Annotated in this window: 55 protein-coding genes (2 of these 55 cut by a window edge); 52 read left to right on the top strand and 3 right to left on the bottom strand. The window is 63.5% G+C overall.

What is annotated here, in order from left to right; all coding sequences use genetic code 11:
- From PC358_RS10900 to PC358_RS10705, 40 genes are all read left to right on the top strand, one after another.
- Window positions 1-595, top strand: partial view of an NAD-dependent epimerase/dehydratase family protein gene (locus PC358_RS10900; protein WP_241380839.1) — the 3' portion only. Its footprint begins 485 nt before the window's first position; only the last 595 of its 1,080 coding nucleotides appear in the window; its start codon lies beyond the left edge, outside the window; the stop codon is at window positions 593-595.
- On the top strand, window positions 592-1,935 hold the full coding sequence (locus PC358_RS10895) for a polysaccharide pyruvyl transferase family protein (protein WP_033699477.1): 1,344 nt from the start codon (window positions 592-594) through the stop codon (window positions 1,933-1,935). The genes PC358_RS10900 and PC358_RS10895 overlap by 4 nt, the downstream gene beginning before the upstream one ends.
- 76 nt (window positions 1,936-2,011) lie before the next feature.
- A complete protein-coding gene (locus tag PC358_RS10890) occupies window positions 2,012-3,178 on the top strand; it encodes a class I SAM-dependent methyltransferase (protein WP_241380840.1) in 1,167 nt (388 codons plus the stop codon).
- Between the two features lie 5 nt (window positions 3,179-3,183).
- Window positions 3,184-4,125 carry an FkbM family methyltransferase gene (locus PC358_RS10885; RefSeq protein ID WP_241380841.1) on the top strand — a complete coding sequence of 314 codons (942 nt, stop codon included), beginning with the start codon at window positions 3,184-3,186 and terminating at the stop codon, window positions 4,123-4,125.
- Window positions 4,122-5,528 carry a glycosyltransferase family A protein gene (locus PC358_RS10880; RefSeq protein WP_033699473.1) on the top strand — a complete coding sequence of 469 codons (1,407 nt, stop codon included), beginning with the start codon at window positions 4,122-4,124 and terminating at the stop codon, window positions 5,526-5,528. The genes PC358_RS10885 and PC358_RS10880 overlap by 4 nt, the downstream gene beginning before the upstream one ends.
- Window positions 5,529-5,607: 79 nt before the next feature.
- Window positions 5,608-10,470, top strand: coding sequence for a glycosyltransferase (locus PC358_RS10875; protein WP_081874733.1), 4,863 nt, complete (start codon window positions 5,608-5,610; stop codon window positions 10,468-10,470).
- A gap of 133 nt (window positions 10,471-10,603) precedes the next feature.
- On the top strand, window positions 10,604-11,824 hold the full coding sequence (locus PC358_RS10870) for a sensor histidine kinase (RefSeq protein WP_033699472.1): 1,221 nt from the start codon (window positions 10,604-10,606) through the stop codon (window positions 11,822-11,824).
- On the top strand, window positions 11,821-13,185 hold the full coding sequence (locus PC358_RS10865) for a sigma-54-dependent transcriptional regulator (RefSeq protein WP_033699471.1): 1,365 nt from the start codon (window positions 11,821-11,823) through the stop codon (window positions 13,183-13,185). The genes PC358_RS10870 and PC358_RS10865 overlap by 4 nt, the downstream gene beginning before the upstream one ends.
- 258 nt (window positions 13,186-13,443) lie before the next feature.
- On the top strand, window positions 13,444-13,776 hold the full coding sequence (fliE, locus tag PC358_RS10860) for a flagellar hook-basal body complex protein FliE (RefSeq protein WP_033699469.1): 333 nt from the start codon (window positions 13,444-13,446) through the stop codon (window positions 13,774-13,776).
- A 15-nt stretch (window positions 13,777-13,791) separates the two neighbouring features.
- On the top strand, window positions 13,792-15,570 hold the full coding sequence (gene fliF, locus PC358_RS10855; protein ID WP_033699468.1) for a flagellar basal-body MS-ring/collar protein FliF: 1,779 nt from the start codon (window positions 13,792-13,794) through the stop codon (window positions 15,568-15,570).
- On the top strand, window positions 15,563-16,582 hold the full coding sequence (fliG, locus tag PC358_RS10850) for a flagellar motor switch protein FliG (protein ID WP_027593031.1): 1,020 nt from the start codon (window positions 15,563-15,565) through the stop codon (window positions 16,580-16,582). The genes fliF and fliG overlap by 8 nt, the downstream gene beginning before the upstream one ends.
- Before the next feature lie 170 nt (window positions 16,583-16,752).
- Window positions 16,753-17,523, top strand: a complete 771-nt coding sequence (fliH, locus tag PC358_RS10845; protein ID WP_033699467.1) for a flagellar assembly protein FliH — start codon at window positions 16,753-16,755, stop codon at window positions 17,521-17,523.
- Window positions 17,513-18,871 (top strand): flagellar protein export ATPase FliI, encoded by a 1,359-nt coding sequence (gene fliI / locus PC358_RS10840; RefSeq protein ID WP_033699466.1) that lies wholly within the window; start codon window positions 17,513-17,515, stop codon window positions 18,869-18,871. The genes fliH and fliI overlap by 11 nt, the downstream gene beginning before the upstream one ends.
- 6 nt (window positions 18,872-18,877) lie before the next feature.
- Entirely contained in the window at window positions 18,878-19,330 is a 453-nt protein-coding gene (gene fliJ, locus PC358_RS10835) for a flagellar export protein FliJ (RefSeq protein WP_033699465.1), read from the top strand.
- 108 nt (window positions 19,331-19,438) lie between these two features.
- Complete coding sequence (locus tag PC358_RS10830) at window positions 19,439-19,744, top strand: STAS domain-containing protein (protein WP_033699464.1); 306 nt, start codon at window positions 19,439-19,441, stop codon at window positions 19,742-19,744.
- 8 nt (window positions 19,745-19,752) lie between these two features.
- Window positions 19,753-21,444, top strand: coding sequence for a fused response regulator/phosphatase (locus PC358_RS10825; RefSeq protein WP_033699463.1), 1,692 nt, complete (start codon window positions 19,753-19,755; stop codon window positions 21,442-21,444).
- 76 nt (window positions 21,445-21,520) lie between these two features.
- Window positions 21,521-21,868: an Hpt domain-containing protein gene (locus PC358_RS10820; protein WP_033699462.1), complete on the top strand. Its 348-nt coding sequence runs from the start codon at window positions 21,521-21,523 to the stop codon at window positions 21,866-21,868.
- Between the two features lie 71 nt (window positions 21,869-21,939).
- Complete coding sequence (locus PC358_RS10815) at window positions 21,940-23,190, top strand: flagellar hook-length control protein FliK (protein ID WP_033699460.1); 1,251 nt, start codon at window positions 21,940-21,942, stop codon at window positions 23,188-23,190.
- Between the two features lie 210 nt (window positions 23,191-23,400).
- Complete coding sequence (fliL, locus tag PC358_RS10810) at window positions 23,401-23,898, top strand: flagellar basal body-associated protein FliL (protein WP_033699458.1); 498 nt, start codon at window positions 23,401-23,403, stop codon at window positions 23,896-23,898.
- Between the two features lie 9 nt (window positions 23,899-23,907).
- Window positions 23,908-24,876 carry a flagellar motor switch protein FliM gene (gene fliM / locus PC358_RS10805; RefSeq protein ID WP_027593022.1) on the top strand — a complete coding sequence of 323 codons (969 nt, stop codon included), beginning with the start codon at window positions 23,908-23,910 and terminating at the stop codon, window positions 24,874-24,876.
- Window positions 24,877-24,923: 47 nt separating this feature from the next.
- Window positions 24,924-25,388 carry a flagellar motor switch protein FliN gene (gene fliN / locus PC358_RS10800; RefSeq protein ID WP_027593021.1) on the top strand — a complete coding sequence of 155 codons (465 nt, stop codon included), beginning with the start codon at window positions 24,924-24,926 and terminating at the stop codon, window positions 25,386-25,388.
- Between the two features lie 12 nt (window positions 25,389-25,400).
- Window positions 25,401-25,835 carry a flagellar biosynthetic protein FliO gene (gene fliO / locus PC358_RS10795; protein ID WP_033700180.1) on the top strand — a complete coding sequence of 145 codons (435 nt, stop codon included), beginning with the start codon at window positions 25,401-25,403 and terminating at the stop codon, window positions 25,833-25,835.
- The gene (fliP, locus tag PC358_RS10790; RefSeq protein WP_077068491.1) at window positions 25,835-26,590 is read left to right on the top strand and encodes a flagellar type III secretion system pore protein FliP; all 756 of its coding nucleotides are present in this window, start codon (window positions 25,835-25,837) and stop codon (window positions 26,588-26,590) included. Before fliO ends, fliP begins: the two co-directional genes overlap by 1 nt.
- 21 nt (window positions 26,591-26,611) lie before the next feature.
- The gene (fliQ, locus tag PC358_RS10785; protein ID WP_033699456.1) at window positions 26,612-26,881 is read left to right on the top strand and encodes a flagellar biosynthesis protein FliQ; all 270 of its coding nucleotides are present in this window, start codon (window positions 26,612-26,614) and stop codon (window positions 26,879-26,881) included.
- Between the two features lie 7 nt (window positions 26,882-26,888).
- A complete protein-coding gene (gene fliR, locus PC358_RS10780) occupies window positions 26,889-27,665 on the top strand; it encodes a flagellar biosynthetic protein FliR (RefSeq protein WP_033699454.1) in 777 nt (258 codons plus the stop codon).
- A gap of 2 nt (window positions 27,666-27,667) precedes the next feature.
- Window positions 27,668-28,810, top strand: a complete 1,143-nt coding sequence (flhB, locus tag PC358_RS10775) for a flagellar biosynthesis protein FlhB (protein WP_033699452.1) — start codon at window positions 27,668-27,670, stop codon at window positions 28,808-28,810.
- A 390-nt stretch (window positions 28,811-29,200) separates the two neighbouring features.
- Window positions 29,201-31,330: a flagellar biosynthesis protein FlhA gene (flhA, locus tag PC358_RS10770; protein ID WP_033699451.1), complete on the top strand. Its 2,130-nt coding sequence runs from the start codon at window positions 29,201-29,203 to the stop codon at window positions 31,328-31,330.
- A gap of 11 nt (window positions 31,331-31,341) precedes the next feature.
- A complete protein-coding gene (gene flhF, locus PC358_RS10765; protein ID WP_033699450.1) occupies window positions 31,342-32,649 on the top strand; it encodes a flagellar biosynthesis GTPase FlhF in 1,308 nt (435 codons plus the stop codon).
- 93 nt (window positions 32,650-32,742) lie between these two features.
- Complete coding sequence (fleN, locus tag PC358_RS10760) at window positions 32,743-33,576, top strand: flagellar synthesis regulator FleN (protein WP_027593013.1); 834 nt, start codon at window positions 32,743-32,745, stop codon at window positions 33,574-33,576.
- Window positions 33,573-34,313, top strand: coding sequence for an RNA polymerase sigma factor FliA (gene fliA, locus PC358_RS10755; RefSeq protein ID WP_033699449.1), 741 nt, complete (start codon window positions 33,573-33,575; stop codon window positions 34,311-34,313). Before fleN ends, fliA begins: the two co-directional genes overlap by 4 nt.
- Window positions 34,314-34,432: 119 nt before the next feature.
- Window positions 34,433-34,807 (top strand): chemotaxis response regulator CheY, encoded by a 375-nt coding sequence (locus tag PC358_RS10750; RefSeq protein WP_077068541.1) that lies wholly within the window; start codon window positions 34,433-34,435, stop codon window positions 34,805-34,807.
- Between the two features lie 20 nt (window positions 34,808-34,827).
- The gene (locus tag PC358_RS10745) at window positions 34,828-35,616 is read left to right on the top strand and encodes a protein phosphatase CheZ (RefSeq protein ID WP_033699448.1); all 789 of its coding nucleotides are present in this window, start codon (window positions 34,828-34,830) and stop codon (window positions 35,614-35,616) included.
- 12 nt (window positions 35,617-35,628) lie between these two features.
- Window positions 35,629-37,824, top strand: a complete 2,196-nt coding sequence (locus PC358_RS10740; RefSeq protein ID WP_033699446.1) for a chemotaxis protein CheA — start codon at window positions 35,629-35,631, stop codon at window positions 37,822-37,824.
- Window positions 37,825-37,870: 46 nt separating this feature from the next.
- On the top strand, window positions 37,871-38,992 hold the full coding sequence (locus PC358_RS10735) for a protein-glutamate methylesterase/protein-glutamine glutaminase (RefSeq protein ID WP_033699445.1): 1,122 nt from the start codon (window positions 37,871-37,873) through the stop codon (window positions 38,990-38,992).
- A complete protein-coding gene (locus PC358_RS10730) occupies window positions 38,992-39,732 on the top strand; it encodes a flagellar motor protein (RefSeq protein ID WP_033699443.1) in 741 nt (246 codons plus the stop codon). The genes PC358_RS10735 and PC358_RS10730 overlap by 1 nt, the downstream gene beginning before the upstream one ends.
- A gap of 3 nt (window positions 39,733-39,735) precedes the next feature.
- Window positions 39,736-40,593: a flagellar motor protein MotD gene (gene motD, locus PC358_RS10725; protein ID WP_033699441.1), complete on the top strand. Its 858-nt coding sequence runs from the start codon at window positions 39,736-39,738 to the stop codon at window positions 40,591-40,593.
- Between the two features lie 77 nt (window positions 40,594-40,670).
- Window positions 40,671-41,459 (top strand): ParA family protein, encoded by a 789-nt coding sequence (locus PC358_RS10720; protein WP_033699440.1) that lies wholly within the window; start codon window positions 40,671-40,673, stop codon window positions 41,457-41,459.
- Window positions 41,459-42,325, top strand: a complete 867-nt coding sequence (locus PC358_RS10715) for a CheW domain-containing protein (RefSeq protein WP_033699439.1) — start codon at window positions 41,459-41,461, stop codon at window positions 42,323-42,325. Before PC358_RS10720 ends, PC358_RS10715 begins: the two co-directional genes overlap by 1 nt.
- A 42-nt stretch (window positions 42,326-42,367) precedes the next feature.
- Window positions 42,368-42,847 carry a chemotaxis protein CheW gene (locus tag PC358_RS10710; protein WP_003254393.1) on the top strand — a complete coding sequence of 160 codons (480 nt, stop codon included), beginning with the start codon at window positions 42,368-42,370 and terminating at the stop codon, window positions 42,845-42,847.
- 1 nt (window position 42,848) lies between these two features.
- The gene (locus PC358_RS10705; RefSeq protein WP_033699438.1) at window positions 42,849-43,244 is read left to right on the top strand and encodes a DUF2802 domain-containing protein; all 396 of its coding nucleotides are present in this window, start codon (window positions 42,849-42,851) and stop codon (window positions 43,242-43,244) included.
- A gap of 33 nt (window positions 43,245-43,277) precedes the next feature.
- Here the strand turns inward: PC358_RS10705 and PC358_RS10700 are convergent, their stop codons facing one another.
- From PC358_RS10700 to fliK, 3 genes are all read right to left on the bottom strand, one after another.
- Window positions 43,278-46,010, bottom strand: a complete 2,733-nt coding sequence (locus PC358_RS10700; RefSeq protein ID WP_033699436.1) for a dermonecrotic toxin domain-containing protein — start codon at window positions 46,008-46,010, stop codon at window positions 43,278-43,280.
- Between the two features lie 127 nt (window positions 46,011-46,137).
- Window positions 46,138-46,482: an EscU/YscU/HrcU family type III secretion system export apparatus switch protein gene (locus PC358_RS10695; protein ID WP_033699435.1), complete on the bottom strand. Its 345-nt coding sequence runs from the start codon at window positions 46,480-46,482 to the stop codon at window positions 46,138-46,140.
- Window positions 46,479-48,035 carry a flagellar hook-length control protein FliK gene (gene fliK / locus PC358_RS10690; RefSeq protein WP_033699434.1) on the bottom strand — a complete coding sequence of 519 codons (1,557 nt, stop codon included), beginning with the start codon at window positions 48,033-48,035 and terminating at the stop codon, window positions 46,479-46,481. Before fliK ends, PC358_RS10695 begins: the two co-directional genes overlap by 4 nt.
- Window positions 48,036-48,167: 132 nt before the next feature.
- On the opposite strand from fliK, the gene ccmA reads away from it, so the two are divergent.
- The 12 genes from ccmA to PC358_RS10630 form a co-directional block, all read left to right on the top strand.
- On the top strand, window positions 48,168-48,800 hold the full coding sequence (gene ccmA, locus PC358_RS10685; RefSeq protein WP_033699433.1) for a cytochrome c biogenesis heme-transporting ATPase CcmA: 633 nt from the start codon (window positions 48,168-48,170) through the stop codon (window positions 48,798-48,800).
- Entirely contained in the window at window positions 48,797-49,465 is a 669-nt protein-coding gene (ccmB, locus tag PC358_RS10680) for a heme exporter protein CcmB (protein ID WP_027592998.1), read from the top strand. Before ccmA ends, ccmB begins: the two co-directional genes overlap by 4 nt.
- Window positions 49,466-49,511: 46 nt before the next feature.
- Entirely contained in the window at window positions 49,512-50,279 is a 768-nt protein-coding gene (locus PC358_RS10675) for a heme ABC transporter permease (protein WP_033699432.1), read from the top strand.
- Complete coding sequence (ccmD, locus tag PC358_RS10670; protein WP_033699430.1) at window positions 50,276-50,452, top strand: heme exporter protein CcmD; 177 nt, start codon at window positions 50,276-50,278, stop codon at window positions 50,450-50,452. The genes PC358_RS10675 and ccmD overlap by 4 nt, the downstream gene beginning before the upstream one ends.
- Complete coding sequence (gene ccmE / locus PC358_RS10665; protein WP_033699429.1) at window positions 50,449-50,904, top strand: cytochrome c maturation protein CcmE; 456 nt, start codon at window positions 50,449-50,451, stop codon at window positions 50,902-50,904. The genes ccmD and ccmE overlap by 4 nt, the downstream gene beginning before the upstream one ends.
- A gap of 11 nt (window positions 50,905-50,915) precedes the next feature.
- Window positions 50,916-52,889 carry a heme lyase CcmF/NrfE family subunit gene (locus tag PC358_RS10660; RefSeq protein WP_177326510.1) on the top strand — a complete coding sequence of 658 codons (1,974 nt, stop codon included), beginning with the start codon at window positions 50,916-50,918 and terminating at the stop codon, window positions 52,887-52,889.
- Window positions 52,886-53,422 (top strand): DsbE family thiol:disulfide interchange protein, encoded by a 537-nt coding sequence (locus tag PC358_RS10655; protein ID WP_033699426.1) that lies wholly within the window; start codon window positions 52,886-52,888, stop codon window positions 53,420-53,422. The genes PC358_RS10660 and PC358_RS10655 overlap by 4 nt, the downstream gene beginning before the upstream one ends.
- Entirely contained in the window at window positions 53,419-53,907 is a 489-nt protein-coding gene (locus tag PC358_RS10650; protein ID WP_033699425.1) for a cytochrome c-type biogenesis protein, read from the top strand. The genes PC358_RS10655 and PC358_RS10650 overlap by 4 nt, the downstream gene beginning before the upstream one ends.
- Entirely contained in the window at window positions 53,900-55,090 is a 1,191-nt protein-coding gene (ccmI, locus tag PC358_RS10645) for a c-type cytochrome biogenesis protein CcmI (RefSeq protein ID WP_033699424.1), read from the top strand. The genes PC358_RS10650 and ccmI overlap by 8 nt, the downstream gene beginning before the upstream one ends.
- Window positions 55,091-55,102: 12 nt before the next feature.
- Window positions 55,103-55,522, top strand: a complete 420-nt coding sequence (locus tag PC358_RS10640) for a hypothetical protein (RefSeq protein WP_033699422.1) — start codon at window positions 55,103-55,105, stop codon at window positions 55,520-55,522.
- A 108-nt stretch (window positions 55,523-55,630) separates the two neighbouring features.
- Window positions 55,631-56,569, top strand: coding sequence for a 2-hydroxyacid dehydrogenase (locus PC358_RS10635; protein WP_033699420.1), 939 nt, complete (start codon window positions 55,631-55,633; stop codon window positions 56,567-56,569).
- Between the two features lie 51 nt (window positions 56,570-56,620).
- Window positions 56,621-56,772, top strand: partial view of a PhzF family phenazine biosynthesis protein gene (locus tag PC358_RS10630; protein WP_033699419.1) — the beginning only. The gene runs 637 nt beyond the window's last position; only the first 152 of its 789 coding nucleotides appear in the window; its start codon is at window positions 56,621-56,623; the stop codon falls past the right edge of the window.

Genomic DNA, 56,772 nt, shown 5'->3' with positions numbered 1-56,772 from the left:
TGGTGCGGTGTACGGCGACAACCCTTGGCAAACCGATGCGATCGCGGAAGGTGATTTTGGCCGGGAAGACCCGTTGGCTCCACGGGCCTGCTACGGCGAGAGCAAGCGCTTGGCCGAAACGCTGTGCCAGGCCTACCACACCCAATACGGTGTGGATGCCAGGATTGCGCGGATTTCCCATTGCTATGGGCCGGGTATGCGGCTGGACGATGGCCGGGCGATCTCCGATCTGCTTGCCGATGTCCTTCACAACCGGGATATCCAGCTGGATTCCGATGGAAGCGCCTCGCGTCCGTTCTGCTATGTCTCCGATACCGTGCTCGGGCTGTTCCACATCCTGTTCCGGGGCGAAGCGGGCCATGCCTACAACGTCGGTGAAACGCAGGAAACCAGCATCCTGGAATTGGCCGAAAAGTTGATTGCCTCAGCCGGTAAGGCAGGGCAGCTCACGGTCAGGCCGCAGGCGCGCAGTGGCCCGGCACCTGCCGTGAGAAACGCCGGGCATTTCAATATCGACAAAATTCGCGCTTTAGGGTGGGCGCCACTCACACCTTTGGATGTGGGTTTGTCCCGACTCTTGCAGGCCCATACATGACCGCTCCCGATTCGCGTCCGACACTCATTGGTTACCTCCCTCCGCCTGAGGGCATTAGAAAGACCGGGGCCAACTACCAATATCATTCTCAATTCATCAATATTGGGGATATTGTTTACGCTCATGCCGGCGCCATGTTGACCTCGGGGCGTCATGTTGAGGCGTGGAATTTTCGGATGACCGCAGAAGAGGTCAATGAACGATTTTCCAAGGTGATATTTTTCATTCCTTGCAGAATTGCGCCGCCTCCGTATGACCAGGATGGTTACCCTTACGCGTACGTCACGGACTTTATCGAGAAACTGAAAATTCCTTTTTTCAGTCTTGGCGAATCCATTCAAGCCAGGGAGTACGATTATCAGCCCGGCTTCCACAAGCAGCTTTCTCCTGCCGTGGTTCGCTACCTGAGTGTGATTGCCGATCGGTCACCGGTGGTGGGGACGCGCGGTTATTATTCAGCGGACGTGCTGAATAGCCTCGGGATCAAGAATGCCGTTCCTTTAGGCTGCCCGTCCCTCTACCTGAATGGCCCTTCGCTGCGTACGTCCTTGCTGGAGGTGCCGCACAACCCTGAAAAGGTTGCGGTGTGCTACTCGAACTATCAGGGCAATCGTCATAGCCGCATCGACGACGTTCTGCGCCTGGCCAGTCAGCACGATTATTACTATGTCGAGCAGGTCTTTGGCCTGCTTGCGCAGGCGCTCTATTACCCCGGGAAGGTCAGCGGGGCTGATATCCATGCGGCGCGGCGTTTCTATAAAGACTTGGCGCCTGTGCTGGCTTTGTTGAAACAAAAGCGCGTTCGCTACTTTACAAACTATAGCCTGTGGAAGGCATTCCTCGGCTCGATGGATTTTGTGTTCGGTGCCCGCATGCATGGTTTGACGCCGGCGCTGCATGCCGGTAAGCCTGCCGTGTTCATTGCGCACGATTCGAGGGTGCGGGAAATGTGCGAGTTCTTCTCACTGCCGTTTGTGGCGGAGCATGAGCTACCCGCGTCAATGGATATCAACTTCTTCTTGTCACGCTGTGACTACACCGCGACGCTTTCGCGGTATCAAGATGCCTATGCGCGATTCGTTCAGACGCTGCGCACGCTTGGGCTCGACGGCAATATCGATGCAGCGGGTTCGATTATTGATAGTTGGGAACCTGAGCCTGACGTGCAGGTGGCCAGCGAGGAGCGCGTCCCGCGTTACTCACCCGAAGAAATGTTCAACCTGGAGCAGCAACTTGCTATTTGCGCCGGGATTCCGGACGAGACCTTTTTGAAGCTTGCCCAGATCAGTGATATTTCCCAACGTTGGTACCGTTCTCGTCTCAATACACAGGCGGGTTAAAACCGCTTTATTTGGCCAGTTATTGTTGCGTCTTTCGGTTTTGGCAAGGCCGTTCGTAAAGTTCAGGGTAGGCGATATGAGAGCGTGTGAAATTTGTAGCGGAAGCCATCTAGAGCAACTGCACCGTCAGCATTTTCTGTTCCCGGGGCTTCCCCAGGCCGTGCATTACGATGTGGTGGCCTGTCGCACCTGCGGTTTTGCCTACGCCAGCGACATTCCGGATCAGTCGGCGCTCGATCAGTTCTATCAGAACGTCGAGCATCACCTGCATACCGACCTGCCGCCCGGGTTGGCGCGTATTCACGGGGATTTCTTCCACTTCGTCCAGCAACATGCAGACCTGGCAAGCGATGCTCGCATTCTCGATATCGGTTCGGGCATGGGGCATTTCCTTGCACATTTCAAACAGGCAGGCTTCCAGCGCTTGCTCGGTATGGAGCCCAGCCCGGCTGCAGCCAAGCTGGCGCACGAAATCTACGGGGTGGAGATCAGAAGCGCGACCGTGGATGCTTTCGTCACTGAAGAGCGCTTCCAGTTGATCAGCCTTTGCGGCGTGCTGGAGCATATTGCCGACCTGCGCAACAGCATGGCCAAGATTGCGGCGCTGCTGGCGGACGATGGTTATCTGTTCATCGCGGTTCCCGATGCCGAGGCCTTCGGCAAGACGCCGCCGGCTGAGCCCTTCCTCGAGTTTGCGCTGGAGCACATCAACTTCTTCAGTGCCGTCAGCCTGGACAACCTGCTGGCTGCCAGCGGCTTCGAGAAAGTGACGGTCATCTCCCAGCACAACGATTTCTACGACAACCATTACCTGCTGGCCATGTATCGCAAGACGACCAAGGCAGCGAAGCGTTTCACGCTTGATGCTGTGGCGGCTGCCAGCCTGCTCAGTTATGTCGAGCTGTCGCGGCAGGTATTGCGCCCGGTGGAAGCGCTGGCCGAGCAACTGGAGGCCAGTGCCGAGCCGGTGCTGATCTGGGGCGCTGGCGCGCTTACCAGCCGGTTGCTCTGCGATACCCGGTTGGGCAAGGCCAATATCTGCGGCATCGTCGACCGGAACAGGAACCTGCAGGGCAAACCCCTGCTCGGTGTGACCATTACCGGCCCCGATGAGCTGGCGCAGCACCAGGGGGCCACGGTCTTCATTGCCAGTACCACTTACGCTGCAGAGATCCGCGACACACTGATCCAGCAACATGACTGGCGCGGCAGAATCCTCAGCCTCGCCACCGGAGCCAGGTAATGCCGATGAACACGCTTAACCACATCCGTGCGGCCTACGAGGCCGGGGAATCTGCCAAGCAGGATTACATCGAGGCCATCCACGTACGGCACGCCAGCCTGTTCGAGTACCCCGAGTTCCTCGCCGGTACCGACGTGGAGTCTCTGCGTATCCTGCCGGAGGGCGTCTTCGTGCGTTCCCGCTCGCAGCAGATCGAGTTGTTTCTCGACCCCCAGGACCAGCACCTGGTGCCCTGCACCCTGATGAACTTCCGTGCCTATGAAACACTGGAAACCGAGTTCCTCAAAGCCATCACCCCGGAAAACGGGGTGGTTCTAGACATCGGCGCCAATTGCGGCTGGTATGCCCTGGCGCTGGCACGGCACTGCCCCTCGGCGCGGATTCACGCCTTCGAACCGATTCCGCATACCCATGAGATTCTAGAGCGCAACATCCGCCACAACGGCTTGTTCAACATAGAGGCGCACCGGCTGGCCTTTTCGAACCAGCAGGCGACGCTGGAGTTTCTCTACACGCCCAACTGTTCCGGCGCCACTTCCCAGGTGCTGGCCGGGCAACCGGGCAGCCAGGAAAGCCTGCAGAAGGTGTCCTGCCCGGCCACGACGCTGGATAGCTTCTGCGCGCAGCATGAGCTGGCGCCGCAGATCATCAAGTGCGATGTAGAGGGTGCGGAGTTGATGGTGATCCAGGGCGGCGAGGCGATGCTCGCTCGCCATAAGCCGGTGATTCTGATCGAGCTGTTGAGGAAGTGGGCCAGGCAGTTCGACTACCACCCCAACGAGGTGGTGGAGCGGCTTGGTCGTATCGGCTATCAGGCCTTTACCCTGAGCAAAGAGGGGCTGCACCCCTGCCCGGGCATTGACGAGCAAACCCAGGAAACCAACTTCGTCTTTGTGCACGAGCAGCAGCACCGTCAGATCGCCGACCTGCTGCGGTCCATGCCATGAACCCAGCCATTCCGCCGCTGACCGTTGCTCTGCTGACTTACAACCGACTGGACTACCTCAAGCAGTCCCTCGCTGCCGTGCTCGGCCAGAGCTTCGAGGATTTCGAGCTGCTGGTTCTCGACAATGGCAGCAGTGACGGGACGGCGCAGTTCATTCTGGGCCTGCAGGACCCGCGAATTCGTTACGTCAGGAACTCGCGCAATGTTTCCACCGTGGAGTTCAACTGCCGTTCGGCTTATCACCTCGCCCTGGGGCGACGGGTGATCGTCACCCATGACGACGACGTCATGGAGCAAGACATGCTGGAACGGCAGATGCGCTTCATGGATGGCCACCCCGAGGTGCGGCTGGTGTGGACGCGCGTCAGCGACATTGATCAGGATGGCCATGCGCTGGTCGGGGGCAGCACCGTGCCTGACGCGGAGCGAATTTTCGCGCCCGGGGAATACATCAGCAGTTTCCTCAAGGAGCGGCTGTGGCCGATGCCCAGCGGTGTGATGCTGGAGCGCGCCGTACTGCCCAAGTTGTATGCGGTACACGCGTGCCTCGGCGAGGCGGCTGCGCGCAAGAAAACCCTGGAGACGGCGGGCATCGAGGACGTGCTGATGCCGGCGCGCATCAATCGCCGGCATGCCATCGGCTACCTTGACCAGCCCTTGCTGCGCCGTCGGGTGCATACCCAGCAGTTCTCCCATGCGGCGAGCCTGTCGCTGCCTGGGGTCGCCCTCTATCGAGACCTGAAGCACATCGCCAAGGGCGTTCCCGGGCTGGAGGCAGAAACCCTGCATTTCGATGCCTTCACGGCGCGCTTCTTCATTCAGGAAGCCATTACGACCCAGCCCGCGAGGGCGATCAACAACGGCATTTTGAAGAAGATTGGTAAAACGGCCGACGGCCTGCAGCGCAACATGGCATTGGCCCCCGACGCCTTTCTGGCGGGCCTGCCTGTGTTTCTGCTGGCCCAGCTTCTGTCGCTGGGCGAACCGGCGTGCCAACTGAACACGCTGTCGGCCTCCGGACATGCCAGCGCTACCGAGAAACTTCTGAGCTGGGCGCGCAAAGCCACCGCAACGCCGCGCTCGAGCATCCTGGCCGGCCTGGAGGGGCGCAGGATCATCATCTTCGGTAGTGCCTTCATCGCCGCGCTGCTGATTCTTGAAGCCGAGAAAAACGGCGATCAGGTCGTTGCCTGTATCGATTCCAACATCAATCGCCAGGGCAGAGAAATGCTGGGCGTACCCATTCAGCCCTTGGCCTGGATGAGTGAGCACGTGGAAGAGGGCGATGTCGTGGTCATCAGTTCCGAGCGGGATCATGAACATTACATTGAAGCGCTTATCCATCAGCACCTCAGGGCAGCGACACGCGTCGTGTCCTGGAAGGACCTGACGGCATCTGCGTGATTCACGACATACAGGCTACGTGCCGACAGGCGCCGTGTCGCTTGACGCAAGCGAGCAACCATTTTTGGGAAGTGACAGCATGACGAATTGGGCTTTGATCGCAGGTGGGCGTTGTGCCGGGCAACCTTGGCGAGTACGGGTAGCCGGTTTTTGCCTGGAAGATCAGCAGGCATTCCTGCTGTCCGATGCGGACTGGGAAGGCTTGCAGCGCAAATTGCCGCTGCAGCCCCTGACGGTGTATGGCTTGAGCAACGGGCTGTTGTTCGAGCGGGCTACCGATGCCGCAGGAGAGGCCGATGGCGTGCTTCTGATTGCCCACCCTCGTCAGGCCCAGGCGGTGTGCGAGTTGCCATCAAAAGCACAGCGATATCTGCTATTAGGTAATGCCGAGCAACGGGAGGCGCTGCAAGAAGAAGCCGTCTTCAGCAAAATTCTTGTCCCGGCAAAGGAAGGCCAGCCCAGTACTTCGCTGGTCTGCCTGGATTACCTGAAACTTCCCGATGCTGACGCATCCGACTCGCAAGCGTGGCCAATCACCCGAGATACGGAAGATCGCGACTACTCCAGGAACTACCATTGTTCGGCAGACTACTGGCTGTACAAGGTAACCACCGCAATCGCTGATGATGCCGCTGCGGTACGGCACATCGAGCCCCTGCTGAGTGTCGTGATCCCGACCTACAACCACGGGCGTTACCTTGGCCAGTGTGTCCAGTCGGTACTCGACCAGGGCGTGGACGATATCGAGATCCTGGTGTTGGACAATGCGTCCACGGACGACACCACCGAGGTAATGGCGGCATTCGCGGGCAACCCGAGCGTGCGTTACATCCGTAACCGATACAATTTCGGCCCAGGCTACAACTGGCGCAATGGTTTGCGTATCGCACAGGGGCGGTACTTCACGTTCCTTTCCGCCGACGATTTTTTCAACCCGGGCCACCTGTCGCGCCTGTTGCCTACGCTGGAAAGCCAGCCCCATGTGGCGGTTGGCTATACCGGCATTCGCTGGGTCAATGGCGCTGGGCAGGCGTTGAACCAGCCTCGTCATCCCGGTTACCGCAACGGCGATTATGTCGGTGGGCGCAATGAAGTCGCTGACCTGCTGATTTTCGACAGTTACATGACACCGTCGGCAGTGATCTACCGGCGTGAGGCATTTTGTCAGGTCTGGAGTCCAGGCAAGACGTACGGTGCCGGTGACTGGGAAATGGTCGTGCAGATGGCGGAGCGTTACCCCGATTTCGCCTATGTCGATATGCCCGGTGTCAGCTATCGCTGGCACGGTGCGCAGGAGTCGAACCAGTTCTACGCCTCCGTTGAGCCATTGATCGGGCACCTTGCCATTGTCGAGGGGGTATTCGAGCGCAATGCGCAGCATCACCTCTACGGGCGTGAGCGCGAGGTGGCGGCGCACCTCGAACGGCGTCTGGAGCAATACCCTGGCGAGCAGCATTCCGAGTTGGGTGCCCGGGCGCGCCAGCTCTGCGAGCGTTTGGAAGGGCAGACGCGGCGGCAAGAAACGACGTTGTTCTCGATTATCGTGACGACCTACAACCGCCCGCAATTGCTCAGCGATGCGCTGAACAGCATTGGCCACCAGTCTTTCAAGGACTTCGAGGTCATTCTGGTCAATGACAACGGCGACCCGGTCGAGTCGCTGCTGGCTGATTACGATTTCCCTGTCACGTACATCCGCCAAGGCCGTAATCGCGGCCCTGCCGCTGCCCGTAACACCGCTTTGCACCTGGCCCGTGGTCGGTATGTCGTTTATCTGGACGACGACGACCTGTTCCTGCCTGGTCATCTCGAAGCATTGGCCAACGCGCTGGCGGCTCACCCCGACAGCGTGGTGTATACGGATGCGGTGTTCATTCAAGAAACGATCACGGCGGGCGAGAGGGCCGAGGTGGCGCGTGAGCAGCGCTACCCCCACGAGGCGTACTCCCGCGAACGGTTGCTGGTCAACAACTACATCCCGGTCAACACCTTTGCCTGCCCACGTGCGCTTGCGCTGGCCGTAGGGGGCTTCGACGAATCACTGACAGGTCTGGAGGATTGGGACTTCCTCATGCACTTATGTGCTCGAAGCGCTTTCCACCATGTTCGTGATGAGACGGTGCAAGTGCGCATGCGCCGGGATGACAATGCCCCTGCACGACGTTCGGAGCAGGCACTGCAAGATTACCCTGCGCTGTATCGTGAGTTGTATGCACGCCATGCCGACTGTGGCAGCGATGAAGTCAAGCGCGGGCGCCAGCAAATGCTGGAGCATCTGGGCGAAAAGCCCAAGTCATTGACACTGCAAGACTGGCTGGCCGAACGCGTTCCGGATGCCATGCAGAGCCGGCTGATCGGGCAGCGCCTGCAAGCCCATCAGGGTGGGCCTGTAATCGGGGTCATCGTGGTGGACGCTGAAGGGCATGCGGATGCCTTGAAAGCATCGCTGCAAAGCTTGAGCAGCGATAACTGCCTTTACCCCACAGTGAAAGTCATCGCGCTGACGCCGGGGGAGGCACCCGCAACTTCGGCCCAGGGCAAACTGCAGTGCCTGCGTTTGAGCGACGCCAGCCTCAGCGACCAGCTCAACCAGGCAGTGCTGGCGGGTGAGTTCGACTGGTTCATGCTGGTAGAGGCGGGCGTTGAGTTCACTGCCAGCGGCCTGCTGATTGCCGCGCTTGATCTGCTGGCAGCGCCTGGCTGTCGGGCCGTTTATGGTGATGAAGGTTTGCGTGGCGATGGCGCGGAAATGGGCGCTGCGCTGCGCCCTGACCTCAACCTTGATCTTCTTCTGAGTTTGCCGGCGAGCCTGTCACGCCACTGGTTGTTCAACCGTCAGGTGTGGCTGGACATGGGCGGCTTCCGCCAGGAGGCAGGCCAGGCGTTCGAGCTGGAGTACATCCTGCGCCTGATCGAGGCCGCCGGTTTCGAGGGGCTGGGGCATATCAGCGAGCCGTTGCTGATCAGCGATGCGCAGACGCTGCGCGACTGCCCGGACGAGCGCGAGGTCATTCAGCGCCATCTGCATGCACGCGGTTTTCCGCAGGCTCGCGTCGAGTCGCGTCTGCCCGGGCGTTATGACCTCGACTACGGCGCCCCCGGTGATTTGCCGGTCAGCATCCTGATCCTGCTCCAGGGCAACAGCACGGAGCGGGCGCAGCGTTGCATGGAAACCATCCTGGAGAAGACGCCCCATCGAAACTACGAGGTGCTTCTGCTGGCGCGCAATGATGCCGGCCCAGCAGTGAGCAGCTGGCTCGATAGCGTTGCCCAGCTCGGCACCGATGCCATTCGTTGCTTGCGTTTCCCTGCCGGCATGGCGCCTGCGCACATGCGCAACCAGGCCGCCGAGCAGGCGCGTGGTGAGTTCCTGCTGTGGCTGGACGAGGGCGCTGCGGTGCTCGATAGCGACTGGTTGCAGCAGATGCTCAACCATGGCGTGCGCCAGGAAGTCGGCGTGGTGGGGGCCAAGCTGGTGGCGGGGGACGCTACCATCAGCCATGCCGGTTTCGTGCTCGGCCTGAACGGCCCGGTTGGCGAAGCCTTTGCCGGGCAGCCGCTGGATGCATCTGGCTACCTGCAGCGGCTGCAGGTCGACCAGAACTATGTCGCAGTGAGCGGCAAGTGCTTGCTGGTGAACAAGGGTCTGTTCCTTGAGGTGGGTGGCTTCGACGAGACACCCGAGCTGCAGCGCTGGGCGGATGTCGATCTGTGCCTGCGCCTGTCCCGTGCCGGCTACCTGAACGTGTGGACGCCGCGTGTGCAATTGCTGCTCAGCGAAGATGCGGCAACGCCGGCCAGCACCGAGGAAGAAGACGCCTTGTATGCCCGCTGGCTGCCGGCACTGGCGCGAGACCCGTTCTACAACCCGAACTTCTCGCTGTCGTCCACCAATGGCTTCGGCCTGGCGCCCACCCAGCTGAGCTGGCGACCGCTGTCGTCCTGGAAGCCGCTGCCGACGATCCTGGCCCATGCGGCGGACAGGCAGGGTTGTGGCAACTACCGGGTCATCCAGCCGCTCGATGCGCTCAGCCGCGAGGGGCTGGCCGAGGGGCTGCTGTCGTGGAATCACCTGGCACCAGGCGAACTGGAGCGTTACCAGCCGGACAGCATCGTCCTGCAGCGCCAGGTGGGCGACGAGCAGATTGAGCACATACGCCGGATGCGCGCGTTTTCGCAGGCCTTCAAGGTCTTCGAGCTGGACGACTATCTGCCCAACCTGCCGATCAAGAGCGTACACAGGGCGCACATGCCCAAGGACATTCTGCGCTCCATACGTCGCGGCCTGGCCTATGTGGACCGCTTTGTCGTCTCTTCGCAGCCGCTGGCCGAGGCCTTTGCCGGCCTGCATGACGATATCCGGGTGGTACACAACACGCTGGATACCCGCTACTGGAAAGGCCTCAACGCCCAGCGCCGGCAGTCGCGCAAACCGCGTGTCGGCTGGGCGGGCGGCGCAAGCCACACGGGCGACCTGGAAGTGATCGCGGACGTGGTCAGGGAGCTGGCCAACGAGGTGGAGTGGGTGTTCTTCGGCATGTGCCCGGATAAGCTGCGGCCTTATGTGCATGAGTTCCACCAAGGCATTGCCTTTGAACACTACCCCGCGGCGCTGGCCAGAATGAACCTGGACCTGGCCCTGGCGCCCGTCGAGCAGAACCTGTTCAACGAGTGCAAGAGCAACCTGCGCCTGCTGGAGTACGGCGCCTGTGGTTTCCCGGTGATCGCCAGCGACGTACGTTGCTATCAGGGCTACAGCGACTTGCCGGTCACCCTGGTGAAGAACCGTTTCCGTAGCTGGGTAGAGGCCATCCGCATGCACCTTGCCGACCTGGATGCGACGGCGAAGGCGGGTGATGCACTGCGCGATGCGGTGCAGGGCGGCTGGATGCTCGAAGGCGACAACCTGAATCACTGGCGCAAGGCCTGGCTGCCGGATTGAGCCTGGCTGGCCTCCCTCGCCCATTGCGGGCGAGGGAGGCAGCGCATCCGAAAATCCCCATCTTCGGCACGGCTATTGCTACACCGCTGGCAACATACCGTTTTTATGACGGTCAGCCACGCGAGAGAGCACGATGCCCCAGGCCGCCCACGTTTCCCGAGCCCCCGATCCGCAGGGGCATGCCCTGATCGAGCAGGAAAGCCGACAGGGTGTCGAGCAAGCCTTCGCCCTGTTCAACCAGGTCTCCAGCCAGCTGAGCCAGTCCTACAGCCTGCTTGAAGCGCGGGTCAGCGAACTGAAGGGCGAGCTGGCGGTGGTCAGCGCCCAGCGCATCGCCGAACTCAGCGAAAAGGAACGCCTGGCCAACCGCCTGCAGAACCTGCTGGACCTGCTGCCCGGCGGGGTGATCGTGATCGATGGCCACGGCCTGGTGCGCGAAGCCAACCCGGCCGCCTGCGAACTGCTCGGCGAGCCGCTGATCGGCGAGCTGTGGCGCCAGGTGATTGCCCGCAGCTTCGCCCCGCGCAAGGACGACGGCCATGAAGTCTCGCTGCGCGACGGCCGCCGCCTGTCCATCGCCACCCGCTCGCTGGATGCCGAGCCCGGCCAGTTGGTGCTGCTCAACGACCTGACAGAAACCCGTCGCCTGCAAGACCAGTTGGCTCGCCACGAGCGCTTGTCGTCGCTGGGGCGCATGGTCGCCTCGCTGGCCCATCAGATCCGCACGCCCCTGTCGGCAGCCATGCTCTACGCCAGCCACCTGGCCGATAGCGAGCAAGACCTGAGCGTGGAAACCCGCCAGCGCTTCGCCGGTACCTTGAAGGAGCGCCTGCACGAGCTGGAGCACCAGGTGCGCGACATGTTGGTGTTCGCCCGTGGCGAGCTGCCGCTCGGCGATCGGGTGAGCCCCAAAGGGCTGTTCCAGGCCTTGCAGCAGGCCGCGCAGTCGCACGTGCAAGGGCATGCCGTGCGTTGGCAGTGCGACAGCCACCTGGGCGAGCTGCTGTGCAACCGCGACACCTTGGTCGGCGCCATGCTCAACCTGATCGAGAATGCCCTGCAAGCGAGCGAGGCGCCGGCGCGGCTCAAGGTGCACGTGTTCCGTCGCCAGCAGGTGTTGCACCTGTGCGTGAGTGACGCCGGCAGCGGTATCGACGCCGACGTGCTAGGCCGCCTGGGCGAGCCGTTCCTGACCACCAAGGCCACCGGCACCGGCCTGGGCCTGGCCGTGGTCAAGGCCGTGGTGCGGGCGCACCAGGGTACGCTCAGCGTGCGTTCCAAGGTCGGGCGCGGCACCTGCGTGCGAGTCGAGCTGCCGTTGATCGATGGGCAACTGGCGGAGGCGCACGGATGACCATCAAGGTGCTGCTGGTCGAGGATGACCGCGTGTTACGCCAGGCGCTCGGCGATACCCTGGAAATCGGCGGTTTCGCCTACCGCGCCGTGGGCAGTGCCGAAGAGGCACTGGAGGCTGTGCTGAGCGAGGCCTTCAGCCTGGTGGTCAGTGACGTGAACATGCCGGGTATGGATGGGCATCAGTTGCTGGCGCAGTTGCGCCGCCAGCAGCCGCAACTGCCGGTGTTGCTGATGACCGCGCATGCTGCGGTGGAACGTGCCGTGGAAGCGATGCGCCAGGGCGCAGCCGATTACCTGGTCAAGCCGTTCGAGCCCAAGGCGCTGCTGTGTTTGGTGCAGCGCCATGCTGCCGGGCGCGTGAGTGCGGTGGACGAGGAGGGGCCGGTAGCCTGTGAGCCGGCCAGCCGACAATTGCTGGAGCTGGCCGCGCGCGTGGCGCGCAGCGACTCGACGGTGCTGATCTCGGGTGAGTCGGGTACCGGCAAGGAAGTGCTGGCACGCTTCATTCACCAGCAGTCCCCGCGGGCAGCCCAGCCCTTCGTGGCGATCAACTGCGCGGCGATCCCCGACAACATGCTCGAAGCCACCTTGTTTGGCCATGAGAAGGGCGCTTTCACCGGCGCCATCGCGGCCCAGGCCGGCAAGTTCGAGCAGGCCGAGGGCGGCACCTTGCTGCTCGACGAAATCTCCGAGATGCCGCTGACGTTGCAGGCCAAGCTGTTGCGGGTGTTGCAGGAGCGTGAGGTGGAGCGGGTAGGCGGGCGCAAGCCGATCAGCCTGGACATCCGCGTGCTGGCCACCACCAACCGCGATCTGGCGGGCGAAGTGGCAGCGGGGCGGTTCCGTGAAGACCTGTATTACCGATTGTCGGTGTTCCCCCTGGCCTGGTGCCCGTTGCGCGAGCGCAAGGGCGACATCCTGCAACTGGCCGAACGCCTGCTGGCCCGCCATGTCGGCAAGATGAAGCATGCGCCGGTGCGCTTGTCTGCCGAAGCGCGGGCCTGCCTGCAGGCGTATGCCTGGCCGGGTAACGTGCGCGAACTGGACAACGCCTTGCAGCGGGCGTTGATCCTGCAGCAGGGCGGGGTGATCGAGGCGGCGGATTTTTGTCTGGCCGGCGCCATTCCATTGTCGGCGGGCGCGGCGCCTTCATTGCCCGAAGTGGCGGTCGAGGTGGGTGGCCTGGGTGATGACCTGCGCCGCCATGAGTACCAGACCATCATCGACACCTTGCGCGCCGAGCGTGGCCGCCGCAAGGAGGCCGCCGAGCGGCTGGGTATCAGCCCGCGCACCTTGCGTTACAAGCTGGCACAAATGCGCGATGCCGGGTTTGACGTCGAGGCCAGCCTTTTTGGCTGATAAGCCGCAGGTGCGGGTTATGTCGGGTGCGGCCTTTGTAGGAGCGGCCTTGTGTCGCGAATGGGGCGCGTAGCGGCCCCGGCGATTTTTGCTGCGCAACAGAACCTGGGGCCGCTGCGCGCCCCATTCGCGACACAAGGCCGCTCCTACAACGGCGCGTTAAATCAGAAGGGTGGCAAGGCTGGCACCTTTGTTGCTTTACACGAGCTATCCGCCGCATGAGTGTCAAAAAAATGCGGCCGCCGGAGAGAGAAGGTCATGAGCCAAGGTGTTGAATTCAATCGTCTGATGCTGGACATGCGGGCCATGCAGGCCGACGCCATGTCGTTGCCCAAGGTGTCCGCCGCGCCTGAGCTGGCGCCGGGCCAGAGCAGCTTTGCCGACATGCTCGGCCAGGCCATCGGCAAGGTGCATGAGACCCAGCAGGCCTCCACCCAGCTGGCCAACGCCTTCGAGATTGGCAAGAGCGGCGTCGACCTGACCGACGTGATGATCGCTTCGCAAAAGGCCAGCGTTTCCATGCAGGCGATGACCCAGGTGCGCAACAAGCTGGTCCAGGCGTACCAGGACATCATGCAGATGCCGGTTTGAGGACGGACGTAACCCATGGCTGAAGCAGTCGTCGACAACGCCCCCGCCAAGAGCGGCCAGCCAGCGTCCAAGCCGCCGCTGTTCGGTATGGCGTTTCTGGAAAACATCTCGCAGATGCCCATGCTGCGTCAGGTCGGTCTCATGGTCGGCTTGGCCGCGAGCGTGGCCATCGGCTTTGCCGTGGTGCTGTGGTCGCAACAGCCCGACTACCGGCCGCTGTACGGCAGCCTGTCGGGCATGGACACCAAGCAGGTCATGGAAACCCTGGCCGCTGCAGACATTCCCTACAACGTCGAGCCCAATTCCGGCGCTCTGCTGGTCAAGGCCGACGACCTCTCCCGTGCGCGCCTGAAACTGGCGGCCGCAGGCGTGGCACCGAGCGATGGCAATGTCGGTTTCGAACTGCTCGACAAGGAGCAGGGCCTGGGCACCAGCCAGTTCATGGAGGCCACCCGCTATCGCCGCAGCCTCGAAGGTGAACTGGCGCGCACAGTGTCCAGCCTGAACAACGTCAAGGGCGCACGCGTGCACCTGGCGATCCCGAAAAGCTCGGTGTTCGTGCGTGACGAACGCAAGCCCAGCGCCTCGGTACTGGTCGAATTGTACCCAGGCCGCGCGCTGGAAGCCGGGCAGGTGATGGCGATCGTCAACCTGGTCGCCACCAGCGTGCCAGAGCTGGACAAGTCGCAAGTCACCGTCGTCGACCAGAAGGGCAACCTGCTGTCCGAGCAGTTGCAGGACACCGCCCTGACCATGGCGGGCAAGCAGTTCGACTACAGCCGCCGCATGGAAAGCATGCTCACCCAGCGCGTGCACAATATCCTGCAGCCGGTGTTGGGCAATGACCGCTACAAGGCCGAAGTGTCCGCCGACCTGGACTTCAGTGCGGTGGAATCGACGTCCGAGCAGTTCAACCCGGACCAGCCGGCGCTGCGCAGCGAGCAGTCGGTCGACGAGCAGCGCGCCAGCAGCCAGGGCCCACAAGGCGTGCCGGGTGCACTGAGCAACCAGCCACCGGGTGCTGCCTCCGCGCCGCAAACCACCGCCGCAGCCGCCACCCCGGCCCCTGCCATCCAGCCTGGCCAACCGCTGGTGGATGCCAACGGCCAGCAGATCATGGACCCGGCCACCGGCCAGCCAATGCTCGCGCCGTACCCGTCGGACAAGCGTCAGCAGAGCACCAAGAACTTCGAGCTGGACCGCTCCATCAGCCACACCCGTCAGCAGCAGGGCCGCATGACCCGCCTGTCGGTAGCGGTGGTGGTCGACGACCAGCTCAAGGTCGACCCTGCTAGCGGCGAAGCCACCCGTGCGCCGTGGGGCGCCGAGGACTTGGCGCGCTTTACCCGCCTGGTGCAGGACGCGGTCGGCTTCGATGCCAGCCGCGGCGACAGCGTGACGGTAATCAACGTGCCGTTCGCCGCCGACCGTGGCGAAGAAATCGCCGACATCGCCTTCTATCAGCAGCCGTGGTTCTGGGACATCGTCAAGCAAGTGCTGGGCGTAGTGTTCATCCTGGTGCTGGTGTTCGGCGTACTGCGGCCGGTGCTCAACAACATCACCGGGGGCGGCAAGCAGGCTGCCTCGGATAGCGACATGGAGCTGGGCGGCATGATCGGTCTGGATGGCGAACTGGCCAACGACCGCGTCAGTCTGGGTGGCCCGACAAGCATTCTGTTGCCAAGCCCGAGCGAGGGTTACGAGGCACAGCTCAACGCAATCAAAGGCCTGGTGGCCGAAGACCCGGGCCGCGTGGCCCAGGTCGTGAAAGACTGGATCAACGCCGATGAGTGATAACCGAGCCGTTACCGCCAAGCTGAGCCGTGTCGACAAAGCGGCGATCCTCCTGCTCTCGCTGGGCGAAACCGATGCTGCCCAGGTTCTGCGGCACATGGGGCCCAAGGAAGTGCAGCGGGTGGGTGTGGCCATGGCGCAGATGGGCAACGTGCACCGCGACCAGGTCGAGCAGGTGATGAGCGAGTTCGTCGACATCGTTGGCGACCAGACCAGCCTGGGCGTGGGCTCCGACGGTTATATCCGCAAGATGCTCAACCAGGCCCTGGGCGAAGACAAGGCCAACGGCCTGATCGACCGCATCCTGCTGGGCGGCAACACCAGCGGCCTGGACAGCCTCAAGTGGATGGAGCCGCGTGCCGTGGCCGATGTGATCCGCTACGAGCACCCGCAGATCCAGGCCATCGTGGTCGCCTACCTGGACCCTGACCAGGCCGGTGAAGTGCTGAGCAACTTCGACCACAAGGTGCGGTTGGATATCATCCTGCGCGTATCTTCGCTCAACACCGTGCAACCGGCAGCGCTCAAGGAGCTGAACCAGATTCTCGAGAAGCAGTTCTCGGGCAACTCCAATGCCGCGCGGACCACCTTGGGTGGTATCAAGCGTGCCGCTGACATCATGAACTTCCTCGACAGCTCGGTGGAAGGTGCGCTGATGGACTCGATCCGCGAGGTCGACAACGACCTGTCGGAGCAGATCGAAGACCTGATGTTCGTCTTCAACAACCTGGCCGATGTCGACGACCGCGGTATCCAGGCGCTGTTGCGCGAGGTGTCCTCCGACGTACTGGTGGTGTCGCTCAAGGGCGCCGACGAGCGGGTCAAGGACAAGATCTTCAAGAACATGTCCAAGCGTGCCTCGGAACTGCTGCGCGACGACCTGGAGGCCAAGGGGCCGGTGCGGGTCAGCGACGTGGAAACGGCGCAGAAGGAAATCCTCACCATCGCTCGCCGCATGGCCGAGGCTGGCGAGATCGTGCTTGGTGGCAAGGGCGCCGAGGAAATGATCTGATCCATCCTCGTGTAGGAGCGGCCTTGCGTCGCGAAAGGGCCGCAGAGCGGACCCGGCGATATAGGTTGCGACGCTGAAATCCAGGGGCCGCTTCGCAGCCCTTTCGCGACGCAAGGCCGCTCCTACACGGGGCCGCGTTGCTTGCAGATGGTTTTTGAGTACCTGAGAACATGTCCAGCAAAGAGCACCACCCCAGCGACCTGATTCGCGCCCGCGACCTCGAGGGCGTCGACGTCTGGGCGCTTCCCAGCTTCGACCCGCAGCCTGAGCCGCAACCCGAGCCTGAGCCGGAACCGGTAGCCATCGAGGAAGAAGTCGAGGAGGTACCGCTGGAAGAAGTCCAGCCGCTTACCCTCGAAGAACTCGAAGCGATTCGCCAGGAGGCCTACAACGAAGGCTTCGCCACCGGTGAGCGCGAGGGCTTTCACAGCACCCAGCTGAAGGTGCGCCAGGAGGCCGAACAGGCCCTGGCAGCCAAGCTGGGCAGCCTCGAGCAGTTGATGGCGAACCTGATGGAGCCCATTGCCGAACAGGACACGCACATCGAGAAAACCCTGGTGCACCTGGTCGCGCACATGACCCGCCAGGTGATCGGCCGCGAGTTGCGCAATGACTCCAGCCAGATCACCCAGGTGCTGCGCGAAGCCCTCAAGCTGCTGCCGATGGGCGCCGACAACATCCGCATCCATCTCAACCCCCAGGATTTCGAACTGGCCAAGGCCTTGCGCGAACGCCATGAAGAAAACTGGCGCCTGCTTGAAGACGAAGCCCTGCTGCCGGGTGGCTGCCGCATCGAGACGGCGCACAGCCGCATCGACGCCAGCATGGAGACGCGTATCGAGAAGGCCGTGGCGCAGTTGTTCGACCAGCTTCACGACCATTCCCTGCACTCGGCGCCAGCGGATATGTCCATCGACCTGGACCACCCCGATGCGCCTTGATCGCACCAGTTTCGGCAAGCGCCTGGGCAGTTACGCCGAGGCGATCGAACTGCCGGCGCAACCCATCGTCGAAGGCCGCCTGCTGCGCATGGTCGGCCTCACCCTGGAGGCCGAAGGCCTGCGCGCCGCAGTGGGCAGCCGCTGCCTGGTGATCAACGACGACAGCTACCACCCGGTGCAGGTAGAAGCTGAAGTCATGGGCTTTTCCGGCACCAAGGTGTTCCTCATGCCGGTTGGCAGCATCGTCGGTATCGCCCCCGGCGCACGGGTGGTGCCGCTGGATGACGGCGGCCGCCTGCCGATGGGCATGAGCATGCTCGGGCGGGTGCTGGACGGCGCCGGGCGCGCCCTCGATGGCAAGGGCGGCATGAAGGCCGAAGACTGGGTGCCGATGGACGGCCCGGTCATCAACCCGCTCAACCGCGACCCCATCAGCGTGCCGCTGGATGTGGGCATTCGCAGCATCAATGGCCTGCTCACCGTCGGTCGCGGCCAGCGCCTGGGCCTGTTCGCCGGTACCGGCGTGGGTAAGTCGGTGTTGCTGGGCATGATGACGCGCTTCACCGAAGCCGAGATCATCGTCGTCGGGCTGATCGGCGAGCGGGGCCGCGAGGTGAAGGAATTCATCGAGCATATTCTCGGTGAAGAAGGCCTCAAGCGCTCGGTGGTGGTCGCATCGCCTGCCGATGATGCGCCGCTGATGCGCCTGCGCGCTGCCATGTATTGCACGCGTATCGCCGAGTACTTCCGCGACAAGGGCAAGAATGTGCTGTTGTTGATGGATTCGCTGACCCGTTTTGCCCAGGCCCAGCGTGAAATCGCCCTGGCCATCGGTGAGCCGCCGGCCACCCGCGGTTACCCGCCGTCGGTGTTCGCCAAGCTGCCCAAGCTGGTGGAGCGCGCCGGTAATGGCGAGGCCGGTGGCGGCTCGATCACCGCGTTCTACACGGTCTTGTCGGAAGGCGATGACCAGCAGGACCCAATCGCCGACTCGGCGCGGGGTGTGCTCGACGGCCACTTCGTGCTGTCGCGCCGCCTGGCCGAGGAAGGCCACTACCCGGCGATCGACATCGAAGCCTCGATCAGCCGGGTCATGCCCCAGGTGGTCGATAGCGACCATTTGCGCCAGGCGCAAAAATTCAAGCAACTGTGGTCGCGCCTGTCGCAGAGCCGCGACCTGATCAGCGTGGGTGCCTATGTGCCGGGTGGCGACCCGGAGACGGACCTGGCCATCGCCCTGCAATCGCGGCTGGTGGACTTTTTACGCCAAGGCCTGGACGAGAACGTCGGCATGGCGCAGAGCCGCGAGCAGCTGGGGGCGATCTTCACGCCTCCGGCGGCGGGCTGATAGGCCATGGCGCTGCCTGGACGTGCTGCGCGCCTGGCGCCGGTGGTGACCATGGCCGAAGAGGCCGAGCGCAAGGCTGCCCAGCGCCTTGGGCACTTCCAGCAGCAGGTGGCCCAGGCGCAGGTCAAGCTGGCCGAGCTCGAGCGCTTTCGTGAAGACTACCAACTGCAGTGGATCAACCGCGGCGGGCAGGGCGTCGATGGCAACTGGCTGGTCAACTACCAGCGCTTCCTCGGGCAATTGGAAACGGCCATGACCCAGCAGCGCCAGAGCCTTACCTGGCACCAGAACAACCTGAACAACGCCCGCGGCGCCTGGCAGCAGGCCTACGCCCGGGTGGAGGGGTTGCGCAAGTTGGTGCAACGTTACCTGGACGAAGCACGGCGGGCCGAAGACAAACGCGAACAGCGACTGCTCGACGAACTGTCCCAGCGCCTGCCGCGGCAAAGCCACTTTTAACTTGCACCGGCCTGCGCGCCGCAGGCGGGGCCGTGTGCTTGCCACCCATGCCATCGCCTGCTAAACCTTAAAAGAGTTGCATCCGCCATCATCGAAGGAATCGCTAGCATGGCAGTCGAAACTGATTTTTCGCAGGACGGGAAAAAGCTGACGATCAAGATCACAGGGCGCTTCGATTTCGGTAAGCATCAGGAGTTTCGTGATGCCTACGAGCGCCAGAACGACCAGCCTGACTCGGTGGTGGTCGACCTGAAGGACGCCACCTACCTCGATAGCTCCGCGCTCGGCATGCTGTTGCTATTGCGTGACCATGCAGGCGGAGACGAGGCCGACGTGAGCGTCATTCATGCCAGCTCCGACGTTCGCAAGATCCTCGCCATCTCCAATTTCGACAAACTGTTCGATATCAGTTGAGCCGTGTGATGGCTGCCGAACAGGCATTGACCGTGCTGGTTGCCGAAGACGGGGCGGCCGACCGCCTGTTGCTTGCGCAGATCGTCCGGCGCCAAGGGCATCAGGTGTTCACGGCCGAAAACGGCGAGCAGGCGGTGGCGCTGTTTGTCGAGCGGCGGCCGCAACTGGTACTGCTCGATGCGTTGATGCCGGTGATGGACGGGTTCGAGGCGGCTCGGCAGATCAAGGCCCTGGCCGGCGAAGCGCTGGTGCCGATCATCTTCCTGACCTCGCTGAACGAGGAAGACGCCCTGGTGCGCTGCCTGGAGGCTGGCGGCGATGATTTTATGGCCAAGCCTTACCGTGCGGTGATCCTCGCCGCCAAGATACGCGCCATGGACCGCCTGCGCCGGTTGCAGGCGACCGTGCTGGCCCAGCGCGACGAGATCACTCGCCACCATCACTACTTGCTCAACGAGCAGCGGGTGGCCAAGGCCGTGTTCGACAAGGTGGCCCATGCCGGTTGCCTGGCCGCGCCCAATATCCGCTACCTGCAATCGCCCTATGCGCTGTTCAACGGTGACCTGCTGCTGGCAGCGTTCACGCCGTCTGGGGACATGCAGGTGCTACTGGGCGATTTCACCGGCCACGGCCTGCCTGCCGCCGTCGGCGCCATGCCCCTGGCCGAGGTGTTCTACGGCATGACGGCCAAGGGCTACGGCCTGGCGCAGACGCTGCGCGAGATGAACGCCAAGCTTAAGCGCATCCTGCCGGTGGACATGTTCTGCTGTGCGTTGATGCTCAACCTCAGCGTGCAGCGCGGTTCGGTGGAGGTGTGGAACGGCGGCATGCCTGACGGCTATCGCTTGTCGGCGGGCGGTGAGGTGCTGTCGGCGTTGGTCTCGCGCCATCTGCCGCTGGGCGTTCTTGCGCCCGAGCGCTTCGATGACAGCACCGAAGTGCTGCCGTTGGCGGCAGGGGAGCGCTTGCTGTTGTTGTCGGACGGGGTGCTCGACACGGCCGATGACCAAGAACGCTTGTTCGGCGTCGAGCGCCTGCATGAGGTGTTGGCCGGCAACCGAGACTCGGTGCGCCTGTTCGATGAGGTGATGCAGGCTCTTGAGCGTTTCGGTGGGCGGCCTCGGGACGACATCAGCTTGTGTGACATCCGCATGTTCACGGCGGATGAGCGGGTGCCGGCGCCAATGATCTACGCTGAACGCGGCCGGCCCAGCCCGCTCGACTGGTCGCTCGGCTTCGAACTGCGCGGCGATAGCCTGAGGCGGTTCAACCCGGTGCCGTACCTGGTGCAACTGTTGCAGGAGATCCACCCGCTGCGCTCGCGCACCGGCAGCCTGCACAGTGTGCTCAGCGAGCTGTTTTCCAATGCCCTGGAGCATGGGGTGCTGGGCTTGGATTCGCGGCTCAAGCGCGATGTTGAGGGCTTTGCCGACTACTATCGAGAGCGTGCCCGGCGATTGGGGGCTTTGGCTGACGGCTTCGTGCGCATCGACCTCAAGGTTGAACCCCATGCCCAGGGCGGGCGTCTGATGATCGAGGTGCGTGACAGTGGCGCAGGGTTCGATGTGCAGCAGGTATTGTCGCGGCCAGCGCAGGAGCAGTGTTTGAGTGGCCGGGGTGTGAACCTGGTGCGGCGGCTCGGCAGCGACGCTCAGTGGTGCGAAGGTGGCCGCTGTGCGCGGGTCGAGTTTGTCTGGTGAGTGCTTGGGGTGAGCGCTTTTGTAGAGGGCCACGCCCTGGCTCGGGCATAATCTGGCTTGATCAAGGAGTGAACAAGTGACTGAGATTCATATCGACCACAAGGTGCTCAGTGATCTGCGTGAGGTCATGGAGGATGGCTACCTGCATCTGGTGCAGACATTCCTGGATGACTCCGAGCGTCGCCTGAGCGAATTGCACGCCGCCAAGAGTGCCGACGAGCTGGGTTCGGCCGCGCATAGTTTCAAGGGCAGCAGCAGCAACATGGGGGCTGTCGCCCTGGCCGGCTTGTGTCAGCAACTGGAAGACCGCGTACGGCAGCCACCCTTGTATGGCATCGAGGACCTGATCAACCGCATCGACCTTGAATATATGGAGGTTCGGCGCTTCTACCGCGGTGAGGAACACCGCATCTCGGCAGGCTGATGCACACTTGGCCTGAGTCTTGCCTGTCTTTGCCCGGATGATTACTCAGTTTCTGGCGCGGAGACCGCTCAATGCCTGTCGCACCCAATCCTTTGTTGCAAGCAAACGCCGTAGGCAAGTCGTCGCGAGCGGCCAGCTCGATGGCGGACAAGCCGTTACAGGCGCTGGGCGGCGCGGGCGGCGGCTTCGATCAGGTCATGGCCAAACAGAAAACCTTCGGGCAGGACGACAAGGTCGCCCAGGCCAAGCCCAAGGACAAGCCAGAGCCGGCGCAAGGCGGCAAAAAAGAGGCTGCCGACAAGCCAGCGGTTGCCGATGACGGCAACAAATTGCCAAGCGATGATCAGGCCGATACGGGGCTGAGCGACGCCAACCTGGTGGCCGGCCAGGTCACCGATGCGCAACCCGGTGCGCAACTGATTCAAGCCCAGGCCGAGGCGGTCGCGCCGGTGCTGCAAGCTGCCGCTGCGCAGTCGCTGGCGAGCGCCGCGCTGCCAGAAGAGGCGCCCGCCGAAGAAGCCTTCGACCCTGACGCCGACCCCTTGGCCAACCTGCCGACCTTGCGCCTGGCGCTCGAGCAGAGCGCTCAGGCCAAGGGCACCACCTCGGCACACGCTGTGGACCCTTCGCAGGCCCAGGGCGACGAGGCTAGCGTCAATACCTTGGCGAACCTGATCGACAACGCCGAGGGTGAGGCGGGTGAGCCGGGTGGCAAGGCCTTTGGCGCGTTGCTCGAAGATGGCTTGAAAGACACCAAGGCTGCCAGCAGCGACACGCGCATCGACGATTTCGCCGATCGCCTGGCCAGCCTGACCCAGGCGGCCACGGCGAAGACCGCCAATGCCGTGCCGGCGAATGCCAGCCCATTGCACCAGCCGCTGCCGATGAACCAGAGCGCCTGGACCGAGGGCCTGGTCAATCGGGTCATGTACTTGTCCAGCCAGAACCTCAAATCGGCGGATATCCAGTTGGAGCCGGCGGAGTTGGGGCGGCTGGACATTCGCGTCAATGTAGCGACGGACCAGTCGACCCAGGTGACGTTCATCAGCGGCCACGCTGGCGTGCGTGATGCGCTCGACAGCCAGCTGCACCGGCTGCGGGAGTTGTTTGCCCAGCAGGGCTTGGCGCAGCCGGATGTCAACGTTGCTGACCAGTCGCGGGGGCAGCAGCAACACCAGCAGGCGCAGGAGCAGGGCAGTAATCTGTCTGGGGTTGCGGCACGGCAGGGGGCCGGGCAGGGCGGCGTAGAACAGGGCGAGAGTGCTGGCGCGGTTGAGCAGCAGGTGGTGATTGGCGACAGTGCGGTTGATTATTACGCGTGATGGCAGGGTGCATGTCGTTAGGTTTTAGCGCCTGTGAGATCGAGCGCCGCCCGCGCGGCGCTCGATCTCACAGGCGCTGCACATCCAACGACAAGCCCAACGACAAACCCCTCCGAACCTCATTCCATCCCCCTCCCCAAAACCTGGCATAACACTTGCTCAAGCCACGTCATCCTCCTGTGAACCCCCGATGGACGACGGATTATTGGCATGGCGAAAACCGAAGCAGTAAAAGACCCCGCCACAAAAGGCAAACTCAAGCTGATCCTGCTGTTGGTGCTGGGCCTGGTACTGGCAATCGGCCTTTCCGTGGGCGCCACCTGGTTCATCATGCACAAGAGCGAGCCGGCCCCCGCAGCCGACCCGGCCGCTGCCAACGCCAAGCCCGCGGCCCTCTACGAAGCCCTCACCCCAGCCTTCGTGGTCAATTTCAACCAGAACGGTCGCCAGCGCTACATGCAACTGAGCATCACCTTGCAAGGCCGCAACCAGGCCGACCTGGACGCCCTCAAGGTGCACATGCCGGTGATTCGCAACAACCTGGTGATGATGTTCTCCGGGCAAGGCTTCGATACCTTGGCCAGCAGCCCGGTCGGGCAGGAAATGCTGCGTCAGAAAGCCACCGCCGTGGTCCAGGAAGTCGCACAGAAGGAAGTCGGCAAGCCGGTCATCGACCAGTTGCTGTTCACCAATTTCGTATTGCAGTAGGAGTCCGCAATGGCCGTACAGGACCTGCTGTCCCAGGATGAAATCGATGCGCTGTTGCACGGTGTCGACGACGGTCTGGTGCAGACCGAAAGCGCTTCCGAGCCAGGCAGTATCAAAAGCTACGACCTGACCAGCCAGGATCGGATCGTGCGCGGTCGCATGCCGACCCTGGAAATGATCAACGAGCGCTTTGCCCGCTACACCCGCATCAGCATGTTCAACCTGCTGCGCCGCTCCGCCGACGTGGCGGTGGGCGGCGTGCAGGTGATGAAGTTCGGCGAGTACGTGCATTCGCTGTATGTGCCGACCAGCCTCAACCTGGTCAAGATCAAGCCGCTGCGTGGCACTTCGCTGTTCATCCTCGACGCCAAGCTGGTGTTCAAGCTGGTGGACAACTTCTTCGGGGGGGACGGCCGTCACGCCAAGATCGAAGGCCGTGAGTTCACCCCGACCGAGCTGCGGGTGGTGCGTATGGTCCTTGACCAGTGCTTCGTCGACCTCAAGGAAGCCTGGCAGGCGATCATGCCGGTCAACTTCGAGTACATGAACTCCGAGGTCAACCCGGCCATGGCCAACATCGTCGGTCCCAGTGAGGCGGTGGTGGTGTCGACCTTCCACATCGAGCTGGACGGCGGTGGCGGCGACCTGCACGTGACCATGCCGTACTCGATGATCGAGCCGGTGCGCGAGATGCTGGATGCCGGCTTCCAGTCTGACCTGGACGACCAGGACGAGCGCTGGGTCAAGGCCCTGCGCGAGGACGTGCTGGACGTTGCCGTGCCCTTGACCGCCACCGTCGCCCGCCGCCAGCTGAAGCTGCGCGACATCCTGCACATGCAGCCGGGCGATGTGATCCCGGTGGAGCTGCCCGAACACCTGGTGTTGCGCGCCAACGGCGTGCCGTCGTTCAAGGCGCGCCTGGGCTCGCACAAGGGCAACCTGGCGCTGCAGATCATCGACCCGATCGAACGCCGCTGACGGCGTGCCGGTCGCTCACTACGAATTGAATGCCTGTCGAGGAAATCATGGCTAACGAAAACGAGATCACCTCCCCAGAGGATCAGGCCCTGGCCGACGAATGGGCTGCGGCGCTGGAGGAAACCGGTGACGCCGGCCAAGCCGATATCGATGCGCTGCTGGGCGGCGACACCGGCAACAGCGGCGCGGGCCGCCTGCCGATGGAAGAGTTCGCCAGCTCGCCGCGGCCGAACGAAAATGTCAGCCTCGAAGGCCCCAACCTGGACGTGATCCTGGATATCCCGGTGAACATTTCCATGGAAGTGGGCAGTACCGAGATCAACATCCGCAACCTGCTGCAGCTCAACCAGGGTTCGGTGATCGAACTCGATCGCCTGGCCGGTGAGCCGCTCGACGTGCTGGTCAACGGCACCTTGATCGCCCATGGCGAAGTGGTGGTGGTCAACGAGAAGTTCGGCATCCGCCTGACCGACGTGATCAGCCCCAGCGAACGTATCAAGAAGCTGCGCTGAGTGAAGGGCTCGATGCGCGCCAGCGCCGCCTTTGCCGGGCTGTTCGCCAGCCAGTTGGCCTGTGCGGCGGCCAGCCCTGCGGCGACCACCGCCGCCGCACCCGGCAGCCTGAGTGGGCAACTGGCGCAGATGGTCTTTGGCCTGCTGCTGGTGGTGGGCCTGATCTTCTTCCTGGCCTGGTTGTTGCGCCGTATGCAAGGCACGGCGGTCAAGGGTGGGCAGGTGATCGAGATCGTCGGCAGCCGGGCCATCGGCCCGCGTGACCGGCTGTTGCTGGTGCAGGTCGGCAAGGAGCAGATCCTGATCGGCCATACCCCAGGCAGTATCGAGGCTTTGCATGTGCTGGCCGAACCCGTGGAAGTGCTCGCCACTGCTCGTCAGGCGACGCCGGAGTTCGCCCAGCGGCTGATGGAGCTGATGGGCAAGGACCCTAAGGACAACAAGTGATGATCGGCGTGCTGCGCATGATGTTGACTCTGGCGCTGCTGCTGGCCGCGCCGTTGGCCCTGGCCGCCGACCCGCTGTCGATCCCGGCCATTACCCTGTCCAATGGGGCGGACGGGCAGCAGGAGTATTCGGTCAGCCTGCAGATCCTGCTGATCATGACGGCGCTGAGTTTCATCCCGGCGTTCGTCATCCTGATGACCAGCTTCACCCGCATCATCATCGTCTTCTCGATTTTGCGTCAGGCCCTGGGTTTGCAGCAGACGCCTTCGAACCAGATCCTGACCGGCATGGCGCTGTTCTTGACCATGTTCATCATGGCGCCGGTGTTCGACCGGGTGAACCAGGATGCCCTGCAGCCGTACCTGAAGGAACAGATGACCGCCCAGCAGGCCATCGACAAAGCCCAGGGGCCACTCAAGGACTTCATGCTGGCACAAACCCGGCAGAGCGACCTGGACCTGTTCATGCGCCTGTCCAAGCGCACCGACATCGCCGGCCCCGACCAGGTGCCGCTGACCATCCTGGTACCGGCCTTCGTCACCTCCGAGCTCAAGACCGCGTTCCAGATCGGTTTCATGATCTTCATCCCGTTCCTGATCATCGACATGGTGGTCGCCAGCGTGCTGATGGCGATGGGTATGATGATGCTGTCACCGCTGATCATTTCGCTGCCGTTCAAGATCATGCTGTTCGTCCTGGTCGATGGCTGGGCGCTGATCATGGGCACCCTGGCCAGTAGTTTCGGCGGCGTCTGACGCTGCCAAGGAGAGCCACGCATGACCCCTGAAGTTGCTGTCGACCTGTTCCGCGATGCCCTCTGGATGACCACGCTGATGGTCGCCATCCTGGTGGTGCCGAGCCTGCTGGTGGGCCTGATGGTGGCGATGTTCCAGGCTGCCACGCAGATCAACGAACAGACCCTGAGCTTTCTGCCGCGCCTGCTGGTGATGCTGGTTACGCTGATCGTCGCCGGGCCGTGGCTGGTGCAGAAGTTCATGGAGTACATCACCACCCTCTACACCAGCATCCCGCAGCTGATCGGTTGATACGGCCATGCTGGAGCTGACCGACGCGCAGATCGGCACCTGGGTCGCCACCTTCATCCTGCCGTTGTTCCGGGTGACGGCGGTGCTGATGACCATGCCGATCTTTGGCACGCGCATGCTGCCGGCGCGGGTGCGCCTGTACGTGGCGGTGGCCATCACCGTGGTGATCGTGCCGGCGCTGCCGCCGTTGCCCGAATTCGACCCGTTGAGCCTGCAGGGGCTGCTGCTGTGTGGTGAGCAGGTCATCGTCGGGGCGTTGTTCGGTTTCTCGTTGCAGTTGCTGTTCCAGGCCTTCGTCATCGCCGGCCAGATCGTCGCGGTGCAGATGGGCATGGCCTTCGCCTCGATGGTCGACCCGGCCAACGGTGTCAACGTCACGGTGATCAGCCAGTTCATGACCATGCTGATCAGCGTGCTGTTTCTGTTGATGAACGGGCACCTGGTGGTGTTCGAGGTGCTCACCGAAAGCTTCACCACCTTGCCGGTAGGCAACGCGCTGGTGGTCAATCAGTTCTGGGAAATGGCCGGGCGCCTGGGCTGGGTGTTTGGCGCCGGGCTATTGCTGATCTTGCCGGTGATTGCAGCCTTGCTGGTGGTGAACATCGCCTTTGGCGTGATGACGCGTGCGGCGCCGCAGTTGAACATCTTCTCTATCGGCTTCCCGCTGACCCTGGTCATGGGCATGGGGATTTTCTGGATAGGCCTGGCCGATATTCTTTCCCACTACCAGGCATTGGCCAGCGATGCGCTGCAATGGCTGCGTGATCTGGCGAGGGCGCGCTGAGCATGGCTGAAAGCGAGAGCGGTCAGGACAAAACAGAAGACCCCACCGAAAAGCGCAAACGCGACGCGCGTGAAAAAGGCGAGGTTGCCCGCTCCAAGGAGCTGAACACCGTGGCGGTGACCCTGGCCGGCGCCGGTGGCCTGCTGATGTTTGGCGGGCACCTGGCCGAGACGCTGCTGAACCTGATGCGCATGAACTTCAGCCTGACCCGCGAGATCATCGTCGACGAGCGGTCGATGGGCGCATTCCTGCTGGCCTCCGGCAAGATGGCGATCTGGGCGGTGCAGCCGGTGCTGATCTTGCTGTTCGTGATCTCGTTCGTTGCCCCGATCGCGCTGGGCGGTTTTGTATTTTCCGGCAGCCTGCTACAGCCGAAATTCAGCCGCATGAGCCCGCTGTCGGGGATCAAACGGATGTTCTCGATGAATTCCCTGACCGAATTGCTCAAGGCACTGGTCAAGTTCTTCGCGATCCTGATCGTGGCGGTGGTGGTGCTGGTCAGTGACCGCCAGGCGTTGTTGTCGATTGCCAACGAGCCGCTGGAGCAGGCGATCATCCACAGTTTGCAGGTGGTGGGTTGGAGTGCGTTGTGGATGTCGGCGGGGTTGCTGTTGATCGCGGCAGCGGACGTGCCGTTCCAGCTGTGGCAGACGCACAAGAAAATGAAGATGACCAAGCAGGAAGTGCGTGACGAGTACAAGGACTCGGAGGGCAAGCCTGAGGTCAAGCAGCGTATTCGCCAGTTGCAGCGCGAAGCATCGCAACGGCGCATGATGGCCGCGGTGCCGCAGGCGGACGTGATCATCACGAACCCGACGCACTATGCGGTGGCGCTGCAATACGACCCGGAGAAGGGCGGGGCGGCGCCGCTGTTGCTGGCCAAGGGTACTGATTTCATGGCACTGAAGATTCGCGAAATCGGCGTTGCGCACAAGGTGCAGATTCTTGAGTCGCCGGCGCTGGCGCGGGCGATCTATTACTCCACCGAGCTTGAGCATGAGATCCCGGCGGGGTTGTACCTGGCGGTGGCGCAGGTGCTGGCGTATGTGTTCCAGATACGTCAGTACCGGTCGGGCAAGGGCAAGCGGCCGGAGCCTTTGAAAGACGATCTGCCGATTCCGCCGGATTTGCGGCGTGATGGCTGACAGGCGCCAGGCGATGGGGTTTTGGCGCCTGTGAGATCAAGCGCCGCCCGCGCGGCGCATCGCGACGCAAGGCCGCTCCTACGTTTGTTTCGGGCCAGGGAGGTCTGTGGCATTTGCGCGCGACCGCCTTGTTAGTACGACGCGATATTAGGCGGGCGCCAAAGGGTCGCACGCCAATACCCCAGGAATAACTGGCCCGAAACAAATGTAGGAGCGGCCTTGCGTCGCGATGCGCCGCGCGGGCGGCGCTCGATCTAACTGCATTCGAAAATCCCACGGCGTACATCCAAATCCCCGGCGTACATCCAAATAGCAAAGTTGGAAGGCTTCTTGCAAAGCCACGCCCAGGCGCCCCCTGGGCGTCAAAGTTTTGCATCAAGAGGACTCGCGGTGGATCGCACTCAGTTAATCAGCAACGCCCGCCACAACCTGGCCGGTCTCGGTCGGGGCAACCTGGGCGTGCCGCTGTTGCTGCTGGTGATGTTGGCAATGATGATGTTGCCGATACCGCCGTTCTTGCTCGACGTGTTCTTCACCTTCAACATCGCCCTGTCGATCGTGGTGCTGCTGGTCTGCGTGTACGCCCTGCGCCCGCTCGACTTCGCCGCATTCCCCACCATCCTGCTGGTGGCGACCTTGCTGCGCCTGGCGCTGAACGTGGCGTCCACGCGGGTGGTCATGCTCCACGGCCAGGAGGGCCACGGCGCCGCAGGCAAGGTGATCCAGGCCTTCGGTGAAGTGGTCATCGGCGGCAATTACGTGGTCGGTGCGGTGGTGTTCGCCATCCTCATGATCATCAACTTCGTGGTGGTCACCAAGGGCGCCGGGCGTATTTCCGAGGTAAGCGCACGCTTTACCCTCGATGCAATGCCGGGCAAACAGATGGCCATCGACGCCGACCTCAACGCTGGCCTGATCGACCAGGCCCAGGCCAAGGCGCGCCGTACCGAGGTGGCCCAGGAGGCCGAGTTCTACGGCTCGATGGACGGTGCCAGCAAGTTCGTGCGCGGCGATGCCATCGCCGGCCTGTTGATCCTGTTCATCAACCTCATCGGCGGCATGCTCATCGGCATGCTCCAGCACGGCATGCCGTTCAGCGAAGCCGGCAAGGTGTATGCCCTGCTGACCATCGGTGACGGTTTGGTGGCGCAATTGCCATCACTGCTGTTGTCCACCGCCGCAGCCATCATGGTCACCCGCGCCTCGGGCTCGGAAGACATGGGCAAGCTGATCAACCGGCAGATGTTCGATTCGCCAAAGGCGCTGGCGGTGTCCGGCGGCCTGATGATCGTCATGGGCCTGGTGCCGGGCATGCCGCACGTGGCCTTCCTCAGCCTCGGCCTGATGGCCTGCGGCGGCGCCTACCTGGTGTGGAAGAAACAGCAGCAGGTCAAGGCCAAGGCTCAGGCAGAGGTGCAGCGCCAGCAGGACCTGCTGCCCTCGCCGCAGCGTGCGCTGGAAACCAAGGAGCTGGGCTGGGACGACGTTACCCCGATCGACATGATCGGCCTGGAAGTGGGCTATCGGCTGATCCCGCTGGTCGACCGCAACCAAGGTGGCCAGTTGCTGGCGCGGATCAAGGGCGTGCGCAAGAAGCTGTCCCAGGACCTGGGTTTCCTCATGCCCACCGTGCACATTCGCGACAACCTCGACCTGCAGCCCAGTGCCTACCGCCTGACCTTGATGGGGGTGATTCTGGCCGAAGCGGAGATCTACCCGGACCGCGAGCTGGCGATCAACCCAGGCCAGGTATTTGGCACCCTCAACGGCATTGCCGCGCGCGACCCGGCGTTTGGCCTGGAGGCGGTGTGGATCGACGTTGGCCAGCGCTCCCAGGCGCAGTCGCTGGGCTACACCGTGGTGGACGCCAGTACCGTGGTGGCCACCCACCTCAACCAGATCCTGCAAAAGCACTGTCACGAGCTGATCGGCCACGAAGAGGTCCAGCAACTGCTGCAGGTGCTGGGCAAGGCTTCGCCTAAACTTGCAGAAGAGCTGGTGCCGGGTGTCATTTCCTTGTCGGGCTTGCTCAAGGTCTTGCAGGCGTTGTTGTCCGAGCAGGTACCGGTGCGCGACATCCGCAGCATCGCCGAGGCTATCGCCAACAACGCCGGCAAGAGTCAAGATACCGCCGCGCTGGTCGCGGCGGTGCGCGTCGGATTGTGTCGCGCCATCGTGCAAAGCATTGTCGGCGTTGAGTCGGAGCTGCCGGTGATTACCCTGGAGCCAAGGTTGGAACAGATTTTGCTCAATAGTCTGCAAAGGGCCGGGCAGGGTCAGGAAGACGGTGTTCTTCTGGAACCGAGCATGGCCGAAAAGCTGCAGCGTTCGCTGATTGACGCGGCCCAGCGCCAAGAGATGCAGGGCCAGCCGGCCATTCTTCTGGTCGCCGGCCCGATCCGCGCCATGCTGTCGCGCTTCGGTCGCCTGGCTGTACCGAATTTGCATGTTCTGGCGTATCAGGAAATACCTGACAACAAGCAAGTCACCATCGTTGCCACCGTGGGCCCTAACGGCTGAGGTAGTGGATAATGCAAGTTAAGCGATTTTTCGCCGCCGATATGCGTCAGGCCATGAAGCTGGTCCGGGATGAGCTTGGCTCCGATGCCGCCATCATCGGTAACCGCCGCATTGCCGGTGGTGTCGAATTGACGGCGGCGCTGGACTACAAGCTGTCCGCACTGGCCCCGCGCGTACCCAACGCCGAGCTTGAAGAAGAGCTGCGCAAGACCCACACGCGTATCGCCACGGCCCAGGCCGAACTGGACCAGCGCAGCGACAGCAGCGACAACAACCGCCAATTGTTCGCCGGGCAGTCGCTGACCGCCTCGGAACCCTTGGTCGAGCCGCACGTGGATGCACCGGCGCCTGCCGCTGCGCCCAGCCCGGCGCCGGTCGACCCACGGCTGTTCGATGCCATGCGCTCGGAGCTGTCGGGGCTGCGCGAGCTGCTGGAAGTGCAACTCGGCTCGCTGGCCTGGAGCCAACTGCAAGGCAGCAAGCCCCAGCAAGCCAACCTCTGGCGCCGCCTGCAGCGCATCGGCCTGTCCGGCCCGATTGCCCGTGAGCTGCTTGAACTCACCACCGAGATCGAAGAGCCGCGCCAGGCCTGGCGCATGCTGCTGGCGCACCTGGCGCGGATGATCGAGATTCCCGAGGTCGAGCCGATCGAAGAGGGCGGTGTGATCGCCATGGTCGGCCCGGCCGGCATGGGCAAGACCACCACCCTGGCCAAGCTGGCCGCGCGTTACGTGCTCAAGTACGGCGCCCCGCAGCTGGCGTTGGTGAGCATGGACAGCTTCCGCATCGGTGCCCAGGAGCAGCTCAAGACCCTGGGGCGTATCCTCAACGTGCCGGTGACCTATGTCGACCCGGGCCAGTCGCTGGCCCAAGCGCTGGAGCCGCTGCTGCGCAAACGCGTGGTGCTGATCGATACCGCCGGCCTGCAGGCCAGCGACCCGGCCTTGCGCATGCAGCTCGAAACCCTGGCGAGCCGCGGCATCGCCTCGAAGAACTACCTGGTGCTGGCAACCACCAGCCAGAAGCAGGTGCTGACGGCCGCCTACCACAGCTACAAGCGGTGTGGCCTGGCCGGTTGCATCCTGACCAAACTCGATGAAACGGCAAGCCTCGGCGATGTGCTGAGCCTTGCCATCAGTCATGAATTGCCGGTGGCCTACCTGACCGATGGGCCACGTATTCCTGACGATTTGCACTTGCCACGGGCGCACCAACTGGTAACGCGCGCGGTCAATGTGCAACAGCAGGATGAGCCCAGCGAAGAGGCCATGGCCGACATGTTCGCTGATCTCTACCACAACCCACGGCGAGCGGGTTGATGATGAAGCGTGTGCAAAGTAGCTATGCCAAGGGGCACGCAGAATTGCCTCACGTGTGGCCTGAGTCCCAGCGAGACAAGGTAAAGAACAGACATGGGTAGCATGCATCCCGTACAGGTGATCGCCGTGACCGGTGGCAAAGGTGGCGTCGGCAAAACTAACGTTTCAGTGAACCTGTCTCTGGCGCTGGCCGAGCTTGGCCGCAGGGTCATGTTGCTGGACGCCGACCTGGGCCTGGCCAATGTCGACGTATTGCTTGGGCTTACCCCCAAACGCACCCTGGCCGATGTCATCGAAGGGCGCTGCGAGCTGCGCGATGTGATGCTGCAGGGGCCGGGCGGAGTGCGCATCGTGCCGGCGGCCTCCGGCACCCAGAGTATGGTGCACCTGGCGCCGGCCCAGCACGCCGGCCTGATCCAGGCCTTCAGCGATGTCGGCGACAACCTCGACGTGCTGGTGATCGACACCGCTGCAGGTATTGGTGACTCGGTGGTCAGCTTCGTTCGCGCGGCCCAGGAAGTGCTGCTGGTGGTCTGCGACGAGCCCACCTCGATCACCGACGCCTATGCGCTGATCAAGCTGCTCAACCGCGATTACGGCATGAACCGCTTCCGCGTGCTGGCCAACATGGCCCAGAGCCCGCAGGAAGGGCGCAACCTCTTCGCCAAGTTGACCAAGGTCACCGACCGCTTCCTCGACGTGGCCCTGCAGTATGTCGGCGCCGTGCCGTACGACGAGTGCGTGCGCAAGGCGGTGCAGAAGCAGCGGGCAGTTTACGAAGCGTTCCCGCGCTCCAAGTGCGCGCTGGCCTTCAAGGCCATTGCGCAGAAGGTCGACAGCTGGCCGTTGCCGGCCAACCCGCGCGGGCACCTGGAGTTCTTCGTCGAGCGTCTGGTGCAGCCCACCAGCGCAGGACCGGTACTATGAGTGCGAGCGGCTTCAAGATGTACAGCAGGGCGTCGAAAGACGCCCAGTACGAGCTGATCGAACGCTACGCCCCGCTGGTCAAGCGCATTGCCTACCACCTGCTGGCGCGGCTGCCGGCCAACGTCCAAGTCGAAGACCTGATCCAGGCCGGCATGATCGGCCTGCTGGAAGTGGCCAACAAGTACGACGCCAGCAAGGGCGCCAGCTTCGAAACCTACGCCGGTATCCGCATCCGCGGCGCGATGCTCGATGAGGTGCGCAAAGGCGATTGGGCACCGCGTTCGGTGCACCGCAACACACGCATGGTCAGTGACGCAATGCGCGCTGTTGAAGCAAGAACCGGTCGCGACGCTAAAGATCACGAAGTTGCGGCCGAACTCCAATTGAGTCTCGACGATTACTACGGGATTTTGAACGATACCTTAGGCAGCCGGCTGTTCAGCTTCGACGACCTGTTGCAGGACGGCGAGCACGAAGGGCTGCACGAGGACGGCGCCAGTGGCCAGGTCGAGCCGTCGCGCGATCTTGAAGACGAGCGCTTCCAGGCTGCCCTGACCGATGCCATTGCCAACCTGCCAGAGCGCGAGCGGCTGGTGCTGGCGCTGTACTACGACGAAGAGCTGAACCTCAAGGAAATCGGTGAGGTGCTGGGGGTCAGCGAGTCGCGCGTAAGCCAGCTGCACAGCCAGTGCGCCGCACGTTTGCGCAGCCGTCTGGGTGAATGGCGGGCGCGCTGAGTGCCAACCGTTCGCCGTTGAAGACGCTGCAGTCGTTTCACGTTGTGCCGAATTGAATGAATGCGTGCTCGGGGGCCGAGCGCGTTTGAGACTGCTTGGAGGTCTAATTGGACAAGAACATGAAAATCCTCATCGTTGACGACTTTTCGACGATGCGGCGGATCATCAAGAACCTGCTACGTGATCTGGGCTTCACCAATACCGACGAAGCCGATGACGGCACCACGGCGTTGCCGATGCTGGAAAACGGCCACTACGACTTCCTGGTGACCGACTGGAACATGCCGGGCATGTCCGGTATCGACCTGCTGCGTAAAGTCCGCGCCAGCGAGAAGCTGAAAACCATGCCGGTACTGATGGTGACCGCCGAAGCCAAGCGCGACCAGATCATCGAAGCGGCCCAGGCCGGCGTCAATGGTTACGTGGTCAAGCCGTTCACCGCTCAGGTGCTCAAAGAAAAGATCGAGAAGATCTTCGAACGCGTCAACGGCTGAGTCACGTCAGGGGGCGCGCCATGGATTCATCACAAACGTCTTTGGGGGAGTTCGAAACGACCCTGAAGAAACATGCCCAGGAATTGGTCGAGAGCCTGGAGCGGGGTCGCTTCGGCGAGGCGGTGCAGCTGATTCATCAGCTGAACCAGACCCGCGACCGTGGCCTGTACCAGGAAGTCGGCAAGCTGACCCGAGAGCTGCACAGCGCCATCGTCAGCTTCCAGATCGACCCGAACATGCCGCAGGCCGAGGAAGTCTCGCAGATCACCGACGCCACCGAGCGCCTGTCCTATGTGGTCAAGCTGACCGAGGGTGCGGCCAACCGCACCATGGACCTGGTCGAGGAAAGCACGCCGGTGCTCAACGACCTGGCAGGTGAGGCCAAGGCCCTGAGCGTGGACTGGCAGCGCTTCATGCGCCGCGAAGTCGCTGCGCCAGAATTCCGTGACCTGGTCAAGCGGGTCGACAGTTTCCTGACGCACAGTGCCGAAGGCAACCGCAAGGTTTCCGGCCACCTCAACGACATTCTGCTGGCTCAGGACTACCAAGACCTGACCGGCCAGGTGATCAAGCGGGTCACCGCGTTGGTCACCGAGGTGGAAAGCAACCTGCTCAAGCTCGTGCTGATGGCCAGTCAGGTCGACCGTTTTGCCGGCATCGAACATGACCACCAGCAGCTTCGCGCTGAAAAAGATCAAGAAAAACATCCGACTCGGGGTGAAGGTCCGCAGATTCATGCCGATAAGCGTGAAGACGTCGTGTCCGGTCAGGACGATGTCGATGATCTGCTGTCCAGTCTGGGTTTTTAAGGAGCACGTTTAATGAGCTTCGGCGCCGATGAAGAAATCCTTCAGGATTTCCTGGTAGAAGCCGGCGAAATTCTTGAGCAACTGTCCGAGCAATTGGTCGAGCTGGAAAGCCGACCGGATGATGCCGACCTGCTCAATGCCATTTTTCGCGGTTTCCACACTGTAAAAGGGGGCGCCGGCTTCCTCCAGCTCAACGAGCTGGTGGAGTGCTGCCATATCGCCGAGAACGTGTTCGACATCCTGCGCAAAGGTGAGCGCCGGGTCGACGCCGAGTTGATGGACGTGGTGCTTGAAGCGCTGGACACGGTCAACAACATGTTTGGCCAGGTCCGCGAGCGCAGCGAAGTCATCCCGGCCACCCCGGAGCTGCTGGCCGCGTTGTCGCGCCTGGCCGAGCCTGCCGCTGCTGACGAAGTCGCCGCTGCCGAGCCTGCGGCCGCTGAACCGCTGGCCGCAGCGCCTGCCGAAGAGCCGGACATCACCGACAGCGAATTCGAGCAGCTGCTCGACTCGCTCGACGCGGTCAAGGCCCAGGCCGCTGCCGATGAGCAGTTGCAAGGCGAGAGCGTCAGCGGCGCCAGTGACGAGATCACCGACGCCGAGTTCGAATCGCTGCTCGACCAGTTGCATGGCAAAGGCCAGTTCAGCGCCGAAGTCGTCGCTGAGCCAGTGGCCAGCGCCCCGGCGCCGGTCAGCGACGAAATCACCGATGAAGAGTTCGAGTCGTTGCTCGATCAACTGCATGGCAAGGGCACGTTCCAGGCCGACGCCTTGCCCGCCGCCGCTGCAGTTGCGCCCGTGAGCACTGCACCGGCCGCCACGGCCAGTGACGCTATCAGCGAGCACGAATTCGAAGCCTTGCTCGACCAGTTGCACGGCAAGGGCAAGTTCTCTGGCGACGCCGTCGCGGTCGAAGCGCCTGTCGCTGCCAAGGTCGAAAGCAAGCCAGTGGCCAAGCCCGCACCGGCGCCTGTCAGCAAGCCTGCGCCTGCACCACGGGCACCGGCCCCTGCGGCAGAAAAGCATGCCGTCAGCGAGGCAGAAACCACCGTGCGCGTCGACACCGCGCGCCTGGACGAGATCATGAACATGGTCGGCGAACTGGTGCTGGTGCGTAACCGCTTGGTCCGCCTGGGCCTGAACAGCGGCGACGAGGCCATGTCCAAGGCCGTGTCGAACCTCGACGTGGTCACTGCCGACCTGCAGACCGCGGTCATGAAGACCCGCATGCAGCCGATCAAGAAAGTCTTCGGCCGCTTCCCGCGTCTGGTTCGCGACCTGGCCCGCCAACTCAAGAAAGAGATCAACCTGGAGCTGGTCGGTGAAGAGACCGACCTCGACAAGAACCTCGTCGAGGCCCTGGCTGACCCGCTGGTGCACTTGGTGCGCAACGCGGTCGACCATGGCGTGGAAATGCCCGACGAGCGTGAAGCGTCCGGCAAGGCGCGGACCGGCCGGGTGGTGTTGTCAGCCGAGCAGGAAGGCGACCATATCCTGCTGTCGATCTCCGATGACGGCAAGGGCATGGACCCCAACATCCTGCGCGCCAAGGCCGTGGAGAAGGGCCTGATGGACAAGGACGCCGCTGAGCGTCTGAGCGAGTCGGACTGCTACAACCTGATCTTCGCCCCGGGCTTCTCGACCAAGACCGAGATTTCCGACGTGTCCGGCCGTGGTGTCGGCATGGATGTGGTGAAGACCAAGATTTCCCAGCTCAATGGCTCGATCAACATCTACTCGGCCAAGGGCCAGGGTTCGAAGATCGTCATCAAGGTGCCGCTGACCCTGGCGATCATGCCGACCCTGATGGTGATGCTGGCCAACCAGGCCTTCGCCTTCCCGCTGGTCAACGTCAACGAGATCTTCCACCTCGACCTGTCGCGCACCAATGTGGTCGATGGCCAGGAAGTGGTGATCGTGCGCGACAAGGCGCTGCCACTGTTCTACCTCAAGCGCTGGCTGGTGCAGGGCCAGGTGCACGAAGAGCAGCATGAGGGCCACGTGGTGATCCTCTCGGTTGGTACCCAACGCATTGGCTTTGTCGTCGATCAACTGGTGGGCCAGGAAGAAGTGGTAATCAAGCCGCTGGGCAAGATGCTGCAGGGCACGCCGGGCATGTCCGGGGCCACTATCACCGGCGACGGTCGCATCGCGTTGATCCTCGACGTCCCGAGCATGCTCAAGCGTTACGCCGCGCGGCGTATTTGATTTCGGTGGCGCACCCTGGCGGGTTGCGCCGCCTAATGGAGTGTTTATGGCAGTCAAGGTCCTGGTGGTGGATGATTCCGGTTTCTTCCGCCGCCGCGTCTCGGAAATCCTCTCGGCGGACCCGACGATCCAGGTAGTGGGTACCGCGACCAATGGCAAGGAAGCAATCGACCAGGCGCTGGCGCTCAAGCCCGATGTCATCACCATGGACTACGAGATGCCCATGATGGATGGCATCACGGCGGTGCGGCACATCATGCAGCGCTGCCCGACGCCGGTACTGATGTTCTCTTCGCTGACCCACGAAGGTGCCCGGGTGACCCTGGACGCACTGGATGCCGGTGCGGTGGATTACCTGCCGAAGAACTTCGAGGACATCTCGCGCAACCCGGAGAAGGTCAAGCAACTGCTGTGCGAGAAGGTGCACACCCTGTCGCGCAGCAACCGCCGTTTCGGCAGCTACAGCCCCGCGCCAGCCGCCGCACCGGCCGCCGCGAGCAGCGCTGCGCCAACCAGCAGCTTCGCCAGCCCCGCACCGGTGCGCACTGCCGCGCCGGTGCGCGCGGCGGCAGCGCCAGCGGCACATGCCCCGGCACCCAAGCGCAAACCCTACAAACTGGTGGCCATCGGTACCTCCACGGGTGGCCCGGTGGCGCTGCAGCGGGTACTGACGCAACTGCCTGCCAACTTCCCGGCGCCAATCGTGCTGATCCAGCACATGCCGGCGGCCTTTACCAAGGCCTTTGCCGAGCGCCTGGACAAGCTGTGCAAGATCAGCGTGAAGGAAGCCGAGGACGGTGACGTGCTGCGCCCAGGCCTGGCGCTGCTGGCCCCAGGTGGCAAGCAGATGATGATCGATGGCCGCGGCACGGTGAAGATCCTGCCCGGCGACGAGCGCCTGAACTACAAGCCGTGCGTGGACATCACTTTCGGCTCGGCGGCCAAGTCGTACGGCGACAAGGTGCTGTCGGTGGTGCTGACCGGCATGGGCGCCGATGGTCGTGAAGGCGCGCGCCTGCTCAAGCAGGGTGGCAGTACCGTGTGGGCCCAGGATGAAGCCAGCTGCGTGATCTATGGCATGCCCATGGCCATCGTCAAGGCTAACCTGGCCGACGCGGTGTACAGCCTGGACGAGATCGGCAAGCACCTGGTCGAGGCCTGCGTCTGATGGATGTGCTAAGCCTGATTGGCCTGATTCTGGCGTTCGTCGCGATTGTCGGCGGCAACTTCCTCGAAGGCGGGCATGTCGGCGCGCTGATCAACGGCCCGGCGGGTTTGATCGTGTTGGGCGGTACCTTGGCGGCGGCCTTGCTGCAGTCGCCATTGCCGGCTTTCAAGCGGGCCTTGCAGATCCTGCGCTGGATCCTCTTTCCGCCCCGCGTCGACTTGGCCGGTGGTATCGATCGGGTGGTCAGCTGGAGCCTGACGGCGCGCAAGGAAGGCCTGCTGGGCCTGGAAGGGGTGGCCGATGCCGAGCCCGACCCGTATGCGCGCAAGGGCTTGCAACTGCTGGTCGACGGCGCCGAGCCAGAAGCCATCCGCAGCATCCTTGAAGTCGACTTCCTGACCCAGGAGGGCCGTGATATCCAGGCTGCCAAGGTGTTCGAGAGCATGGGCGGCTATGCGCCAACCATCGGCATCATCGGTGCGGTCATGGGCCTGATCCATGTCATGGGCAACCTGGCCGACCCGTCGCAGTTGGGTAACGGCATCGCCGTGGCGTTCGTCGCCACCATCTACGGTGTGGCCAGCGCCAACCTGATCCTGTTGCCGATCGCCAACAAGCTGAAGGCCATCGTCATGCGCCAGTCGCGCTACCGCGAGATGCTGCTCGAAGGCCTGTTGTCGATTGCCGAGGGTGAGAACCCGCGCTCGATCGAACTGAAGCTGCAAGGCTTCATGGAGTAACCCATGCGTCGCCGTCGTCATACCGAGGAACACGAGAATCACGAACGCTGGCTGGTGTCGTACGCCGACTTCATCACCTTGCTGTTCGCGTTTTTCGTGGTCATGTATTCGATTTCCTCGATCAACGAGGGCAAGTACAAGGTCATCTCGCAGGCCTTGATCGGGGTGTTCAACGACCCTGAACGGAGCATGAAGCCGATCCCGGTCGGGGATGAGCAACCCCTGAGCGTGCGCCCGGCCGAGCCTTTGGTGAGGGAAAGCGAGCAGACCGAGGCGGGTCTTGCGCAAACCAATGTCGACCCGCTGAAGACCATCAGTGACGATGTGCGCGACGCCTTTGGCGACCTGATCAAGACCGACCAGATGACCGTACGCGGCAATGAGCTGTGGATCGAAATCGAGCTCAACTCCTCGCTGCTGTTCGGCAGCGGCGATGCCATGCCTAGCGACAAGGCCTTCGCGATCATCGAGAAGGTGGCGAACATCCTCAAGCCGTTCGCCAACCCGGTGCATGTCGAAGGTTTTACCGACAACCTGCCGATTCGCACCGCGCAGTACCCGACCAACTGGGAGTTGTCGTCGGCACGGGCGGCCAGCATCGTCCGCTTGCTGGCCATGGAAGGGGTGAACCCGGCGCGCATGGCATCGGTGGGCTATGGCGAGTACCAGCCGGTCGCCAGCAACGACAGTGCCGAAGGCCGTGCCCGCAACCGCCGCGTGGTACTGGTGATTTCCCGTAACCTCGAAGTGCGCCGCAGCCTGACCGGCTCTGGCAGCGCCAATGCCACGCCAGATGCCGCGTTGCGCCGGGCTGGCACACAAAGTGCACCGGCTACGCCAGCAATGGCGGCGGGGCAGTAACTCGTCAATTCTCCGTCACCGAATACCATACCGTTCCCGGCAGGGCAGGCGGCCACACCGGGAGGAAGCAACGAACGATGAGAGTCTGGGCAGTAGCCAATCAAAAAGGTGGCGTCGGCAAGACCACCACGACCATCGCCCTGGCTGGGCTGCTGGCTGAGGCGGGCAAGCGCGTGGTCGTCGTCGACCTCGACCCGCACGGTTCGATGACCAGTTACTTCGGGCACAACCCCGATGCGCTGGAGCACAGCTGCTATGATCTGTTCCTGCACCAGGGCAGCGTGCCCGAGGGTTTGCCTGGGCAGTTGCTGTTGCCGACCAGTGATGAGCGTATCTCGCTGCTGCCTTCGAGCACCGCGCTGGCGGTGCTGGAGCGCCAGTCGCCGGGCAAGAACGGCCTGGGCCTGGTGATCGCCAAGAGTCTGGCGCAGCTGTGGCAGGACTTCGACTTCGCCTTGATCGACAGCCCACCCTTGCTTGGCGTGCTGATGGTCAATGCCCTGGCCGCGAGCCAGCAGCTGGTGATACCGGTACAGACCGAGTTCCTGGCGGTGAAGGGCCTGGAGCGCATGGTTGGGACCTTGGCCATGGTCAACCGTTCGCGTAAACAGGCCTTGCCTTACCAGATCGTGCCGACCCTGTTCGACCGCCGTACTCAGGCTTCCCTGGGCACGCTCAAACTGTTGCGCGACACCTATGAGCAGAATGTCTGGCAGGGTTACATCCCGGTCGATACCCGCTTGCGCGATGCCAGCCGCAAGGGCGTCACGCCGTCGCAGTTCGATGGCAAGAGCCGTGGCCTGATTGCCTACCGGGCGCTGCTCAAGCACTTGCTCACTTACAAAAACGCAGTGCAGGTGGCCTGATGACCCAGACTCGGCAAACCGGCACGCGGCCGCAGATGGCCCTGCAATCCTACCTCGATGGCCTGTTGCAGGAGGCCACTGAGGCCGACGATCTGATCGAGCCGGCGGCAGACGTCGCCGATGCGGTGCGCGTGGAACAGGCACCTGAAGCACGCCAGCCAGCGCAGCCCGCCGCTGTCGCGCAGCGGCCCTTTGCCGAGCCGCGGCTGAAGGTGTTGCCCAGCGTGCTGCCGGTGGAAGAACCGGTGGTCACGGTAGTCGAGAGCGAAGTGCTGGCCGAGGCCAGCATCCCGGTCCTGACCGAAGAACAGAGCGTGGAACCGGCAGTGCCGTTGGTGGATGTGCACCTGCCCGCGCCGAACCTGCCGGTGCCCCCGGCAAGCATCGACGGTCGCCCGGCCTGGGCGGCGGAGCCGTTCGAGTGCCTGCTGTTCGATGTCGCCGGCTTGTCCCTGGCGGTGCCCTTGGTATGCCTGGGCTCGATTTACAACCTGGCCGGCCAGGAACTGACGCCGCTGTTCGGCCAACCTGACTGGTTTCTCGGCATCCTGACCTGCCAGGCCGGCAACCTCAAAGTCCTCGACACCGCGCGCTGGGTGATGCCCGACCGCTACCGTGACGACTTCCGCCAGGGCCTGCAGTATGTGATTTCCGTGCAGGGCTACGAATGGGGGCTGGCCGTGCACCAGGTCAGCCGCTCATTGCGCCTGGACCCGTCCGAGATCAAGTGGCGCAGCCAGCGGGGCCAACGCCCGTGGCTGGCCGGCACGGTGATCGAACACATGTGTGCCCTGCTCGACGTCGCCGAACTGGCCGAGCTGATCGCCAGTGGCGCGGTCAAGCAGATGCACGCCAAACACAAATGACACCGCACACACCGCCTATGGCGGACTTTAAGGGGTAGGGGAATGAAAAAGTCGTCTGCACAAGGTTCCGAAGATCCGATTCTGCAGTGGGTAACCTTCCGTCTGGACAACGAGTCCTACGGGATCAATGTCATGCAGGTGCAGGAAGTGCTGCGCTACACCGAGATCGCCCCGGTACCGGGCGCACCGAGCTATGTGCTGGGCATCATCAACCTGCGCGGCAACGTGGTGACAGTGATCGACACCCGCCAGCGTTTTGGCCTGATGCCGACCGAGGTGACCGACAACACCCGTATCGTCATCATCGAGGCGGACAAGCAAGTGGTCGGCATCCTGGTCGATAGCGTCGCCGAGGTGGTCTACCTGCGTCAGTCCGAGATCGAGACGGCGCCGAACGTGGGTAACGAAGAGTCGGCCAAGTTCATCCAGGGCGTGTGCAACAAGAACGGCGAACTGCTGATACTGGTCGAGCTGGACAAGATGATGACCGAGGAAGAGTGGTCCGAGCTTGAGAACATCTGAGTTGATCTTCGAGGTTGCTGTCATCTTCCTGGCGCTGCTGTGGGCGCTCAGCTTGTGGATGTTCCTCAACCACAGCAAGCGCCAGCGCGAGCTGGCCGCGCAACAGGCCGAGGGCGATGCCCTGCGCGATCAACGCATCAAAGACCTGAGCAAGCGCCTGGACGACTACCAGAACGGTACGGTGCGCATGGGTGAGGCCATCCATGACCTGCGCGAAACCCTGGCCACCCTGCCTGACCGGCTGGAACGCCTGGAGCAGCGCGACCCCAGCAGCGTCACCTTCAGCCAGGCGGCCAAGCTGGTCGGCATGGGCGCAAGTGTGTCGGAGCTGACTGAAACCTGCGGCCTGACCCGGGCCGAGGCGGAGTTGATGAGCAAGCTGCACCGCAGCGAGTAGTACGGCGCTGCACTGCCCCGGTGATTGGCCAGTTTACGGGCCTTGCCAACTGTGGGCGTGGCCCATCTCGGCTACCTGATCCAGCGGTACATGGTCACGGATGACCCGATGAAGCTCGCTCAACTCCAGGGTCGCATGGAGGTCGTACAGCGGCGATACCATCAGGGTGCAGAGCTCGCGCAGTTGCTTGAGCCAGGGCAGGCGCTCGTCGATTACATGGTTGAGCACGCCTGGGCCGGTCAACAGGTTGAGCCGCCTTGCATAGGCCTGGAAAGGTAGCGGCGCCAGGCGCGCGTCCGGCCGGCTGGCATAGAAGTCGGGCACCAGCTGGTAGCGGCGAAGGATTTCGTCCGAGATGGCACTCAGGTTTGGATTGCCTGGGTGGCTGCCGATCATGCTGCTGTTGAACTGGATGTACATGCCCAACTGGTCGTTGGAAACAGGCGGTGACAACAGCAGGCCATCCCTTGTGGTCTTGAGTTGGAGCCTGGCCAGCGGCGCGGTGCCATCCGCGCCGCTCGCCGCCAGCAAGCGGTCATCGGCATCCAGGTACAGGCCACCGTAGTGTTCGAGCAGTCGGTAGCGCAGGATGTCGCAGGCCGAGGCAAAGTTGCGCCCCTGACCCTGGTTGCCGTCAAGGGCGGCGCGATACTGTGGGTAGTAGGGCGACAGGGTGAAATGCTGGTAAAACTCTTGGTCTTCGAGGGGCATGAGCAGGGCGCTTTCACTCCGCGCGCGCAGGGTTTTCAGATTGTGCAGGTAGGCTGCGTTGTTTTGCCGCGACAGCAGGATCTGGAAGCGATAGCCGCTGCTGCGTATCACCTGTGCGTTATGCACCAGCGCCTCGAGGTATTCGCCCTGCAAGGGCTGGTCGCCCACCCAGATACTGCTGACTACCTTGGGCAGCGGCATGCGCTGCAGGCCGTTGTAAGGCTCGTAGTCGATCGGCAGCTCGATATTGATGCCCAAGGCGCGCAGCGTGGCCATGCGCTGGGGGTGGGTGGGGGTGGCCCTGCTCTGGCTTGATGACAGCACCAAAGCAGGGTCGCCTTCGGTGCCCAGCGCCCAGCGCGGCGGGCTGATCAACTTTGCATCCCGGGTGCGGATGAAGCAGTTGGTGGCGAATTCGTATTGAACCCATTCGTTGACCAGGCCTTGTCGGGTGCTGAGCCAGGCGGCGAAACGGTGCCGAAGGTTTTCCTCGACCGTGGTCACCACGGCGGCATGGGTCGACGCCTGTACCGACGGCTCGCGGAACGCCAGTTCAGCGGGCTCCAGTGCCGTTTGCTCCAGCAGCGGTGCCGCACCGACGCGGGCATTGAACAAGGTGTCCAACAGTTGGGAACGGAAGAAGCCTGGGCGGGTCGTGCGAAATACCTCGGCGTACCTGACCGCCTGGCCAGTGCCGGTGGGTAGGGCATTGAACAGGCCGAACACCTGGTCTGTCACGCCTTGTGCCTTTGCCTCGGGGGTCTTGCCATTGATGGCGGCATCCAGACCCAGGCTGAACTGCGCCAGGCCGCCAGCTACCAGCAACGGGGCCAGTTCGGGCAGTACCACCATCAGGGGTAGCAGCAGGTTGGTGGCAAGGTTCAGGTAGTTGGCCCATTTGGCCTTGTTGACGGCATGGTTGCTGGTGATCTGGCTATCGGCATCGGCGTAGGCACGGCGCTTTTGCAGCAAGGTCAGGTGGGTGAACAGGTCGCCCTCCAGGGTGCTGTCGTACTTGTCGGGGCGAAAATCGATAATGTATTGCGGGTCCCAGAAGCCACTGGTGGCAAAGCCTGGATGGTCATGGCTCAGGCGGTGCGCTTTGGGGTAAAGGCCCAGGCCTGTCAGTGCGGTGCGCAGGCCGCTGAAATCGAGGCCGTCCGGCCAGTCGGTACGGGCGAAACAGGCCATCAGTGCATCGCGTTTGGCGACGTCCTGGCATTGCCTGGCCAGCCAGCGCTTCATCGCCGAAGAGTCGGCGAACTCATGGAAAGGCGAAGCATTGCCAGGCAAGTACAGCACTACCAACGGCTGGCTGGCGTGACGGATCTGCACGATGCTAGTGGAAATGTAGCCGTAGATATTGAGCATGCTTAACCGCGCGTTGCTGCGGGCGATCAACTGCGCCGCCTCCCACAGCAGTTGGCGGCCAGGCCCGGACAGGCTGTTGAGCAACACCTGCTTGTTGCAGGCGGCGATGAAGGCAATCTTCAGTGCGCGCTGATAGTGCCCTTGTCGCTTGTCCCAATAGGTATCCAGGCGGGCCTTGAAACTGTTGTGAAAATGCAGGTTCCACAGAAAGCTCTGGAAATTCTCGGCGCGAATCGGCAGGCAGTTGTCCGGTGCGTAGCGGCTGGGTTGGGTGCGTCGGTAGAGGCCGTTGAAGACAAGGTAGGGCGCGGCATTGGACAACATACTCAGCGGTACCAGGCGGTCGACCAATATCACTTGACCAGCCGGTGGCAGCCCTGCCCAGTTGCCGTAATGGAAACCGCCATAGCCGGCTGCGGTTTCACCTTGCCAGTTGGCCAGCAATGCCTCGACCAGGTTCATTCTTTGGGTAATGACGGCATTGTCCGCAGCGCCAGTGTGGCTGTCGGCGCGAGGCGCAGCCTGGTAGTGAAGGGTCACCACATCGATCAGTAGTGGCGAATCGGTGATGCCGTGTTGGCGCAGCCAACCGCTCAGCAGTTCCACGGCCAGGGTATCGGGGCGAGGGAAGTCCTGCAGTGCCTGACGCACCAGGCTGAGGTTGGAAAGGGGGATGGGGTGCATGCTGTGTTCCTGGGGGAATGAGAAGCGCAGGATGGCGATGGGTTGTGCGTGTGGGGGCTACATAGTGCTATGGCTGGCGTGGCGAGGCTGGCACCTCGCCTGGCAGGTGGTGGTAGCTGCTGCTGCGTTACTCGATGCTGTTGCCAAACGGCAGGCGAGCGGGGTTGGGGGTGATGTCCCGTTCGCCGGCCGGTACGTCGCTGAACCCAACGGGCACCTTGCCGCGCAACTGCCAGGCAAAGGCAATGATTTCGGCAATGGTCAGGTACAGCGCCTCGGGTATCTGCTCGCCCAGCTCCAGCCGTGCCAGCAGGCTTACCAGCTCGGCGTTTTCGTAGATCGGCACCTCGTGTTGGCGGGCAAGTTCAAGAATGGCTTCGGCCAGGGCATCGTCGCCCTTGGCGCTGAGCGTGGGGGCCTGTTGGCCGTCGTAGCTCAGGGCAATGGCCTGGCGCGGTGTTTTGCCACTCATGCGTTTTCGTCCACCCAGCGTTGTTCGACCCGCGTGCGGGGGCCTTGGGGTGGGGTGCCGGGGTGGCATTCCAGGTCGCCGACGTCCAGGCCCCTGGCCAGCAGGCGCTCGCGCAGGGTGCCGAGCTGGCTGTCGATCAGCCGCGCGGTCTGTTCCTGTTCTGCCCACAGTTGCCCGTTCAGGCGGCCCTGGCTCAGTTGTGCCTGCACTTGCAAAGGGCCAAGCGGAGCGAGGTCGAAGGCCAACTCGATACGCCACAGCGCTTGTAGCGGGTCATGCTCTTGGTGCTGGCGGTCAGCTTGCTGTCGCGGCGTTTCTTCGCGTTGCAGCTTGACCTGCAGCGGGATGAACTCCTGGCCATGGCGGATCGGCACTTCAGTCTGCCAAGTGGTCTGCAGGTTGCCGTTTTCAAGGTTGCCGCTCTGCTGCAGGCTGCTCATGGCATGGCTCTGCAGGCGTGAAACGGCCGCCGCGGCCAGGCGCAGCAACTGTTGCAGGTCGCCTTCGTCTTCCATGGCCTTGAGTAGCCGCGAAGGCAGCGGAAACGCCCCTGGCTGTGGTTTCGGGCTGACCCGGTCGAGCATGCCCAGGGCGCCACGGGCGAGGGCCGGCAGGGTCAGGGCCAAGGTGCTTGGCATCAGGGCCGGTGCACCGGGCGCGGTGACCGAGGCCTGGGTGATCAACCTGAGCAGGTGGGCCTTGAGATCAGTGGCCACGCTGGCGGGGAAGCCACCCAGCAGCTTCGCTTCGAGGAAGGTACCGCTGTTGCTCAGGGCCTGGGCGACGGCTTTGGCATCGCCGAGCTGGCGCACGTCCGGCAGCCCGGCCAGCAAACGCTCGGCACTGCTGCGCAGGCTACCGTCGGCGCCGGGGTCGCGGGCGACCTGCTGCAATGCACTGAGCAGGCCGGTTAACGAGGCCTGGCGATTTTGCTGGGTGAGCAGTTGCTGGGCGATGCTGAGCTGGTCTTGCCGGCCGCTGAGCGGCACGAATTGCAGCGACTGGTCGCCTTGCACCCGCGCGCTGAGCAGGCTGCCTACGGGCAGCGGGCGCGGGCTGTCGATGGTCAGGGTGGCACCGGCCTGCGCGCTGTTGAGCAGGCTCACCAGTGCCCGGTAACCGGCTGTCTGGCCCGGCGCTTGTAGGATGGGCTGGTTGGTCAGGACCTTGCCTTGCAGCAGGGTACCGACCGGCACCTTGGCCGTGTCCAGGCGGGTGAGGGTGGCGATGTTGCTGGCGCTGGCCTGTTGCAGCATGATCGCCAGGCGATTGCCCTCGGTCTGGCTGACGGTGACTTGGCTACCGGGGGGTAACGGCTGGCTGGCGCTGGCCTGCAATTGGGTCTGGGCGCCGTTGGCCTGGATCAGCCGCAGCACGACCTGGAACTCCCGGCCCAGCTGGCGTAGCGACACGACCTCGGCTTGCGCCGTTTCGCCAGGGGCGAGCAAGCCGGGCTGTGCTTGGGTCAGGCGCAGCAGTTCGCCGGTCATGCCCGCCTTGATGGCCTGGGCGCTGATCGCGGTTTGTGCGCCGAGACTATTGATTTCAGTCATGATTGTATACAACCTGTCGAACCCGCCTCTTGGCAGCGAGGCCGTGCATGTAATAATGCCGCCCGCCCGCCACTGCCAGTATAACGGCAGCGAGGGGGGCGACTTGAGCCGTAAACTGGATAAGGCGAAACCGTGACCCTTCATCTCCAAGCCGCAGGCCTGGCCTGCGAGCGCGACTGGCGCCTGCTGTTCGAGCAGCTCGATTTCGAGCTGCGGCCCGGCGACATGCTGCAGATCAGCGGCCCCAACGGCAGCGGCAAGACCAGCTTGCTGCGCCTGTTGGCTGGGTTGATGCAGCCGACCGCCGGGCAGATCCTGCTGGGCGGCAAGCCGTTGGCCGAGCAGCGCCATGCCTTGGCCAGCATCCTGCTGTGGATCGGCCACGCTGCGGGCATCAAAGACCTGCTCACCGCCGAGGAGAACCTCACCTGGCTCTGTGCCCTGCACCAGCCCGCCAGCGCCGAGCGCATCTGGGCGGCGCTGGCGGCAGTCGGCCTGAGCGGCTTCGAAGACGTGCCGTGCCATACCTTGTCGGCCGGCCAGCAGCGCCGTGTAGCCCTGGCCCGGCTGTACCTGGACAGCCCGCCCTTGTGGATTCTCGACGAACCGTTCACCGCCCTCGACAAGCAAGGTGTGGCGCAGCTAGAAGCGCACTTGGCGGCGCATTGCGAGCAGGGTGGCACGGTGGTGCTGACCACCCACCACAGCCTTGAACGCAAGCCGTCGGGCTACCGTGAACTGAACCTGGGGCAATGGGCAGCATGAGCGTATTCATCCTGTTGCTGCGCCGCGAAGCGCGTCTGTTGTTCCGCCGCCCCGCAGAACTGGCCAACCCGCTGGTGTTCTTCGCCATCGTCGTTGCCCTGTTCCCGCTGGCGGTCGGCCCTGAAAGCCAATTGTTGCAAACCTTGTCACCTGGCCTGGTGTGGGTTGCGGCCTTGCTGGCCGTGCTGTTATCGCTGGACGGCCTGTTCCGCAGCGATTTCGAGGATGGCTCGCTGGAGCAATGGGTGCTGTCGCCGCATCCACTGGCGTTGCTGGTGCTGGCCAAGGTGCTGGCGCACTGGATCTTTTCCGGCCTGGCGCTGGTATTGTTGGCGCCACTGCTGGCGCTGATGCTGGGGTTGCCGAGCCATTGCCTGCCGGTGCTGCTCGCCTCCTTGCTGCTGGGCACGCCGGTACTGAGCCTGTTGGGTGCAGTGGGTGCGGCGCTGACGGTCGGTCTCAAACGTGGTGGGTTGCTGCTGGCGTTGCTGATTCTGCCGTTGTATATCCCTGTATTGATCCTGGGCAGTGGTGCGTTGCAGGCGGCGTTGCAGAATATGCCCGCCACTGGCCACCTGCTCTGGCTTGCCAGCCTCACGGCCCTGGCGGTGACACTGGCACCCTTTGCGATAGCGGCCGGCCTGAAGATCAGCGTCGGCGAATAACGAGTCCTGGGCTCTCAAGCCCGGCTAATACCCTGGATGTACCCTGATGAAAATGAGTTGGACGTGGTTCCACAAACTCGGTTCTCCCAAATGGTTCTATGCCATCAGCGGCCGCATGCTGCCATGGCTGACGGTCTGCGCCATCGTGCTGTTGCTGGTGGGCGTCACCTGGGGCCTGGCGTTCGCGCCCCAGGATTACCAACAGGGCAATAGTTTCCGCATCATCTACATCCATGTGCCGGCGGCGATGCTGGCGCAATCGTGCTACGTGCTGCTGGCGGTGGCCGGGGTGGTGGGCCTGGTGTGGAAGATGAAACTGGCCGACGTCGCCCTGCAATGCGCCGCGCCCATCGGCGCCTGGATGACCGCCGTGGCGCTGGTCACCGGCGCCATCTGGGGCAAGCCGACCTGGGGTAGCTGGTGGGTGTGGGATGCGCGGCTGACGTCGATGCTGATCCTGCTGTTCTTGTACTTCGGCATTATTGCGCTGGGCCAGGCAATCAGTAATCGTGACAGCGCGGCCAAGGCCTGCGCGGTGCTGGCCATCGTCGGGGTGATCAACATACCGATCATCAAGTACTCGGTGGAGTGGTGGAACACCCTGCACCAGGGCGCCACCTTCACCCTCACCGAAAAGCCTGCGATGCCCGCCGAGATGTGGCTGCCGCTGCTGTGCACGGCACTGGGCTTCTACTGCTTCTTCGGCGTGGTGCTGTTGTTGCGCATGCGCCTTGAGGTGCTCAAGCGCGAGGCACGCGCCAGCTGGGTCAAGGAGGAAGTGTTGAACAGCCTGGGGCGGAGGGCCGCGCAATGAGTTTCGCCTCGTTCGGTGATTTCCTCGCCATGGGCCACCACGGCCTGTACGTGTGGACGGCCTATGGCATTTGCCTGGCGGTATTGGCGCTGAACGTCGCCACCCCACTGCTGGCCCGCCGTCGCTACCTGCAAGATGAGGCGCGCCGCTTGCGCCGGGAGAACAACCAGTGAATCCGCAGCGCAAGAAACGCCTTTTGCTCATCGCCGGCCTGCTGGTCGGTGTCGGGGTTGCCGTCGGCTTTGCCCTGAGCGCATTGCAGCAGAACATCAACCTGTTCTACACGCCGACTCAGATCGCCAATGGCGAAGCCCCCCTGGATACCCGTATTCGGGCTGGCGGCATGGTCGAAAAAGGTTCGGTGCAGCGCTCGGCTGACTCGCTCGACGTGCGCTTCGTGGTCACTGACTTCAGCAAGTCGGTGCCGATCACCTACCGCGGCATCCTCCCCGACCTGTTCCGTGAAGGGCAGGGCATCGTTGCCCTGGGCAAGCTCAATGGTGAAGGTGTGGTGGTGGCCGATGAAGTGCTGGCCAAGCACGACGAGAAGTACATGCCGCCCGAGGTCACCAAGGCCCTGAAGGAAAGCGGCCAGGCCGCCGCGGGCGCGGAGGCCAAGCCATGAACGCGGCGCTGGTGATTCCCGAACTCGGCCAGTTGGCGATGATCCTGGCCATCTGTTTTGCCGCCGTGCAGGCCAGCGTGCCGCTGCTCGGCGCGTGGCGCGGTGACAGCCTGTGGATGAGCCTGGCGCGGCCGGCGGCCTGGGGGCAATTTGCCTTCCTCAGCTTTGCCTTCGCCTGCCTCACCCATGCCTTCATGACCGACAACTTCTCGGTCGCCTATGTGGCCAGCAACTCCAACAGCGCCTTGCCCTGGTACTTCAAGTTCAGTGCCGTGTGGGGCGCGCACGAGGGCTCGCTGCTGCTCTGGGCGTTGATCCTGGGGGGCTGGACCTTCGCCGTGTCGGTGTTCTCGCGCCAGCTGCCGCAAGTGATGCTGGCCCGTGTGCTGGCGGTGATGGGCATGATCAGCGTGGGCTTCCTGAGCTTCCTGATCATCACCTCCAACCCCTTCCAGCGCCTGCTGCCGCAAGTGCCGACCGACGGTCGCGACCTCAATCCGCTGCTGCAGGACATCGGCCTGATCGTCCACCCGCCGATGCTGTACATGGGCTATGTCGGTTTTTCGGTGGCCTTCGCCTTCGCCATCGCCGCCTTGCTCGGCGGGCGCCTCGACGCGGCCTGGGCGCGCTGGTCGCGGCCGTGGACCATCGTCGCCTGGGCCTTCCTCGGTGTGGGCATCACCCTGGGCTCCTGGTGGGCTTACTACGAGCTGGGCTGGGGGGGCTGGTGGTTCTGGGACCCGGTGGAAAACGCCTCGTTCATGCCTTGGCTGGTGGGCACCGCATTGATCCACTCGCTGGCGGTGACCGAGAAACGTGGGGTGTTCAAGAGCTGGACCGTGCTGCTGGCGATCGCAGCCTTCTCGTTGAGCCTGTTGGGCACCTTCCTGGTGCGTTCCGGGGTGCTGACCTCGGTGCACGCGTTCGCCGCCGACCCGTCACGCGGCGTGTTCATCCTTATCTTCCTGCTGTTTGTGGTGGGCGGCTCGCTGACCCTGTTCGCCCTGCGCGCGCCGGTGGTCAAGAGCCAGGTCGGCTTTGCCCTGTGGTCGCGCGAGACGCTGTTGCTGGCCAACAACCTGGTGCTGGTGGTGGCGGCGTCGATGATTCTGCTCGGCACCCTGTACCCGCTGGTGCTCGATGCCCTGACCGGGGCCAAGCTGTCGGTCGGCCCGCCGTACTTCGATGCGTTGTTCCTGCCGCTGATGGCACTGTTGATGGTCGTGCTCGGCTTCGGTGTGGTGGTGCGCTGGAAGGACACCCCCGGCAAGTGGCTGGCGAACATGATGACCCCGGTGCTGATCGGCAGTGCGGTACTGGCCCCGGTCGCCGGTTTTATCGTCGACGACTTCGACTGGCCTACGCTGACCGCCTTTGCCCTCGCGGCCTGGGTGGTGCTCAGCGGGCTGCGTGATGTGCTCGAAAAAACCCGTCACAAGGGCCTGGCCAGGGGCATGCGCGGCCTCACCCGCAGCTACTGGGGCATGCAGCTGGCGCACTTTGGCCTGGCAGTGTGCGCACTGGGCGTGGTGCTGTCGAGCAACAACAGTGCCGAGCGCGACCTGCGCATGGCGCCGGGCGAAAGTGTCGAGCTGGGTGGTTATCACTTCCTGTTCCAGGGCGCCAAGCACTTCGAGGGGCCGAACTTCATCTCCGACAAAGGCACCGTGGTGGTGTCCCGCGATGGCCGTGAAGTGACCACGCTGCACCCCGAGAAGCGGCTGTACACCGTGCAGCAGTCGATGATGACCGAAGCCGGCATCGACGCAGGTTTCACCCGCGACCTGTACGTCGCCCTGGGCGAGCCGCTGGAAAACGGTGCCTGGGCGGTGCGCGTGCATATCAAGCCATACGTCCGCTGGATCTGGCTGGGCGGTCTGCTGACCGGCCTGGGCGGGTTGCTGGCGGCCCTCGACCGGCGTTACCGCGTCAAGGTCAAGACCCGGGTGCGTGATGTCCTGGGCGTGTCTGGAGCAGCTGCATGAAGCGTTGGATCATGGTGGTGCCACTGGCGGTGTTTCTGCTGGTGGCGGTTTTCCTCTACAAGGGGCTGTTCCTCAAGCCCGACGAGCTGCCCTCGGCGATGATCGGCAAGCCCTTCCCGGCATTTGCCCTGGCCTCGGTGCAGGGTGACCGCAACCTGACCCAGGCCGACCTGCTGGGCCGCCCGGCGTTGGTCAATGTGTGGGGCACCTGGTGCCCGTCGTGCAAGGTCGAGCACCCGTACCTGAACCAGCTGGCCGAGCGAGGCGTGGTGATTCATGGGGTCAACTACAAGGACGACAATGGTGCCGCGTTGAAGTGGTTGGCCGAATACCACAACCCGTACCAGCTGGACATCCGCGACGAGCAGGGCACCCTGGGCCTGGACCTGGGCGTGTACGGCGCGCCGGAAACCTTCCTGATCGACGCCAAGGGCATCATCCGCTACAAGCACGTGGGTATCGTCGATGCCAGCGTCTGGCGCGAACAGCTGGCGCCGCTGTACCAGGGCCTGGTCGATGAGGCCAAGCCATGAGGCGGGGGCTGGCAGCCGTGGTGCTGGGGTTGGCCCTTGGCCTGGGCCTGGCCGGTGTGGCCAGGGCGGCCATCGATACCTACCAGTTCCGCGACGACGCCGAACGTGAGCGTTACCAGCAACTGACCAAGGAACTGCGCTGCCCCAAGTGCCAGAACCAGGACATTGCCGATTCCAACGCGCCTATTGCCGCCGACCTGCGCCGCGAGATCTTCCGCATGCTGGGCGAAGGCAAGAACAACGCGCAGATCGTCGACTTCATGGTCGACCGCTACGGCGATTTCGTGCGGTACAAGCCGGCGCTCAGCGCGCGTACCTGGCTGTTGTGGTTCGGCCCGGGGGTCTTGCTGGCCGGCGGCTTCGTGGTGCTGGCGGTGATTGTGCGTCGCCGCCGCGCCACGGTGGCCCACGGTGCCAATGAGCTGTCCGTCGAAGAACGCGAGCGTCTCGCCAAACTGCTGGAAAAAGAACAGACCCATGATTGAATTCTGGCTTAGCGCGGGCCTCCTGCTGCTCGCTGCCCTCAGCTTTCTGCTGATCCCGATCCTGCGTGGCCGTCGCCGTCAGCAAGAGGAAGACCGCACCGCCCTGAACGTTGCCCTGTACCAGGAACGCGTTGCCGAACTGGCGGCCCAGCAGGCCGCTGGCGTGCTCGACGAGGCGCAACTGGCCAAGGGCCGTGACGAGGCGGCCCGCGAGCTGCTGGCCGACACCGAAGGCAGCGAGCCCCCACGCCAGGGCCAACTGGGCAAAACCCTGCCGCTGTTGGCGGCGGTGCTGGTGCCACTGATGGCATTGGGGCTGTACCTGCATTTTGGCGCGGCCGACAAGGTTGAGCTGACCCAGGAGTTTGCCCAGGCGCCGAAGACCATGGAGGAGATGACCACACGCCTTGAACGGGTCGTGAAGGCCCAGCCAGATTCGGCCGAGGCCCTGTATTTCCTGGGCCGTGCCTACATGGCCGAGCAGCGTCCCGCCGATGCGGCGCGTACGTTCGAGCGTGCGGTGGCCTTGGCCGGGCGCCAGCCCGAGTTGCTCGGGCAGTGGGCCCAGGCGCAGTACTTCGCTGCCGACAAGCAATGGAACCCGCAGCTGCAGGCACTGACCGACGAAGCCCTCAAGGCCGACCCCAACGAAGTGACCAGCCTGGGGCTGCGCGGTATTGCCGCGTTCGAGGGGGAGCGCTACCAGGAAGCCATCGACTACTGGAAGCGCCTGCTGGCGCAACTGCCCGAAGGCGATGCATCGCGTGCCGCCTTGCAGGGGGGTATCGACCGTGCTGCCGAGCGCCTGGGAAGTGAGCCTGGCCCGGCCGTGGCGCCGGTGGCTGCCCGCCTGACGGTGCGGGTGGAGCTGGCTGCGGCGCTCAAGGACAAGGTCAAGCCTGACGACACGGTGTTCATCTTCGCCCGTGCCAGCAACGGCCCGCCGATGCCGCTGGCGGCCAAGCGGGTGACCGTGGCGCAGTTGCCGATCGAGGTGGAGTTGTCCGATGCCGACGCGATGATGCCGCAGATGAAACTGTCGGACTTTACCGAAGTCCAACTGGTTGCCCGTGTCTCGCGTACCGGCCAACCGACCCACGGCGAGTGGATCGGCCAGGGTTCGCCATTGGCCACTGCCACCCAGGCCACGCAGCACCTCACCATCGACAGCCCTGACCCGTAAGAGAGCATTGCCATGCACAGCACCGTCCGCCTGACCCTGATCACCCTTGCCCTGGGTTTGTCCGCGTGTACGGTGCATGAGCCTTACGAGCAGCCGGCGCCGCCGATCGAGCGGGTGCCGCCGCACCAGGGGCCGGTGGTCAAGCCGCTGCCGGGCGGGCAGCCTTCGACCTCGCCAAGCAAACCTGCGGCCACCCCCAAGCCGATGCCACGCACCTCTGCCAGCTTCGCCCCGCCGCCAGGGGGTGCCAGCCACTGGGACCCGAAACTGGGCGTATACGTGCTGGAGAAAAAGCCCAACACCTTCTATCGCCAGCGCACCTATTACCGCTACGACGGCGGCTGGAGCTGGTCGCTGAGCCCGGATGGCCCATGGCAGGGCACCGACAGCAGCGGTGTGCCAGGTGGCCTCGGGCGTGCCTTCGCCCAATAGGCATCAGAGATGCCCTCCCGGTACAGTACAGTTGCCTGCTCAATTACCGATTGACTGTACCGACCGCTGACTCCGCATAATGCCCCTTCGATCAGACGCGGAGGTGGCATGAGCAAGACAGTCCTGGTGTTGGTAGAAACCGTCGACGATTACCTGCCCTTGCTGGAACAGGCGGGTTATCGGCTGATTCGCGCCCCCTCGCCGCAACTGCGTGCCGATGCCATCCAGCGCCACGCCCATGAAATCGATGCTGTGCTCACCCGTGGCCCGCTGGGCCTGACTGCCGCAGAGATCGATGCGCTGCCCGCATTGCAGATCATCTGCGTGATCGGGGCCGGCTACGAGCAGGTCGACCTGGCCGCCGCCGCCGCCCGTGGTATTACCGTCACCAACGGCGCCGGGGCCAATGCCAGCGCAGTCGCCGACCATACCCTGGCCATGCTGCTGGCGCTGCTGCGCGACATTCCCCGTGCCGACGCCAGTACCCGCCGCGGCGAGTGGAACCGGGTAATCAGCCCTTCGGTGAGCGGCAAGCGCCTGGGCATTCTCGGCCTGGGCGCAGTGGGGCTGGCGATCGCCAAACGTGCCAACCTCGGCTTCGACATGAGCATCAGCTACCACAGCCGCACCCCTCGTCAGAGCGTGCCTTACACCTGGTACGACAGCCCGCTGCACCTGGCCGATGCCGTCGACATCCTGGTGGTGGCCACGCCTGGCGGCGCCACTACTCGTCATCTGGTCGATGCTGCGGTGCTTGAAGCCCTGGGTGCCGAGGGTTACCTGGTGAATATCGCCCGTGCCAGCGTGGTGGACACTCAGGCCCTGGTGGTGGCGCTGGCGGGCGGGCAGCTTGCCGGCGCTGCGCTGGACGTGTTCGATGACGAACCCGAGGTGCCCGATGCCCTCAAGGCCCTCGGCAACACCGTATTGACCCCGCACGTGGCTGGCCAGTCGCCAGAGGCTGCGCGGGACACGGTGATGTTGGTGCTGGGCAATCTGCAGGCGTTCTTCGCCGGCGAGCCGGTGCTGACCCCGGTACGCGACTGACCCTTTTCATTCAGGTGCCCGGCAGCGGCCCGGCCAACAAGGAGTGTGTGCATGCAACTCGAGATCTTCCAGGTCGATGCGTTTTCCGCTGAACCCTTCGGTGGCAACCCGGCGGCGGTGATCCCGCTGGAAAGCTGGTTGCCAGACGATGTGCTGCAACGTATCGCCGAAGAGAACAACTTGTCCGAAACCGCCTATTTCGT

Origin of the sequence: Pseudomonas capeferrum (assembly GCF_000731675.1) — a bacterium.
Taxonomy (GTDB): Bacteria; Pseudomonadota; Gammaproteobacteria; order Pseudomonadales; family Pseudomonadaceae; genus Aquipseudomonas; species Aquipseudomonas capeferrum.
The sequence above is the reverse complement of the archived record's forward strand: the minus strand, read 5'-3'. Positions and strand labels throughout refer to the sequence as shown.

Bases quoted from the DNA above. Each gene is read 5' to 3' on its own strand.
- PC358_RS10720 (WP_033699440.1), top strand. From the start codon at position 40,671: ATGAGAGTCTGGGCAGTAGCCAATCAAAAAGGTGGCGTCGGCAAGACC.
- PC358_RS10640 (WP_033699422.1), top strand. From the start codon at position 55,103: ATGCACAGCACCGTCCGCCTGACCCTGATCACCCTTGCCCTGGGTTTG.
- PC358_RS10875 (WP_081874733.1), top strand. From the start codon at position 5,608: ATGACGAATTGGGCTTTGATCGCAGGTGGGCGTTGTGCCGGGCAACCT.
- PC358_RS10650 (WP_033699425.1), top strand. From the start codon at position 53,419: ATGAGGCGGGGGCTGGCAGCCGTGGTGCTGGGGTTGGCCCTTGGCCTG.
- fliA (WP_033699449.1), top strand. From the start codon at position 33,573: ATGAGTGCGAGCGGCTTCAAGATGTACAGCAGGGCGTCGAAAGACGCC.
- PC358_RS10870 (WP_033699472.1), top strand. From the start codon at position 10,604: ATGCCCCAGGCCGCCCACGTTTCCCGAGCCCCCGATCCGCAGGGGCAT.
- fliM (WP_027593022.1), top strand. From the start codon at position 23,908: ATGGCCGTACAGGACCTGCTGTCCCAGGATGAAATCGATGCGCTGTTG.
- PC358_RS10830 (WP_033699464.1), top strand. From the start codon at position 19,439: ATGGCAGTCGAAACTGATTTTTCGCAGGACGGGAAAAAGCTGACGATC.
- PC358_RS10890 (WP_241380840.1), top strand. From the start codon at position 2,012: ATGAGAGCGTGTGAAATTTGTAGCGGAAGCCATCTAGAGCAACTGCAC.
- PC358_RS10715 (WP_033699439.1), top strand. From the start codon at position 41,459: ATGACCCAGACTCGGCAAACCGGCACGCGGCCGCAGATGGCCCTGCAA.
- PC358_RS10745 (WP_033699448.1), top strand. From the start codon at position 34,828: ATGGATTCATCACAAACGTCTTTGGGGGAGTTCGAAACGACCCTGAAG.
- PC358_RS10655 (WP_033699426.1), top strand. From the start codon at position 52,886: ATGAAGCGTTGGATCATGGTGGTGCCACTGGCGGTGTTTCTGCTGGTG.
- PC358_RS10710 (WP_003254393.1), top strand. From the start codon at position 42,368: ATGAAAAAGTCGTCTGCACAAGGTTCCGAAGATCCGATTCTGCAGTGG.
- PC358_RS10635 (WP_033699420.1), top strand. From the start codon at position 55,631: ATGAGCAAGACAGTCCTGGTGTTGGTAGAAACCGTCGACGATTACCTG.
- PC358_RS10880 (WP_033699473.1), top strand. From the start codon at position 4,122: ATGAACCCAGCCATTCCGCCGCTGACCGTTGCTCTGCTGACTTACAAC.
- fliJ (WP_033699465.1), top strand. From the start codon at position 18,878: ATGGCGCTGCCTGGACGTGCTGCGCGCCTGGCGCCGGTGGTGACCATG.
- PC358_RS10885 (WP_241380841.1), top strand. From the start codon at position 3,184: ATGAACACGCTTAACCACATCCGTGCGGCCTACGAGGCCGGGGAATCT.
- PC358_RS10735 (WP_033699445.1), top strand. From the start codon at position 37,871: ATGGCAGTCAAGGTCCTGGTGGTGGATGATTCCGGTTTCTTCCGCCGC.
- flhB (WP_033699452.1), top strand. From the start codon at position 27,668: ATGGCTGAAAGCGAGAGCGGTCAGGACAAAACAGAAGACCCCACCGAA.
- flhF (WP_033699450.1), top strand. From the start codon at position 31,342: ATGCAAGTTAAGCGATTTTTCGCCGCCGATATGCGTCAGGCCATGAAG.
- PC358_RS10700 (WP_033699436.1), bottom strand. From the start codon at position 46,010: ATGCACCCCATCCCCCTTTCCAACCTCAGCCTGGTGCGTCAGGCACTG.
- fliF (WP_033699468.1), top strand. From the start codon at position 13,792: ATGGCTGAAGCAGTCGTCGACAACGCCCCCGCCAAGAGCGGCCAGCCA.
- fliI (WP_033699466.1), top strand. From the start codon at position 17,513: ATGCGCCTTGATCGCACCAGTTTCGGCAAGCGCCTGGGCAGTTACGCC.
- PC358_RS10865 (WP_033699471.1), top strand. From the start codon at position 11,821: ATGACCATCAAGGTGCTGCTGGTCGAGGATGACCGCGTGTTACGCCAG.
- fliL (WP_033699458.1), top strand. From the start codon at position 23,401: ATGGCGAAAACCGAAGCAGTAAAAGACCCCGCCACAAAAGGCAAACTC.
- ccmI (WP_033699424.1), top strand. From the start codon at position 53,900: ATGATTGAATTCTGGCTTAGCGCGGGCCTCCTGCTGCTCGCTGCCCTC.
- PC358_RS10740 (WP_033699446.1), top strand. From the start codon at position 35,629: ATGAGCTTCGGCGCCGATGAAGAAATCCTTCAGGATTTCCTGGTAGAA.
- fliG (WP_027593031.1), top strand. From the start codon at position 15,563: ATGAGTGATAACCGAGCCGTTACCGCCAAGCTGAGCCGTGTCGACAAA.
- PC358_RS10750 (WP_077068541.1), top strand. From the start codon at position 34,433: ATGAAAATCCTCATCGTTGACGACTTTTCGACGATGCGGCGGATCATC.
- motD (WP_033699441.1), top strand. From the start codon at position 39,736: ATGCGTCGCCGTCGTCATACCGAGGAACACGAGAATCACGAACGCTGG.
- fleN (WP_027593013.1), top strand. From the start codon at position 32,743: ATGGGTAGCATGCATCCCGTACAGGTGATCGCCGTGACCGGTGGCAAA.
- fliO (WP_033700180.1), top strand. From the start codon at position 25,401: ATGCGCGCCAGCGCCGCCTTTGCCGGGCTGTTCGCCAGCCAGTTGGCC.
- fliR (WP_033699454.1), top strand. From the start codon at position 26,889: ATGCTGGAGCTGACCGACGCGCAGATCGGCACCTGGGTCGCCACCTTC.
- fliN (WP_027593021.1), top strand. From the start codon at position 24,924: ATGGCTAACGAAAACGAGATCACCTCCCCAGAGGATCAGGCCCTGGCC.
- fliE (WP_033699469.1), top strand. From the start codon at position 13,444: ATGAGCCAAGGTGTTGAATTCAATCGTCTGATGCTGGACATGCGGGCC.
- PC358_RS10895 (WP_033699477.1), top strand. From the start codon at position 592: ATGACCGCTCCCGATTCGCGTCCGACACTCATTGGTTACCTCCCTCCG.
- fliP (WP_077068491.1), top strand. From the start codon at position 25,835: ATGATCGGCGTGCTGCGCATGATGTTGACTCTGGCGCTGCTGCTGGCC.
- PC358_RS10695 (WP_033699435.1), bottom strand. From the start codon at position 46,482: ATGAGTGGCAAAACACCGCGCCAGGCCATTGCCCTGAGCTACGACGGC.
- fliH (WP_033699467.1), top strand. From the start codon at position 16,753: ATGTCCAGCAAAGAGCACCACCCCAGCGACCTGATTCGCGCCCGCGAC.
- ccmD (WP_033699430.1), top strand. From the start codon at position 50,276: ATGAGTTTCGCCTCGTTCGGTGATTTCCTCGCCATGGGCCACCACGGC.
- PC358_RS10815 (WP_033699460.1), top strand. From the start codon at position 21,940: ATGCCTGTCGCACCCAATCCTTTGTTGCAAGCAAACGCCGTAGGCAAG.
- PC358_RS10730 (WP_033699443.1), top strand. From the start codon at position 38,992: ATGGATGTGCTAAGCCTGATTGGCCTGATTCTGGCGTTCGTCGCGATT.
- ccmB (WP_027592998.1), top strand. From the start codon at position 48,797: ATGAGCGTATTCATCCTGTTGCTGCGCCGCGAAGCGCGTCTGTTGTTC.
- PC358_RS10825 (WP_033699463.1), top strand. From the start codon at position 19,753: ATGGCTGCCGAACAGGCATTGACCGTGCTGGTTGCCGAAGACGGGGCG.
- fliQ (WP_033699456.1), top strand. From the start codon at position 26,612: ATGACCCCTGAAGTTGCTGTCGACCTGTTCCGCGATGCCCTCTGGATG.
- fliK (WP_033699434.1), bottom strand. From the start codon at position 48,035: ATGACTGAAATCAATAGTCTCGGCGCACAAACCGCGATCAGCGCCCAG.
- PC358_RS10675 (WP_033699432.1), top strand. From the start codon at position 49,512: ATGAAAATGAGTTGGACGTGGTTCCACAAACTCGGTTCTCCCAAATGG.